General features: G+C 41.1%; 64 protein-coding genes, 1 pseudogene and 2 riboswitches (2 of these 67 cut by a window edge). Of the genes and pseudogenes, 13 read left to right on the plus strand and 52 right to left on the minus strand.

The window, feature by feature from the left end; translation table 11 throughout:
• From folD to spoIIIAA, 13 genes are all read right to left on the minus strand, one after another.
• Nucleotides 1-606, minus strand: the 5' portion of a protein-coding gene (gene folD / locus J7E52_RS03990) for a bifunctional methylenetetrahydrofolate dehydrogenase/methenyltetrahydrofolate cyclohydrolase FolD (RefSeq protein ID WP_214743806.1). Its footprint begins 270 nt before the window's first position; the window shows 606 of its 876 coding nt (coding positions 1-606); its start codon is at nt 604-606; its stop codon lies off the left edge, out of view.
• Nucleotides 607-676: 70 nt separating this feature from the next.
• Complete coding sequence (gene nusB / locus J7E52_RS03995; RefSeq protein WP_063233092.1) at nt 677-1,069, minus strand: transcription antitermination factor NusB; 393 nt, start codon at nt 1,067-1,069, stop codon at nt 677-679.
• Nucleotides 1,070-1,518: 449 nt separating this feature from the next.
• Nucleotides 1,519-1,923 (minus strand): Asp23/Gls24 family envelope stress response protein, encoded by a 405-nt coding sequence (locus tag J7E52_RS04000; RefSeq protein WP_396020249.1) that lies wholly within the window; start codon nt 1,921-1,923, stop codon nt 1,519-1,521.
• 37 nt (nt 1,924-1,960) lie between these two features.
• On the minus strand, nt 1,961-3,313 hold the full coding sequence (gene accC / locus J7E52_RS04005; protein WP_214743808.1) for an acetyl-CoA carboxylase biotin carboxylase subunit: 1,353 nt from the start codon (nt 3,311-3,313) through the stop codon (nt 1,961-1,963).
• 14 nt (nt 3,314-3,327) lie between these two features.
• Complete coding sequence (gene accB / locus J7E52_RS04010; RefSeq protein ID WP_214743809.1) at nt 3,328-3,819, minus strand: acetyl-CoA carboxylase biotin carboxyl carrier protein; 492 nt, start codon at nt 3,817-3,819, stop codon at nt 3,328-3,330.
• Between the two features lie 615 nt (nt 3,820-4,434).
• The gene (locus tag J7E52_RS04015; protein ID WP_214743810.1) at nt 4,435-5,028 is read right to left on the minus strand and encodes a SpoIIIAH-like family protein; all 594 of its coding nucleotides are present in this window, start codon (nt 5,026-5,028) and stop codon (nt 4,435-4,437) included.
• A 14-nt stretch (nt 5,029-5,042) separates the two neighbouring features.
• On the minus strand, nt 5,043-5,714 hold the full coding sequence (gene spoIIIAG, locus J7E52_RS04020; RefSeq protein WP_214743811.1) for a stage III sporulation protein AG: 672 nt from the start codon (nt 5,712-5,714) through the stop codon (nt 5,043-5,045).
• Between the two features lie 7 nt (nt 5,715-5,721).
• On the minus strand, nt 5,722-6,330 hold the full coding sequence (spoIIIAF, locus tag J7E52_RS04025) for a stage III sporulation protein AF (RefSeq protein ID WP_214743812.1): 609 nt from the start codon (nt 6,328-6,330) through the stop codon (nt 5,722-5,724).
• A gap of 16 nt (nt 6,331-6,346) precedes the next feature.
• Complete coding sequence (spoIIIAE, locus tag J7E52_RS04030) at nt 6,347-7,555, minus strand: stage III sporulation protein AE (protein ID WP_214743813.1); 1,209 nt, start codon at nt 7,553-7,555, stop codon at nt 6,347-6,349.
• A gap of 33 nt (nt 7,556-7,588) precedes the next feature.
• The gene (gene spoIIIAD, locus J7E52_RS04035) at nt 7,589-7,978 is read right to left on the minus strand and encodes a stage III sporulation protein AD (RefSeq protein ID WP_094246647.1); all 390 of its coding nucleotides are present in this window, start codon (nt 7,976-7,978) and stop codon (nt 7,589-7,591) included.
• 14 nt (nt 7,979-7,992) lie between these two features.
• Nucleotides 7,993-8,196 (minus strand): stage III sporulation protein AC, encoded by a 204-nt coding sequence (gene spoIIIAC / locus J7E52_RS04040; protein ID WP_034308319.1) that lies wholly within the window; start codon nt 8,194-8,196, stop codon nt 7,993-7,995.
• Nucleotides 8,197-8,217: 21 nt separating this feature from the next.
• Nucleotides 8,218-8,733 carry a stage III sporulation protein SpoIIIAB gene (spoIIIAB, locus tag J7E52_RS04045; protein WP_214743814.1) on the minus strand — a complete coding sequence of 172 codons (516 nt, stop codon included), beginning with the start codon at nt 8,731-8,733 and terminating at the stop codon, nt 8,218-8,220.
• Nucleotides 8,726-9,658 (minus strand): stage III sporulation protein AA, encoded by a 933-nt coding sequence (gene spoIIIAA / locus J7E52_RS04050; protein WP_214743815.1) that lies wholly within the window; start codon nt 9,656-9,658, stop codon nt 8,726-8,728. The genes spoIIIAB and spoIIIAA overlap by 8 nt, the downstream gene beginning before the upstream one ends.
• A 404-nt stretch (nt 9,659-10,062) precedes the next feature.
• Here spoIIIAA and J7E52_RS26795 point away from each other — a divergent pair.
• Nucleotides 10,063-10,321, plus strand: a pseudogene (locus J7E52_RS26795) (transposase); the annotation flags it as partial.
• Nucleotides 10,322-10,482: 161 nt separating this feature from the next.
• Here J7E52_RS26795 and efp read toward each other — a convergent pair.
• From efp to J7E52_RS04070, 4 genes are all read right to left on the minus strand, one after another.
• On the minus strand, nt 10,483-11,040 hold the full coding sequence (gene efp / locus J7E52_RS04055) for an elongation factor P (protein ID WP_214743816.1): 558 nt from the start codon (nt 11,038-11,040) through the stop codon (nt 10,483-10,485).
• Nucleotides 11,041-11,066: 26 nt separating this feature from the next.
• Complete coding sequence (locus J7E52_RS04060; protein ID WP_214743817.1) at nt 11,067-12,128, minus strand: M24 family metallopeptidase; 1,062 nt, start codon at nt 12,126-12,128, stop codon at nt 11,067-11,069.
• A complete protein-coding gene (aroQ, locus tag J7E52_RS04065) occupies nt 12,129-12,575 on the minus strand; it encodes a type II 3-dehydroquinate dehydratase (RefSeq protein WP_076365401.1) in 447 nt (148 codons plus the stop codon).
• Nucleotides 12,576-12,668: 93 nt separating this feature from the next.
• Entirely contained in the window at nt 12,669-13,181 is a 513-nt protein-coding gene (locus J7E52_RS04070; protein ID WP_214743818.1) for a YqhR family membrane protein, read from the minus strand.
• Nucleotides 13,182-13,514: 333 nt separating this feature from the next.
• Between J7E52_RS04070 and J7E52_RS04075 the strand changes: the two genes are divergently transcribed.
• Nucleotides 13,515-14,468 carry a DUF1385 domain-containing protein gene (locus J7E52_RS04075; RefSeq protein WP_214743819.1) on the plus strand — a complete coding sequence of 318 codons (954 nt, stop codon included), beginning with the start codon at nt 13,515-13,517 and terminating at the stop codon, nt 14,466-14,468.
• A 137-nt stretch (nt 14,469-14,605) separates the two neighbouring features.
• Nucleotides 14,606-14,980 (plus strand): SA1362 family protein, encoded by a 375-nt coding sequence (locus tag J7E52_RS04080; protein ID WP_063233078.1) that lies wholly within the window; start codon nt 14,606-14,608, stop codon nt 14,978-14,980.
• Between the two features lie 22 nt (nt 14,981-15,002).
• On the opposite strand, the gene J7E52_RS04085 is transcribed toward J7E52_RS04080, so the two are convergent.
• The gene (locus tag J7E52_RS04085; protein ID WP_214743820.1) at nt 15,003-15,884 is read right to left on the minus strand and encodes a patatin-like phospholipase family protein; all 882 of its coding nucleotides are present in this window, start codon (nt 15,882-15,884) and stop codon (nt 15,003-15,005) included.
• An 83-nt stretch (nt 15,885-15,967) separates the two neighbouring features.
• Nucleotides 15,968-16,993, minus strand: a complete 1,026-nt coding sequence (gene splB, locus J7E52_RS04090) for a spore photoproduct lyase (protein ID WP_396020238.1) — start codon at nt 16,991-16,993, stop codon at nt 15,968-15,970.
• Between the two features lie 137 nt (nt 16,994-17,130).
• Here splB and J7E52_RS04095 point away from each other — a divergent pair, with 137 nt between their 5' ends.
• Entirely contained in the window at nt 17,131-17,319 is a 189-nt protein-coding gene (locus J7E52_RS04095; RefSeq protein WP_214743822.1) for a hypothetical protein, read from the plus strand.
• 117 nt (nt 17,320-17,436) lie between these two features.
• Here J7E52_RS04095 and J7E52_RS04100 read toward each other — a convergent pair whose 3' ends face one another.
• Entirely contained in the window at nt 17,437-20,007 is a 2,571-nt protein-coding gene (locus tag J7E52_RS04100) for a vitamin B12-dependent ribonucleotide reductase (protein WP_214743823.1), read from the minus strand.
• A gap of 388 nt (nt 20,008-20,395) precedes the next feature.
• The gene (locus J7E52_RS04105; RefSeq protein WP_214743824.1) at nt 20,396-21,232 is read right to left on the minus strand and encodes a lipoate--protein ligase family protein; all 837 of its coding nucleotides are present in this window, start codon (nt 21,230-21,232) and stop codon (nt 20,396-20,398) included.
• A gap of 203 nt (nt 21,233-21,435) precedes the next feature.
• Between J7E52_RS04105 and J7E52_RS04110 the strand changes: the two genes are divergently transcribed.
• On the plus strand, nt 21,436-21,819 hold the full coding sequence (locus J7E52_RS04110) for a rhodanese-like domain-containing protein (RefSeq protein WP_076365383.1): 384 nt from the start codon (nt 21,436-21,438) through the stop codon (nt 21,817-21,819).
• A 138-nt stretch (nt 21,820-21,957) separates the two neighbouring features.
• Here J7E52_RS04110 and gcvPB read toward each other — a convergent pair whose 3' ends face one another.
• Genes gcvPB through gcvT form a run of 3 tightly spaced genes read right to left on the minus strand, consistent with a single transcriptional unit; the run spans nt 21,958 to nt 25,878 of the window.
• Nucleotides 21,958-23,415 carry an aminomethyl-transferring glycine dehydrogenase subunit GcvPB gene (gene gcvPB / locus J7E52_RS04115; RefSeq protein WP_214743825.1) on the minus strand — a complete coding sequence of 486 codons (1,458 nt, stop codon included), beginning with the start codon at nt 23,413-23,415 and terminating at the stop codon, nt 21,958-21,960.
• A complete protein-coding gene (gcvPA, locus tag J7E52_RS04120; RefSeq protein ID WP_214743826.1) occupies nt 23,408-24,754 on the minus strand; it encodes an aminomethyl-transferring glycine dehydrogenase subunit GcvPA in 1,347 nt (448 codons plus the stop codon). The genes gcvPB and gcvPA overlap by 8 nt, the downstream gene beginning before the upstream one ends.
• 17 nt (nt 24,755-24,771) lie before the next feature.
• Complete coding sequence (gene gcvT / locus J7E52_RS04125; protein ID WP_214743827.1) at nt 24,772-25,878, minus strand: glycine cleavage system aminomethyltransferase GcvT; 1,107 nt, start codon at nt 25,876-25,878, stop codon at nt 24,772-24,774.
• Between the two features lie 138 nt (nt 25,879-26,016).
• A riboswitch (glycine riboswitch) is annotated at nt 26,017-26,100 on the minus strand.
• A 3-nt stretch (nt 26,101-26,103) separates the two neighbouring features.
• Nucleotides 26,104-26,191, minus strand: a riboswitch (glycine riboswitch).
• A gap of 375 nt (nt 26,192-26,566) precedes the next feature.
• Between gcvT and J7E52_RS04130 the strand changes: the two genes are divergently transcribed.
• Together J7E52_RS04130 and J7E52_RS04135 are read left to right on the plus strand one after the other, a co-directional pair.
• Nucleotides 26,567-28,255, plus strand: a complete 1,689-nt coding sequence (locus J7E52_RS04130) for a DEAD/DEAH box helicase (RefSeq protein ID WP_214743828.1) — start codon at nt 26,567-26,569, stop codon at nt 28,253-28,255.
• Nucleotides 28,233-29,030, plus strand: coding sequence for a YqhG family protein (locus tag J7E52_RS04135; protein ID WP_214743829.1), 798 nt, complete (start codon nt 28,233-28,235; stop codon nt 29,028-29,030). The genes J7E52_RS04130 and J7E52_RS04135 overlap by 23 nt, the downstream gene beginning before the upstream one ends.
• Before the next feature lie 46 nt (nt 29,031-29,076).
• Here J7E52_RS04135 and J7E52_RS04140 read toward each other — a convergent pair whose 3' ends face one another.
• The 9 genes from J7E52_RS04140 to J7E52_RS04180 form a co-directional block, all read right to left on the minus strand.
• Nucleotides 29,077-29,262 carry a YqzE family protein gene (locus J7E52_RS04140; protein ID WP_214743830.1) on the minus strand — a complete coding sequence of 62 codons (186 nt, stop codon included), beginning with the start codon at nt 29,260-29,262 and terminating at the stop codon, nt 29,077-29,079.
• 117 nt (nt 29,263-29,379) lie between these two features.
• Nucleotides 29,380-29,766, minus strand: a complete 387-nt coding sequence (gene comGG / locus J7E52_RS04145) for a competence type IV pilus minor pilin ComGG (RefSeq protein WP_214743831.1) — start codon at nt 29,764-29,766, stop codon at nt 29,380-29,382.
• Nucleotides 29,759-30,241, minus strand: coding sequence for a competence type IV pilus minor pilin ComGF (gene comGF, locus J7E52_RS04150; RefSeq protein WP_214744111.1), 483 nt, complete (start codon nt 30,239-30,241; stop codon nt 29,759-29,761). Before comGF ends, comGG begins: the two co-directional genes overlap by 8 nt.
• Complete coding sequence (locus J7E52_RS04155; RefSeq protein WP_214743832.1) at nt 30,189-30,527, minus strand: hypothetical protein; 339 nt, start codon at nt 30,525-30,527, stop codon at nt 30,189-30,191. Before J7E52_RS04155 ends, comGF begins: the two co-directional genes overlap by 53 nt.
• Entirely contained in the window at nt 30,514-30,957 is a 444-nt protein-coding gene (gene comGD / locus J7E52_RS04160) for a competence type IV pilus minor pilin ComGD (RefSeq protein ID WP_214743833.1), read from the minus strand. Before comGD ends, J7E52_RS04155 begins: the two co-directional genes overlap by 14 nt.
• Nucleotides 30,958-30,964: 7 nt before the next feature.
• Nucleotides 30,965-31,276 (minus strand): competence type IV pilus major pilin ComGC, encoded by a 312-nt coding sequence (gene comGC, locus J7E52_RS04165; protein ID WP_284702791.1) that lies wholly within the window; start codon nt 31,274-31,276, stop codon nt 30,965-30,967.
• Nucleotides 31,277-31,352: 76 nt separating this feature from the next.
• Complete coding sequence (comGB, locus tag J7E52_RS04170; RefSeq protein WP_214743834.1) at nt 31,353-32,387, minus strand: competence type IV pilus assembly protein ComGB; 1,035 nt, start codon at nt 32,385-32,387, stop codon at nt 31,353-31,355.
• Nucleotides 32,371-33,456 carry a competence type IV pilus ATPase ComGA gene (gene comGA / locus J7E52_RS04175; protein ID WP_396020239.1) on the minus strand — a complete coding sequence of 362 codons (1,086 nt, stop codon included), beginning with the start codon at nt 33,454-33,456 and terminating at the stop codon, nt 32,371-32,373. Before comGA ends, comGB begins: the two co-directional genes overlap by 17 nt.
• Nucleotides 33,457-33,556: 100 nt before the next feature.
• Nucleotides 33,557-33,934 carry a Spx/MgsR family RNA polymerase-binding regulatory protein gene (locus J7E52_RS04180; protein WP_214743835.1) on the minus strand — a complete coding sequence of 126 codons (378 nt, stop codon included), beginning with the start codon at nt 33,932-33,934 and terminating at the stop codon, nt 33,557-33,559.
• Between the two features lie 213 nt (nt 33,935-34,147).
• Between J7E52_RS04180 and J7E52_RS04185 the strand changes: the two genes are divergently transcribed.
• Together J7E52_RS04185 and J7E52_RS04190 are read left to right on the plus strand one after the other, a co-directional pair.
• Nucleotides 34,148-34,849, plus strand: coding sequence for a helix-turn-helix transcriptional regulator (locus J7E52_RS04185; protein ID WP_214743836.1), 702 nt, complete (start codon nt 34,148-34,150; stop codon nt 34,847-34,849).
• Nucleotides 34,850-34,934: 85 nt separating this feature from the next.
• Complete coding sequence (locus J7E52_RS04190; protein ID WP_076365317.1) at nt 34,935-35,177, plus strand: DUF2626 domain-containing protein; 243 nt, start codon at nt 34,935-34,937, stop codon at nt 35,175-35,177.
• Nucleotides 35,178-35,229: 52 nt separating this feature from the next.
• On the opposite strand, the gene J7E52_RS04195 is transcribed toward J7E52_RS04190, so the two are convergent.
• Both J7E52_RS04195 and J7E52_RS04200 read right to left on the minus strand, forming a co-directional pair.
• Nucleotides 35,230-36,330: a class I SAM-dependent methyltransferase gene (locus J7E52_RS04195; protein ID WP_214743837.1), complete on the minus strand. Its 1,101-nt coding sequence runs from the start codon at nt 36,328-36,330 to the stop codon at nt 35,230-35,232.
• Nucleotides 36,331-36,667: 337 nt separating this feature from the next.
• Nucleotides 36,668-37,294 (minus strand): MBL fold metallo-hydrolase, encoded by a 627-nt coding sequence (locus J7E52_RS04200; protein ID WP_214743838.1) that lies wholly within the window; start codon nt 37,292-37,294, stop codon nt 36,668-36,670.
• 233 nt (nt 37,295-37,527) lie between these two features.
• Here J7E52_RS04200 and J7E52_RS04205 point away from each other — a divergent pair, with 233 nt between their 5' ends.
• Nucleotides 37,528-37,701, plus strand: coding sequence for a DUF2759 domain-containing protein (locus J7E52_RS04205; protein ID WP_101222560.1), 174 nt, complete (start codon nt 37,528-37,530; stop codon nt 37,699-37,701).
• 41 nt (nt 37,702-37,742) lie between these two features.
• Here J7E52_RS04205 and J7E52_RS04210 read toward each other — a convergent pair whose 3' ends face one another.
• The 5 genes from J7E52_RS04210 to J7E52_RS04230 form a co-directional block, all read right to left on the minus strand.
• On the minus strand, nt 37,743-38,915 hold the full coding sequence (locus J7E52_RS04210) for a YqgU-like beta propeller domain-containing protein (protein WP_214743839.1): 1,173 nt from the start codon (nt 38,913-38,915) through the stop codon (nt 37,743-37,745).
• 173 nt (nt 38,916-39,088) lie between these two features.
• A complete protein-coding gene (locus tag J7E52_RS04215) occupies nt 39,089-40,255 on the minus strand; it encodes a M14 family metallopeptidase (protein ID WP_214743840.1) in 1,167 nt (388 codons plus the stop codon).
• A 144-nt stretch (nt 40,256-40,399) separates the two neighbouring features.
• A complete protein-coding gene (locus J7E52_RS04220; RefSeq protein WP_214743841.1) occupies nt 40,400-42,253 on the minus strand; it encodes an LTA synthase family protein in 1,854 nt (617 codons plus the stop codon).
• Nucleotides 42,254-42,438: 185 nt separating this feature from the next.
• Entirely contained in the window at nt 42,439-43,410 is a 972-nt protein-coding gene (locus J7E52_RS04225) for an ROK family glucokinase (protein ID WP_214743842.1), read from the minus strand.
• Entirely contained in the window at nt 43,322-43,633 is a 312-nt protein-coding gene (locus tag J7E52_RS04230; RefSeq protein ID WP_214743843.1) for a YqgQ family protein, read from the minus strand. The genes J7E52_RS04225 and J7E52_RS04230 overlap by 89 nt, the downstream gene beginning before the upstream one ends.
• A gap of 214 nt (nt 43,634-43,847) precedes the next feature.
• Here J7E52_RS04230 and J7E52_RS04235 point away from each other — a divergent pair, with 214 nt between their 5' ends.
• Nucleotides 43,848-44,705 (plus strand): hypothetical protein, encoded by an 858-nt coding sequence (locus J7E52_RS04235; protein WP_214743844.1) that lies wholly within the window; start codon nt 43,848-43,850, stop codon nt 44,703-44,705.
• On the opposite strand, the gene J7E52_RS04240 is transcribed toward J7E52_RS04235, so the two are convergent.
• The 5 genes from J7E52_RS04240 to J7E52_RS04260 form a co-directional block, all read right to left on the minus strand.
• On the minus strand, nt 44,700-46,238 hold the full coding sequence (locus J7E52_RS04240; protein WP_214743845.1) for a rhomboid family intramembrane serine protease: 1,539 nt from the start codon (nt 46,236-46,238) through the stop codon (nt 44,700-44,702). The genes J7E52_RS04235 and J7E52_RS04240 overlap by 6 nt on opposite strands.
• A gap of 168 nt (nt 46,239-46,406) precedes the next feature.
• Nucleotides 46,407-46,595 (minus strand): hypothetical protein, encoded by a 189-nt coding sequence (locus tag J7E52_RS04245; RefSeq protein WP_101222568.1) that lies wholly within the window; start codon nt 46,593-46,595, stop codon nt 46,407-46,409.
• A gap of 76 nt (nt 46,596-46,671) precedes the next feature.
• A complete protein-coding gene (locus J7E52_RS04250) occupies nt 46,672-47,244 on the minus strand; it encodes a 5-formyltetrahydrofolate cyclo-ligase (protein WP_214743846.1) in 573 nt (190 codons plus the stop codon).
• A 178-nt stretch (nt 47,245-47,422) separates the two neighbouring features.
• The gene (gene rpmG, locus J7E52_RS04255; protein ID WP_028391797.1) at nt 47,423-47,572 is read right to left on the minus strand and encodes a 50S ribosomal protein L33; all 150 of its coding nucleotides are present in this window, start codon (nt 47,570-47,572) and stop codon (nt 47,423-47,425) included.
• Between the two features lie 118 nt (nt 47,573-47,690).
• Nucleotides 47,691-48,299: a hypothetical protein gene (locus J7E52_RS04260; protein WP_214743847.1), complete on the minus strand. Its 609-nt coding sequence runs from the start codon at nt 48,297-48,299 to the stop codon at nt 47,691-47,693.
• Nucleotides 48,300-48,723: 424 nt separating this feature from the next.
• Here J7E52_RS04260 and J7E52_RS04265 point away from each other — a divergent pair, with 424 nt between their 5' ends.
• Both J7E52_RS04265 and J7E52_RS04270 read left to right on the plus strand, forming a co-directional pair.
• Nucleotides 48,724-49,104, plus strand: a complete 381-nt coding sequence (locus J7E52_RS04265) for a hypothetical protein (protein ID WP_214743848.1) — start codon at nt 48,724-48,726, stop codon at nt 49,102-49,104.
• A gap of 2 nt (nt 49,105-49,106) precedes the next feature.
• Complete coding sequence (locus J7E52_RS04270) at nt 49,107-49,517, plus strand: endolytic transglycosylase MltG (RefSeq protein ID WP_214743849.1); 411 nt, start codon at nt 49,107-49,109, stop codon at nt 49,515-49,517.
• 69 nt (nt 49,518-49,586) lie between these two features.
• Here the strand turns inward: J7E52_RS04270 and phoU are convergent, their stop codons facing one another.
• The 7 genes from phoU to J7E52_RS04305 all read right to left on the minus strand — a co-directional run.
• Nucleotides 49,587-50,240 (minus strand): phosphate signaling complex protein PhoU, encoded by a 654-nt coding sequence (gene phoU / locus J7E52_RS04275; RefSeq protein ID WP_214743850.1) that lies wholly within the window; start codon nt 50,238-50,240, stop codon nt 49,587-49,589.
• A gap of 20 nt (nt 50,241-50,260) precedes the next feature.
• Complete coding sequence (gene pstB / locus J7E52_RS04280) at nt 50,261-51,088, minus strand: phosphate ABC transporter ATP-binding protein PstB (protein WP_214743851.1); 828 nt, start codon at nt 51,086-51,088, stop codon at nt 50,261-50,263.
• A 15-nt stretch (nt 51,089-51,103) separates the two neighbouring features.
• On the minus strand, nt 51,104-51,982 hold the full coding sequence (gene pstA / locus J7E52_RS04285; protein ID WP_214743852.1) for a phosphate ABC transporter permease PstA: 879 nt from the start codon (nt 51,980-51,982) through the stop codon (nt 51,104-51,106).
• 3 nt (nt 51,983-51,985) lie between these two features.
• Nucleotides 51,986-52,885, minus strand: coding sequence for a phosphate ABC transporter permease subunit PstC (gene pstC / locus J7E52_RS04290; RefSeq protein ID WP_214744113.1), 900 nt, complete (start codon nt 52,883-52,885; stop codon nt 51,986-51,988).
• Nucleotides 52,886-53,023: 138 nt separating this feature from the next.
• Nucleotides 53,024-53,986: a PstS family phosphate ABC transporter substrate-binding protein gene (locus J7E52_RS04295; RefSeq protein WP_214743853.1), complete on the minus strand. Its 963-nt coding sequence runs from the start codon at nt 53,984-53,986 to the stop codon at nt 53,024-53,026.
• A gap of 205 nt (nt 53,987-54,191) precedes the next feature.
• A complete protein-coding gene (locus tag J7E52_RS04300) occupies nt 54,192-56,360 on the minus strand; it encodes a peptidoglycan D,D-transpeptidase FtsI family protein (protein WP_214743854.1) in 2,169 nt (722 codons plus the stop codon).
• Nucleotides 56,361-56,547: 187 nt separating this feature from the next.
• Nucleotides 56,548-57,671, minus strand: partial view of an MFS transporter gene (locus J7E52_RS04305; RefSeq protein ID WP_214743855.1) — the 3' portion only. 97 nt of this gene lie beyond the right edge of the window; the window shows 1,124 of its 1,221 coding nt (coding positions 98-1,221); its start codon lies off the right edge, out of view; it ends in the stop codon at nt 56,548-56,550.

Raw genomic sequence — 57,671 nt, forward strand, 5'->3', positions numbered from 1 at the left:
GGCTTGCTTGGTATAATATGCAAGATCCTTTGTCCGTGAATGGCAGTAAGTAACGGTTGAATTTGCATTTAAAAACAATTGTCCGGCTGGTTTTCCGACGATATTGCTTCTCCCTACGATGACAACATGCTTACCTTCAAGGTCATAGTCGATATACTCAAGCATCACCATTACGCCGTATGGAGTACAAGGTAAAAATGCATCCTGTCCCGTCATCATCCGTCCAATATTAATCGGGTGGAATCCATCTACATCCTTTTCAGGGGAAATCGCTTCAATGATCGCTTTTTCCTGGATATGTCCAGGCAATGGCAGCTGCACCAATATACCATGAATGCTGTCATCCTGGTTTAATTCAGCAATGCTTTGAATTAATTCCTCCTGAGAGAGTTCCGCAGGCTTTTTAATTAATACGGAATGCATGCCCAAGTCTTCACAGGCCTTTTGCTTATTGCGCACATAGGTTTGTGATGCTTGATTGTCACCCACCAGGATTACTGCCAAACCCGGAACGATATTTTTTTCACGTAACTGTTGAACTTCCTTACTGATTTCCTGCCTAACTGACTCTGCAATTTCTTTACCATTAATGATTTGAGCTGACATGTGTTTATTCCTCCCAAGTTAATTTTGCTAAAGAAATTGCTGAGAGAATCCTTGTTCAAGGGCTGCAGCTTTAGCTGCCGCTTTTCACCTTCACTTTGGATAAAACGGCATTTACAAAGCTGCTCGATTGATCATCACCGAATTTCTTAGCAATTTCAATAGCTTCATTCATTGCAACACTTACAGGAACACCTTCACTGTGAACCATTTCATAAACCGCGATCCGCAGTAAATTCCGATCAATGTTCGCCAGTCTTTCCAACGTCCAATTCTCTAAATTGTCCCTGATCATTCCATCAATTTGTTCACGATTTTCCGTTATCCCCATTACTAATTTCTTGAAGTATTCATCAGTAGGAGCACCATCCAGTACGCTTTCCATTGCTTCTTCTGCATTCGAATTGGCAATATCGATTTGATATAGTGCTTGAAGGGATTTTTCACGGGCTTCTCTTCTTTTCATAATCTTACTCCTTTAACATCTACTATTATATATGAAAATGCTAGAACAAACGAACATTAAATAACATTTTTTCAAAAATATTAAGATTTTCGCTATATTATTTAAAAAACAAGCTGAATCTCACTAAAATTAAGGCCAAAAGACTCAATATCTTGATTCAGGATAACAATTCAAGATTATTTTCCAGTTAAACGGCCAACACAGTCCCATACTTTTTGAAAGTGTCAAAAAGCTCATGCCTAGCTTTCATGCTCATATTTCACCTTTTACACTCTAACAGAAATCACCCTTGAATTAAAGGGAAACTTCCAGACACCGCCTTATTATGTTCATTTAAATTTAATATTATAAGCAGGCTTAAAAAGCGGGGTATCGTGGAGTTAACATTCAAAAAAACAAAAACCCGGCTTTTTGCCGGGTTTTTGCAGGTGTGAATCGAATGAAGCCACTTACACTTCTTGTTCGTAATCCGCTTCTTGTTTAGCGTTTTCAAACGCAATGCCCACTACATGAATGTTCACTTCTCCAGCGTCGATAGCGGTCATATTCAACAAAGCTTCACGAATGTTATCTTGCACTTCCTGAGCAACTTTCGGAATTGAAACACCAAACTTCATGACACAATAAAGTTCGACTTTGATGGATTCTCCCGTTAAGTCCACTTTAACACCTTTACCGTGGTTCTTTTTACCGAGCTTTTCAACAACACCCGTAGCGAAATTCCCGCGCATATGTGCAACACCTTCAACTTCCGATGCAGCGATACCCGCAATCACCTCTATTACCTCAGGTGCAATCTCCACTTTGCCCAGCCCAGTATTATAATCATTCATTTCGAGTAATTGGCCTTCCATTTCACTCATTCAAAAGCACCTCCTGTCTTCCTTTACATTATGAGTTCATTACATCATATATTTCAAGGAATTTGGTATTAAATTCCCCGGAAACAAATTGTTCATGCTGAAGTAACTTAATATGGAAAGGAATTGTGGTACTGATCCCTTCAATGACAAACTCACCTAAGGCGCGTTTCATCTTCTCGATCGCCTCTTCTCTAGTCGGTGCATGGACAATCAATTTAGCGATCATGGAATCGTAATACGGCGGTATCGAGTACCCAGGGTATGCCGCGGAATCCACACGAACTCCGTAGCCGCCTGGCGGTAAATACATTTGAATCTTACCTGCGGAAGGCATGAAATTCTTTTCTGGATTTTCCGCATTGATCCGGCATTCGATAGACCATCCGTCATAAGTGACATCCTCTTGCGAAAGAGATAGTTTGTTACCTGAAGCAACTTTGATCTGTTCTTTAATCAAATCCACGCCCGTTACCATTTCTGTAACTGGGTGTTCAACCTGGATACGTGTATTCATTTCCATAAAGTAGTATTTTCTATTCACATAGTCATAAATAAATTCTACTGTTCCGGCACCTGAATAGTTAACGGCAAGTGCAGCCGTTACTGCAGCTTGCCCCATCTCCGCACGTGTTTCACCATCCAATGCTGGTGACGGGGTTTCTTCAACAAGTTTTTGCAAACGGCGCTGGACCGTACAATCACGCTCACCTAAATGGATGGCGTTGCCATGATTATCTGCCATGACCTGTATTTCAACGTGACGGAAGTCCTCGATGAACTTTTCAATATACACGCCTGGATTCCCAAATGCCGTAGCGGCTTCCTGTTGCGTGATGTTAATGCCTTTAATGAGATCTTCTTCCGTCCTTGCGACCCGAATACCTTTACCGCCCCCGCCGGCAGTAGCTTTGATGATGACTGGATAGCCCATTTCATTAGCTAGGGCTACTCCCTCATCCGTATCTTTAATTATGCCTTTAGAACCCGGAACGATCGGTACACCAGCTTTGCGCATGGTTTCCCTTGCTACGTCCTTTGTTCCCATTTTATTGATCGCTTCAGGGCTAGGACCGATGAAAATGATATTGCATTCACGGCATAGTTCAGCAAAGTCGGCATTTTCAGCAAGGAATCCATATCCAGGGTGAATCGCATCGGATCCCGTTTTCTTTGCTGTGCTGATAATGTTCGTTGTATTTAAATAACTGTCTTTTGATAATTTAGGACCGATGCAATATGCTTCATCCGCAATTTGAACATGTAATGCTTCTTTATCTGCTTCTGAATAGACCGCAACGGTCTCGATTCCTAATTCCTTGCATGCCCGGATGATTCGGACAGCAATTTCCCCACGATTGGCAATTAATACCTTTTTAATCATTTAGAAACAGCTCCTCATTCCGGCTTTACTAAAAATAATGGTTGACCATATTCTACAAGCTGACCTTCTTTTACAAGGACTTCAACAATTTCACCGCTTACTTCGGCTTCGATTTCATTGAAAAGCTTCATGGCTTCCACGATGCAGACGATGGAATCCCCAGTTACTTTATCGCCTGCTTTTACGTATGCAGGTGAATCCGGTGCAGGAGATTGGTAGAATGTCCCGACCATCGGAGAAGTGATTTTATGTAAATTTTCAGTGACGGCTGCAGCCGGTTTTGCAGGTTCAACAGCTTTCGGCACTTCAGGGGCAGGGGCCGCTGCGGGCTTGACCTCTACAGCTGCATTGGTTTGAACAACTTCTGGAGCAGCCGCTGGGTGTACTACTGTACCCGTTTCAGTTTTTTTCAATTTAATTTTCGTTCCTTCATTTTCAAAAACGAATTCACTGATATTTGATTGATCGACTAGCTTAATAATTTCACGAATTTCTTGCACTTTCATTTTTGTGGCACCCCTTGTCTAATTTAATATGAGTTTGTGAGGCAATAATATTTTATGTAACCTTACCCTTAGCTTATCCTACTTTGTCCAATACTGCACAAAGTCAGCCGCTTTCTTTATGCGAATGCGAATAAACTGAATACAAACCTCATCTGTATTATAACAGATATTTCACTTTCTCAAAATATTGTTTCCCTTAGAGAAATGAAAAGTTTATGACCAGCTTCTAACATCATACAATATTAGCTTATACAAATTCAATAATAGATTAGTTGTAACTTGTTATCCATACTTTTATATTACACCTATATTATAATATTGTGAATATTTTTCCACTGGGGCACCTTACCGCTTCTCTTGAATTTTGCATTTTACTCGTAGAAAATCAGCAATAATATTCATTATAATTACTTTTCTAGAATATTACGGAGGATCATTATCACCTTTTCTATTGGAGTTCCTAATATCAATTGACATAAAAAAACTTTTCCTCTAAAGTTTCCCGGTTTAAGATAGTCAAAAAAATCATAATAAAAAGCCTCCTTTTTTTATTAAGGAGGACTTTCAAATTTTTAGGATATTGAACTGTTCTGTATCAGCGTTCTGTATGTGTGATTACTTTTCGGGTTGGAAATCGACCACTACATTTTGCGCATCGCTCACTTCTTTCCTTACGAGGCGGATAATGTTATTGGCCTCTGTTTTCGTTTGTTTATCGGCCTTGACACTCACCTTTACATCCGTTCCGTCCACCCGGACCAGTGCGGCATTGTAATCCATGGCAACAATTAAGTTTTCAATGATATTTTCTTTTACTTTCGTTTCACTTAATTGTTCGATTTTTGCATAAGCCTCGTCTCTTTCTTCAGCTGATAATTCTGTGTTGCCCATCTTTGCAGTCAATTCTTCATTCAGCTTCGCCCGTTCATCTTCAATCTGCATCCTTAACGATTCGAACTCATCTCCAGATGCAATGGTTACAGAGGAACCTTCTGTATTTTTGGACGTTTCTTTTTCACTTTGAGTTTCCCCTTTTGTATCCGCTTTGTTCTCTGTTTTACTTTCTGTTTTATTTTCTTCCTGTTCCATTTGCTCTGTTGCCGTCATATCGGCCGCATTTTCTTCAGGAGCGGTTAAATAATAGACTGAAAGCACAACGACCAGACTTAGCATAGTCAATAACCAAACGGTTTGTTTTTTTAATAACATGTAGATTTTCCCCCTTATTTTTTAGGCATGACAGAAACCCTGTGGCTCGGTACATCAAGTGAGCGTGTGACAGCCTCGATGATCCACTTCTTTATTTGAATGTTTTCGGCCCCTTTTGCGACTACCAGGACTCCTCGTACACTAGGTTTTTTCGTTTCTGAAATGATCGGCCCTTCTTTCTCACCGCTCTTGACCAAAACGAGCTGTTCATCAACCGATGTGTCTTCGACCGTCCTTTTGCCGCCTTCCTGGTCGGTTTCTTCAGTGACTTGTTTTTGGGTGACCTTGTTTCTTTCATAGACTTTCTTCTCGGATGCATCGACGTAGATTACGACTTTTACATCCTGGACGCCTGCGATGGATTCAAGCGCTTCCTTCATTTCATTCTGTAGATATATTTCATAGTCTTTTGTAGTCTTGAATTCTGATTTCTTCTGGCCGAATGTTTCAACATCCTCTTCTTCATCCTGCTGTTTATCATTATTGAATACAGTCGTCACTTCAGATGTTTGTCCCGTCTGGTTGGTGGTTAACAAATTCCCGGCCATCATGATTCCCGATCCCAAAAGGACAACTATTAAAGCATAGACATACAGGGAAGGTTTTTTTTCCTTAGGCTCTTTTTGGTCAGGGTCTTTATTTAATAGTTTTTGCAGCCAGGATAATGGACCTTTGTCTTTGTTCAATACTCAGTCACTTCCTTTCCCCGGCGATTTCAATGATCTCTTCATCAACAGACCAACTTGTTGCCAGAAACCTTTTGACAGCATCCAGATTGGCATCATTTGAAGTGGATGAGCTATCTGCATTGATATCAACCTTCGCTACTGCCTCTATCTCCGAGTTTTCTTTCCCTTCTGCCTTTTCCAATGAGATGGTTATGTTCTGCAGATCATCAACACCCGGTTCTTCCTCATTCTTGACCCCTACATCAATTGAACTAATCTTCATGTTATAATCCACCATCAGCTCCTCTTCCACTTCTGCCTGTAAGTCAACAGCCATTTGTTTTAAAATATATGCACCCTGGGTAGCTTGTATTTCTTTTTTCTTCATTTCTGTCAAATTTCCTAAATCTTTTTTTTTCTGATCCTCAAATTCACTAGTAGCCGCAGTGAGAATATCTTCGAAATCCTTATTGAATAATCCCAATATAGGAGTGATGATGATCGCAATCAGTAAAAGCCCGATAACCATTTTGGCATACTTCTGTAAAGCTGAATTCGGAAGAAGCATATCGATCACAGTAGCCAGCAATACAAATATGATGATGTTGGATACCCAGCCAGCTAAAAAACTCAACAAGCCCTCCTCCTTTCTAACGAACCATCAGGGTAATGTTTCCAGAGGCTATAATTACCGTGATACTTAAAAAAAACATGAGTGAGACGATGGCCAATGCAGCGAAAATATAAATCATGCTTTTACTAATAATGTCAAGGCATTTTATTACAGGTCCTCCGCCCAGCGGCTGCAAAAGACTCGCTGCCAATTTATAGACAAAAGAAATCATCAGGATTTTTATGGCGGGAAACGTGGTAATGAGCAAGAGAATGATGACGCCAGACAAGCCGACTGTGTTCTTCAAAAGAACGGAGGCACTTATGACCGTATCCGTTGCATCGGTAAACATGCGCCCTATTACCGGTATAAAATTACCTGTCACGAATTTGGCCGTCCTGATCGTCACTCCGTCAGCTACAGCTGATGATGCTCCCTGAACGGATATCACACCAAGGAATATGGTCATGAATGCCCCAAGGATACCGATGGCAAAATTCCGGAGAAGCTGTGCCATCTGTGTCACTTTGTAATGTTCGGTCAGCGTACTGACAATGCTTAAAATCGCTGCAAAGAATAATAACGGAAGGACGACAAACTGAATCAAGATTCCGCTAGTATTCATCAAAAACATCAATACCGGATGAAAGAAAGCTGCCGATACAAGTCCCCCTGAAGCAGCTATCAATGCCAAGAGTAAAGGGATGAGCGCCATTAAAAAGGAAATCATCAAATCTATCGTATCTTTTGTATATTCAATCGCCACATGAAAACTGTTAAGTGCCAAAATGATCAGCACCATATAAACGATTGCATAAGCGACCTTACTTACGGAGCTTTGCTCGAACGCATTCTGCAAAGACTGGAGGAACATGCTGAAAACGGTTAATAAAATGAGTGTTCCCAGCAGCTTTCCATTCACGAGCAGTTCATGAAAAATGAATTTTGTCATTCCCTTTATCCATTGGTCAAAGGAAAATTTCTTATCACCGCTTACGAAGTCCATAAAGCTCCCTTTCTGGCTTTCCGGTAAGAATCCTCCATATTCCGTAACGATGTCATCCCAATATTGTTTGAGCTCATCGACACCCAGTCTATCTATTTGGGCTTGTACCAGCTCGGACTGCATGATCGGCTCTTGATCGATTTCACCATTTTCAGGATTTTCGGCAGCTTGTCCAATAGATGCATGCAAAAAAAAGAGTAAAACGAATAGAATGGATAAGTAAGGCATCCGCTGCTTCATACATTCACCTCATTGACTAGTAGGAGTAATCCGTTAGCTTGGGAGCATCTGTAAAATCGTTTCGATAATGACCGTCAAAATCGGAATCGCCATTGCAAGAATCAAGATTTTTCCGCTCAATTCTATTTTGGAAGCGAGCGAACCTTGCCCTGCATCTTTTGTTATTTGAGAAGCGAATTCTGCTATATAGGCAATTCCGATTATTTTTAAGATGGTCTCTAGATAGACGGTATTTACATTCGCATTAACCGCAATTTTTTCTAACATTAAAATAATTTCGTATATTTTGTCAGCTAAAAAAAGAAAGATGGAGCATCCTACAAAAACGACAAGCAGGAATGCGAAATTTGGTTTTTGCTCTTTGACGATCAGTGCCAAAAAGGTGGCAACTAGGGCAATGGCCACGATTTTTATGATTTCAATCGCGAATCCCTCCCTTACTGAAATAGAAATACAGATTTAATTTTTTGAAATAAATCCTCTACTACAGAAGCTACCATGAATAAAATATAGATAAATCCGAAAAGTGTCACCCACTGGGCATATTCCTTCTTCCCAACCTGATCGAGTATCGTGTGAAGAAATGCCACTACTAGCCCCACACCCGCTATTTTAAATATGATGTCCACATCAATGCCCATTTTCATTCCCCCCACATATTCCTACATCAGCAAGATGATCAATAACAGCCCTGATAAAAAACCTAGACTTTTCATCATTTTTTCATATTTTCCCTGTCGGTCGAGTGCATCGCTCTCTTCCCGTTCCAAGTGTGCCATCGTTAGCATGATTTGCTTTTGCTGATGATATTTATCGCTTTTTCCAAGCGTCTCCCCAAACTGTGAAAGAATCTCGAATTCTCCCTGTTTTAAAGCAAGGGATTGCCATATTTTCTTCAAACTATCATCCCATGCCTCCTTGACGGTGGTCTCTCCTGACTCGAGTCGATTTGCAAATGTATCGAAAAAGATGGATAAAGGTTTGGTCATCTGTTTAGAAAGTTTCCTTGCCGCTTCTTTCAAAGGTGTATGACCAAACATGATTTCAGCTTCAAGCGATTGCATGGCGACTTTCAGCTGTCTCAGTTGACGGGGTCTCATACTTAATTTTTTCGCAGCTTCGAAACCTGCCCATGTCGTTGCAATAATAATTATCGCGGCTCCTATTAACTTAAACATGCGGGTTCACACTTTCCCCCAGGAAAATGGGAACTCCCGCTGCATCAAGGACTTTGTAGCTCCTCTTACCGGATTTACTTCTCTGTAATTCTATAAAACGTTCAAAGATGTTTTGCTTTAATATTTCAGCGATAAATGGTCGCTTCTTAATTTCATCCAGTGTATGGCCATGTGTAGTTATTATGAGTTTAATACCTGCGTTCACGGCTTCCAGCACAGCCTGCGTATCCGCTGCGCGGCCTATTTCATCCACAATCAATACATCCGGGGACATCGAACGGATCATCATCATCATCCCTTCCGCTTTAGGACATCCATCGAGCACATCAACCCTTGTTCCAAATTCGAGCTGCGGCACTCCATGAACACATCCGGCAATTTCCGAGCGCTCGTCCACTATCCCCACTTTTTGAGGGGCAATGCCGCGTTTTTCATTACCACTGGATATCATTCTTGCAATATCACGCAATATGGTCGTTTTTCCCGTTTGCGGAGCACCAATCAACATTGTATGCTGCCATTCCCCGTCATATAAGTAAGAAGTGAGCGGTTCAGCTGCACCTATTTTTTCACGTGCAACCCGAATATTGAATGATGAAATGTCCCTGATCGCTTTGACCGACCCATTTTCCAGGATCACCTTGCCAGCCAGCCCCACCCGATGTCCGCCCGCTATGGTTATATATCCTCGCTTTAATTCTTCCTCAAGTGTATATAACGAAAATTGACCTATTTGATTCAATAATTGATCTGCATCCGAATGGGTCACTTCATAGGAAAAGAAGTATGGTTCCCCTCCTACAATGACCTCAAGCGGCCTTCCAACCCGAATTCGCAGCTCTTCCATCTTATCGATCATCATCGGTGTCATACCCCGGAGTTGCTCGCATAATTTTTTCGGTAAAAAAGAAAGAATCGTTTCCATTTTGACAATCCTCCTGTATACACCACTTTCAATAAAATATATGCCGACCAGCCCGCAATGATGACAGGCTATTAAAGAAACAGACCATTTATTGATTTTTTTATAACTTCCGGGATCTAAAAAAGACCAAAAAATAGACCGAGAAATTAATCTCGGTCTTAGGCTGTAGACAAATTCGAAGAAAAGTACAATTTGGACGTTGATTATAACGTAGGGCACTCGCTTTTCCCGCAGGAGTCTCGTACCTTCCGTTCCAATCAACTTTGGTTTAACATTAAGATAGAACCCTTCCTACAGTCTTTTATAGAAGGATGAAAACTTGAGGTGATGAGGATGCTTTTTAAACATGATTCTATTCAGCGAAATCAGCTTGAAATGGTTACTTTAGACCAACTGGAAGAGCCTATCGTGTGTACAAATCATCCAAATCCATTTGTGCGACTTGTTCATTTTTATCACAGTGGTACAAAATGTAAAGACCATCAGAAAGTGGTGACACGCCATATTTGGTAAGAATATATGGAAGAAGCAGATCATCTCCGACATCATGAAGATGTAAAACCTATATATGAGAAACGTAAAGATACGTTAGAGCGTGTTTCGCAGATGCAAAAGAAAAGCATGGTATGCCTTGGACTATTTTAAGGGGGACTTAAAAAATTGTAGATGCTTACTTTCACTGCCATGAATGTAAGCAGATTGCCAACTGGACTTGGCGATGCTTCAAATCCAATAAAAAATCAAAAAGGTTTCGGAATGAGACCATTCCGAAACCTTTTTGTCTACAAACTGAAACCGAGAAATTAATCTCGGCCTTCTTTCATTTATGCACGTGATACGTAAGAACCTTCATTTGTATTGATCAATAGTTTGTCACCTTGGTTGATGAAGAATGGAACTTGAACCGTAAGACCCGTCTCAAGTACGGCTGATTTCGTGCCGCCTGAAGATGTATCGCCTTTAATTCCCGGCTCAGTTTCCGCCACTTCAAGTTCCACTGTGTTTGGAAGCTCGACCCCAAGTGTTTCCGCTTGGAAAGTCATGATATGCACTTCCATATTTTCCTTAAGGAATTTAAGTTCACGTTCAATGCTTGAAGCAGGCAGCTCGATTTGGTCATACGTTTCGTTATCCATGAATACATGGCTATCTCCACTTGCATAAAGGTACTGCATCTTGCGGTTTTCGATATGTGCTTTAGCAACTTTTTCACCGGCACGGAATGTTTTCTCTTGGATTGAACCCGTACGAAGGTTACGAAGTTTAGAACGAACAAAAGCTGCACCTTTACCAGGTTTAACGTGTTGGAATTCGATAACCTGCCAAATTCCATTATCTACTTCAATCGTAACACCCGTGCGAAAATCGTTTACAGAAATCATAAATTTGTCCTCCTACATGTACATGTTTACAGAATGATTAACTCTTTCGTTGAATGTGTAAGTGCTTCGTTACCTTCAATTGTAACGATTGTATCATCTTCAATCCGCACTCCGCCTACCCCCGGTAAGTAAATGCCCGGTTCAACGGTTACGGCCATACCTGGTTCTAAAATGATATCAGACCTAAAGGATAATGCTGGACCTTCATGAACTTCAAGACCGATCCCATGTCCGGTCGAATGTCCAAAATACTGCCCATATCCCTTTTCTTCAATTAGATTTCGAGTTAGTGCATCCGCTTCCCTGCCAGTCATACCAGGTTTGATCCCAGCCATTCCTCGCAGTTGAGCTTCTAAAACAATGTCATAAATATTAATAAGTTCTTCACTTGGCTTGCCAACCGCTAATGTCCGAGTGATGTCAGACACATACCCATTAAAGTATGCCCCGAAATCCAATGTGACAAAATCGCCTTTTTCAATGATTTTATCCGTAGCCACTCCATGCGGAAGTGCGGACCTTATGCCGGATGCTACAATAATATCGAAGGAAGAAGAAGTTGCCCCTTGTTTCCTCATAAAGAATTCAAGTTCATTGGATACATCCAATTCCGAGATCCCTGGACGCAGGAAATCCAGAATATGTGTATACGCAGCATCAGCAATAGCAGCCGCTTCCTTTAATATCTTAATCTCTGATGAAGTCTTTATCAAGCGTAAATTCTCAATAACCCCCGACACCGGCGAAAGTTGACCATCAATGGCCGCTTCGTATGCCTTATATGTAGCATAAGTCAGGTGCTCTTGCTCAAAGCCCAGCTTGTCGATATTCATCGCTTTAGCCTGCTTGCCGACTTCTTCGATGATGGTTCCTTTGTGTTGAACGATCTCATAGTCCGGCGCCTGCTTGCCCGCTTGTTCCACGTATCTGAAATCAGTGATGAATTTAGCTTCTTTTTGGGAAATAAGGACAACGCCTGCACTTCCCGTAAAGTTGGTCATGAATCGGCGGTTATATGTACTGGTGATCAAAAAACCATCAATGCCCGCCTTTTCCATTGAGGCTCTTAAACGCATTAGTTTATTCATTTAATTTCTCCCCTTTGCAATCTTTGTGATCGCCTGCAACGCCAATTCATATCCGTGTATCCCCAAGCCGACAATCTGTCCCGCCGATACCGCTGCGGTCACTGATTCATGCCGAAAGCTTTCACGGGCATGTATGTTCGAAATATGCACTTCCACAACTGGAACATCAATTCCGGCTATTGCATCACGAATCGCATAGCTATAATGAGTAAAAGCTCCAGGATTAATGATAATCCCGTCGATTCCATGATCCTCTGACCAATGGAGCTTGTCGATAATCGCTCCTTCATGATTAGTTTGAAAAGAGGTTAATTCCACATTTAACCCTTGAGCTTGCTGCATTAATTGCGCTTCCACGTCCGCAAGCGTCGAGGATCCATAATGCGCTGGTTCCCGCTTCCCCAAGCGATTTAAATTCGGACCATTGATTAGTAAGATTTTTGTCATCATCAAACACCTGCTCATGTTAAAAGAATGCTTCCATGAACATTCTATCATAATTGCAAATTGTCTTACTACTTTTTTACAACCAAGAAGCAATCAGCTTTCTGATTGCTTCTCGGCTTTGTTTTTTTGACGTATATATTCCTGATGATCGTATGATATGGAAAACCCTACAAAAAGACCGTATATAATAAAAATGCATACACTTGTTATAATCGTATTTGCTGACATTTTAGCAAAGGTTGGCAAATCGGCGAACATCGGTTTCAGGACAAATACCAGCAAAGCCCAGCAAACCACTCCCAAAATAATACCCGGAAAAATACTCTTCGTCCTTTTAAAAAGACTATAGTATATAAAAGCGATCCCCACGGAAAGAATCCCGAACAAAAGTATGGTCATTACCGTACCGAGCCAGTGATCGATCCAGGTCATATTGGACCACGAGGTAAGTATGAATTTTGGGCTGAAATCCATAAAGTTAACATAATGGGCTATGATTCCGATAAAACTGGCTAAAGCCCCCCCAACAAAACCGACAGCAAGTACATTGTAGATTAACATGCTTTGATATTTCTGTTGAATTTGTCCATTTTCATTAGAAGACATATCAATCACCTCCGCTACGTAGTATGCCCTGTGTTAAATAGAACTATTTTTTTTTATTATTAGGAAGGAGAATCACTAGAGGTTTTGTGATTTATTCTGTATGATTAAATCATAAATAATCTACTTTTTTCAGAGGAAAATACCCATCCTCTGTTGAAGTTTATAATGTACACAGGATACTACCTTCCTGTGATTCAACTTTCATAAAGTAATTGCAGGGTTAAGGCTTCCATTCAATTTTGGAGGACCGCCTTTAACGCCTGTGATGCTTGATAATAAACATGTTAGCACCCTTGAGAGAGCTACGTGAATAACTATTAGGTTGGTGTAGAAATGACTGAGGTTCAAAAACCCGTTTACGGAGGGCAGGCTGTTGTGGAAGGCGTCATGTTCGGCGGCAAACATCACACAGTCACTGCGGTACGCCGCAAAGATTCGACGATTGTATATTATCATCTGCCTCGTGAATCGAAACCTGTTGTGAACAGCTTAAAAAAAGTACCGTTTCTACGGGGTATCGTATCACTGGTTCAGTCAAGTGCCACCGGCTCGAAACATCTGAACTTTTCAACTGAACAGTATGAGGAAGAAGACGGGGAAAAGCAGGAAGAAAAGAAAAATGAAACGAAAGAATCTTCTAAAATAAGTGTATGGCTTGGAGTTGCCGTGATCGGTGTTCTTTCCTTCCTATTCGGGAAGTTGCTTTTCACTTTAATTCCAGTCTTTCTTGCCGAATTGACAAGACCCATCTTCAGCAGCCATATGGCCCAGGTTTTAATTGAAAGCTTGTTCAAGTTGATATTATTGCTCGTATACATTTACGCAGTATCCATGACGCCATTGATCAAGCGGGTCTTTCAGTATCATGGAGCAGAGCATAAGGTGATCAATTGCTTTGAAAGCGGAAAAGAATTGACCGTAGCAAATGTGCAGGCAAGTTCACGCCTTCATTATCGCTGTGGCAGCAGCTTTATTTTATTTACAGTCATTGTAGGCATGTTCGTCTATATGGTGGTTCCGACCGATCCATTATGGCTCCGTGTCGTGGATCGCGTTTTGCTTATCCCCGTCGTGCTTGGAATAGCCTTCGAGGTATTGCAGTTGACCAACAAGGTAAGGGATATTCCCATTCTTCGTTACCTTGGCTATCCCGGCCTTTGGCTTCAGTTATTGACAACCAAAGCCCCTACGGACGATCAAGTCGAAGTCGCATTAGCCTCCTTCCATGAACTGTTAAGGATGGAAAAAAAGACTGAAAAAGGTTTAGATTCGGATGTTATTGTGTAAAACACCTATACACATTTTGATGATGAAAAATCATATACTAACTAAGGGAATGATCTTCATTTTTTTCAAGTATTTTACATGAAGAATGTTTAAAATAAGCAAAAAATGCTTATGATGCTCTTAAGGAGGTGTCTTTGTTGAAACGTTTCATATCTTTCATGATATACGGAATCATCGCCCTCGGAGTCCTCGGACTAATGAGCCGACTATTTAATGACCCGATTGGCTTTTTTAGAAACATTCTCATAATAGCCATTGTCGCAGGGATTATTTATATGATTTATACCGGATTAACAAAGGGAAAACCAGTTAAGAAAGAGCAGCAAGCATTCCGAAAGGCTGCCCGCCAATCGAAAAAAAGGCTAAAAAACCGAACTTCGAAAAAAGATAATGTGGCTAGCTTCTCTGCAGCAAAATCATCAAAGAAAATAAAATTGAGAAAGAAAACGGATAGTCACTTAACCGTCATCGAAGGGAAAAAGAATAAAAAGAAAAATCGGGCTTCTTTTTAAGAGCCCGATTTTTTATTTATCATCAATAAGTCCATTTTTTAAGGAATTCTTTCGTGCACTGTCTGCCCCGATTCATTAATTCACCCTTTTGTTCATCATTCAGATTGAAATCCATTGCAGAAATTCCCTTCATCGGGATAAATACAATATTATGGACGTGTTTCTTGGAAATATAACGTGCATCATGGGCATCTTTCATCGTTTTGAATAGTGCGGAGAACAATTCAACCGCATTATCCACCTCATGCGGTTTCCATATCTCATCGACACTTAGCCGTAAGCCTATGACCGGCCGTTCCTTTCTTACATGATCTGAATTGAATAACCACATTGGAAAATTGCTTAAAACACCTCCATCAACAAAAAGGAACTTGCTTTTTCCGACATCGAGTTTGACTGGCTCAAAGAAATAAGGAATGCTACAACTCATTCTAACTGCCTTTGCAACTGGAAAAGTGATCGGATCAATGCCATAGTTCGGTAAATCATCAGGCAGAACCACCAATTTCCCATTTGTGATGTCAGAGGTTATGATACGGAGGGATTTCGGCCGGACATCCTTAAAGGTGACTACATTCCTTTCGGCAAGTTTACTGGCAATCCACCCTTCCAATGCGTCGCCTTTATAAAGGCCAAGTTTCCAGTATACAAGGAGCCATTTGGCAAACGGGATAGGCAAAAGACCACGCCTTCTATCCAGCAGGCCGCTTAAATCTATATCAAGAAAAAGCTCTTCCATTTCTTTTCCGGTGTACCCAGCTGCCACTAAAGCCGCAATTATGGATCCTGCACTTGTACCGGCTGTCCGATGGAATAAAAATCCCCGTTCTTCCAATTCCTGCAGGGCTCCCACTAAACCATAGCCTTTAATCCCGCCTCCGGAAAAAACGCCGTCAATAATCATAGCTGCCCTCCCTAATCCGGTCTTTACATTTCTAAGCAGGATTAGAGCGATTTATGACAGTTTTAAATAGAAAATTGCTTTCATCAGGTAAAATACTGAATTTCCGCTTTCGGGAAAAATTCCGCTATATACCCACGAATGGTCGTTTCCAGTTCAGCGGCTTCCTCGGTTTGATAAACATATTTACCAATGCCATATCGGCCCCATTTATATTTACGCTTCGTTTCGTCCAGTTCCAATTTTGTTTTCGGGTAGTTTTTTTGAATCACTTTTTTCGCTGGACCAGTGAATCGATGCTGGATTAATTCAAAAGTCAAATCCGGTATATCCACCCCTTTTAACGCCTCACTTAATCGTTCGAATAATTCTTGATAGCCCTCTTTCCATGCTTCATGACGATATATTGGAGCCACGATAAAACCCAGGGGATATCCGGCACCTGCCACTTTACGTGCCGCTTCCATCCTTTCCTCGAAGCTCGAAGTGCCGGGCTCGAAATTCTTAATCACGAAACGTGAATTTATACTGAACCGAAATCTCGTTTTTCCATTATGTTCAGCATCCAACAGATGGTCAACATGATGAAATTTAGTTACGAACCTAAGAACCCCGAATTCACTTTTTCCAAAATATTCTATGGCCCTTTTTAAAGAATGTGTCAAATGGTCAATTCCGACTATATCGGATGTACAGGCTGCCTCAAAACGGGTAATTTCAGGCTTTCTCTCATTTATATATTTTTCGGCTGCCTCGAAAATCTCGTCAAGATTCACATATGTCCTAATATATGGTTTCGATCCGAGTGTCGTCTGTAAATAGCAATAATGACAATGCCCCATACACCCTGTTGCAAGAGGGATGGCATATTCAGCAGATGGCTTTGAAGAATCGAATTTCAATGTTTTTCTGATTCCTACCACAAGCGTCGATTTGGCGACACGATATTTTTGCAAATCATTTTCTCCAGGAAGATCCCTAATTTGGTTATGCGATGTGGTCTCACGGATTTCAATGTTCAAATCTTCGAATTTCTTTTTCAATTCCCGGCCAAGCGGGTATTCCAGTGCCCTGGGCTCAATATATACTAACTGTGGCATAAATGGCTTCATTTCGTTCTCCATTCTTTTATGGATTTGTTCATACTTTCAATCGAACTACACAACCTAATTCATAAGGATAGTTTTTCTTTATTCTGTTATCATCATGATTGTTTTTACTTGGAAATTCAAAATGAAGGAGATGCAATATGGCTAATAAAAAACGAGACTTCTTGACAAATGGAACGGGGAAACAAGCGATCACCGTCCAAACAGATAATAAATATCCAAATCCAAGGAATATACCTGGAGACTCTGTCGATGAATTTTCGATATTGAAAGATGGCAACCAATATTTAGCCGAAAAGGAAATAGGGCAGCAAAATGAAAATGGTTGATTGAACGCAAAAAGAAGACCGAATTCACGCCGGTCTTCCCTATTGTAATTGAACAGAACACAAAAAAAGTCGTTAAGATAGCTTTGCAGCATACTTAACGACTTCCCTAACATTAGCTTATAGCCCGCATTTTAATTGTGCTCCGCAATTCGTGCAAGTATTGCATCCGCCCATTTCCTGGACTTCACCTTTACGGCACACAGGGCAAGTGTTGCCCACTTCCGACCCAATCGTAACGTTAGTCGAACGCAGTTCATTTATCGTATCGACCAATACGACTTTTTTCTTTACTTCCACATCTGTCAATTCATCCATTTCAAGCTGCTCGTCCATTTGGTTTTCTTCCGCTTTAAGCGTAAGAACCTGACTGTCACGGCTGCCATCCACATATACAGTACCGCCTTTTGCTCCGCCTTTGTATAGACGTTCATATACTTTTTCAACTTGTTCGACAGTATATCCTTTTGGGGCATTGACCGTTTTACTGATCGAGCTGTCAATCCAGCGTTGAATGATGCATTGAACATCAGCATGTGCTTCTGGAGCTAATTCCATAGCGGAAATGAACCATTTTGGAAGCTTTTCTGTATCGGCTTCTGGATGACGGTCCAAGTATTCCTGTACAATGTCAGCCTTAACTTCAATGAATTTACCAAGACGGCCGCTGCGGAAATACGTGAAAGAGAAATATGGTTCAAGACCTGTTGATACCCCAACCATCGTTCCTGTGCTTCCTGTAGGTGCCACTGTCAATAAATGAGAGTTACGGATGCCATGTGCAGCAACACTTTCCCTGATATCTTCCGGCATTTTTTCCATGAATCCGGTTTGTGTGAAACGTGTTCTAAGCTCATCGGTTTCTTTGTCCGTTGACCCGATCAGGAACGGGAAACTGCCTTTTTCTTTAGCAAGTTCCACGGAAGCCGTGTAAGCTGTCGTCGCAATCGTTTCAAACACCTTGTCAACCAGGATATTTCCTTCTTCAGAGCCATATTCCGTTTCACAGTAGATCAATAGGTCGTGCAGACCCATTACACCAAGTCCAACCCGTCGCTCACCCAGTGCCTGTTTTTTGTTTTCATCCAAGAAATAAGGAGTTGCGTCAATGACATTGTCCTGCATACGCACACCGACTTCAACAGTCTGCTTTAGTTTCTCGAAATTAACCGTTTTGCTTTCTTTATCAGCCATCTCAGCCAGATTGACTGCCGCAAGGTTACATACTGAATATGGGGCCAATGGCTGTTCTCCACAAGGGTTCGTGGCTACGACCTGTTGACCGTATGCTTTGGCATTCGTCATTTCATTAGCATTATCGATAAAGAAAATACCTGGTTCAGCAGAATATGTTGCACAAATGTTTATTAAATTCCAAAGCTCTTTAGCTCGGATTTTACGGTAAACACGGACTTTGTGACCCATTTTCTCCCATTCGCGAACATCACCGACATTATGCCATTCTTTATTGTAAATCGCCATTTCTTCGGCATTATAGCTTTCAACATCAGGAAAACGCAATTCGTATTCCGCATCTTGTTCCGCCGCTTCCATGAATTCCTTAGTCAGGCAAATCGAGATGTTGGCTCCAGTCAGAAAATCCGAATTATGGACACTGTACGTTCCCCCTGTACGGAGCTTTTCCTCTGCATCCCTAATGATTTTCTCGCTAAATCCACCTTGGCCAGGAATCTCTTTATAATTGATGATCCCTTGATACATAGCCGTTTCCTGTTCCGTGTGCGGCGTGAATTTCAATTTATCCGTCGCATATTTCTTGATGGCTTCATCTTTAGTGTTTTCCACTAGGTAACGCAGAATCCTTGGGTTTTGCATTTTAGAAATGATGAATTCTGCAATATCAGGATGCCAATCAGCAAGCATGATCATTTGCGCGCCGCGTCTGCTACCGCCCTGTTCAACAAGATGCGTAAGTTTAGCAATATCGTCAAGCCATGACACTGAACCCGAAGATTTCCCATTTACGCCTTTTGCCAGAGTGTTTCTTGGACGCAGTGTCGATCCGTTCGTGCCCACTCCGCCGCCGCGGCTCATGATTTCCATCACTTGTTTCCTATGTTCTGAAATCCCTTCACGTGAATCCGGTACGAATGGCATTACATAGCAGTTGAAGTAAGTAACATCCGTATTGGAACCAGCACCGTATAATACTCGACCTGCCGGGACAAAATTAAGGTTCTTTAGTTCTTCATAGAATTTATTGAACCATTCCGTTCTTTTTTCTTCCGTGGTTTCCACTGATGCCAAGCCCGTTGCATTACGTTTCGCAATTTGTTCATAGTATATTTCAAGCGGCTTTTCGATAATATCCAACGGACGGTTTACAATTCCCGTCTCCATTTCTTCCGGATTATCCAAAACACCACGGAATTCTTCATCCACCAAAACCTTGGCTTTTTTGGTTTCCCAATCTATTTCAACGATGTAACCGAGACCCCTTGCCGGGAATTTCGGATCTTCCTTAATCGTCAACACGACGAAATCGCCTGCCGAGAGTGTGATTTTTTCAGTATCCTTAAAAGAATAGCGGTCAAGCATGACTAGCCGGGACACTCCCTTATGCGCCATTTTCATATCAGCCGTTACAGGGTGAACCTGGGGAAATAAAGAAATATCCTTATTCAACCTTTCTAGATCAACCTTTAAAGCTTCTTTTATTACAACCGACATAATTCCCTCTCCTTTATATGTTTCAAGATCCGTTCTTGCTGCCGCAAAAATCCTTATGTAGCCTTACATGTCCGTTTCGCTTAACAAGTACCCTAAATTTATCATAGCGAAACCCAAAAATCAATATATAGTGTTGCATTAAATATTTCAACTACTATATATTGTGTTTATTTTGAATAACTTTTTATTTTGTCAAACGATAAATCAATTAATATAGTTAGCAAAAGGGAGGAAAATGTCGATTTACAATAATTTTTCATCAAATTTCAAATAATTTGGACCTTGCTTTTTCCCCACCCCTTTTAGGGCTTATCCCTGCAAGGGATGGCTTATTTAATCAAACAAATCTGAAAAAACTTTTTTATTATCCACTCTAATTATGCTTCCTCTATCTCATGAAATTCCATTCATCGCTTTCATATTTGCTTTCTGCAATGGCCTTCACTTCCAGCAATTGCTTTTCGGTGAGGACGTATGGCTCTAAATCGATCGAAAGTCCTTCCGCAAAACCTTTTTCAAAAGCTTCTTTCGCTTCAGGGATGGTAATCTTTCTTCCGGCAATGTCATTTATGGCCACAGCTTTGTTTTTTAAGTTTTTTTGCATTCTCTCTTTAACCCTGTCATTTGAGAATTTAAATACGCTGAAGAGCTTATCATCATCTAGTTCAAGCAAAATGGAACCGTGCTGAAGGATGACGCCTTTTTGCCTGGTTTGAGCGCTGCCAGCGACCTTCCTGCCCTCAACGACCAGTTCATACCAGCTTGGAGCATCAAAGCAGACGGAAGACCTGGGTGATTTTAAAGCCGCTTTTTCCTGATCGGTTCTTGGCACGGCAAAATAAGCATCCAATCCCAGATTCCTGAACCCCATCAATATTCCTTCAGAAATGACACGATATGCTTCAGTAACGGTAGTTGGCATTCCCGGATAGGATTCTGGAACGATTACGCTATAAGTCAATTCATGCTCGTGCAGGACCGCTCGTCCTCCTGTTGGTCTGCGAACAAAACCAAGTCCCTGCCTTTTGACCTCTTCCATATCAATTTCCGCTTCTGCCTTTTGAAAATAACCAATCGACAATGTCGCTGGATCCCAGCCGTAAAAGCGTATGATTGGCGGAATTTCCCCTTTGCTTTGCCAGTTTAACAGCGCTTCGTCCAACGCCATATTAAAAGCCGGTGAACAATACCCCGAATCTATAAAACCCCATTTTTCTTTAGTCATCCTTACCCCTCGTTTCAATAGACTGTTATCAATACCCCACAAAAAAACTCACATGTAGTAGTTTAACAGACTTTATCACTCTAAAAAAGAAAGTGCTATCAAGTCGATGAAGAATTTGATGAAAATTCTTTTTGATTATTGGGTAAAGCAATTATATAATAAAGACTGTCTGTATTCGTTAAGGTAGAAGGGAGTTTTTATGTTTGGAAATATTATATACACTGCTCATCATCTTGGGAGTGGTTATTGCGTATTCACTTTTTAATTGGTACCGCCAGCGTAAAATCGTTAAAACATTAACACAGGACGAATTTATCGCTAACTACAGAAAAGTGCAGCTAATCGATGTGCGGGAACCGAATGATTTCGATAATGGTCATATCTTAGGCGCAAGAAACATCCCTATGACTCAAATGAAAACCCGCTTGGTCGAAATTAGGCCGGACAAGCCTGTATACTTGTACGCTCAAAGCGAAATCATCAGCGGCAGAGCTGCAGCCATGCTATACAAAAAGGGTTACAGGGAACTTTTTCACCTAAAGGGCGGTTTCAAAATGTGGACCGGGAAAATCAAAGCAAAGAAATAAGACCCCATCTCCGCATGGGCTCTTTTAATTTCAATAGCTCAAGGAAAAGAAAGTTAACTGTTGGACTTTAATGAATCCTTACATAAACATGGAAAATCCCCGCCGGCAGGCGAGGATTTTTTCGTGTAAGCTATCAGTCTATGCTTGATAACGCAGAACAGGTTTTCTTGCAGCAAGAGTCTCATCAAGCCGCTTTATAACGGTTGTATGCGGAGCTTCCTGGACGATTTCAGGGGTTTCTTCCGCTTCCTTGGCAATCTGGATCATCGCATCGATGAACGCATCCAGCGTTTCTTTTGATTCGGTTTCAGTCGGTTCTATCATCATTCCTTCTTCCACGTTCAACGGGAAGTAAATGGTTGGTGGATGATACCCGAAATCCAGCAATCTTTTGGCTATATCGAGAGTCCTTACCCCCAATTTCTTTTGCCGACGTCCGCTTAATACGAATTCGTGCTTACAATGACGATTATATGGCAGGTCAAAAAATGGTTCCAACCTACGCATCATATAATTGGCATTGATGACCGCATTCTCGGTGACGGCTTTAAGGCCATCGGGACCCATTGAACGAATGTACGTATACGCCCTCACGTTTATCCCGAAATTACCATAATAAGGTTTTACCCTGCCAATCGATTGCGGACGATCATAATCAAGAACGAATTGCTCGCCTTGTTTGACCACAAGCGGTTTAGGCAAGTAAGGAATCAAGTCCGCCTTCACCCCTACAGGGCCAGAACCCGGACCGCCGCCGCCATGCGGGCCTGTGAATGTTTTATGGAGATTTAAGTGAACCACATCAAAGCCCATGTCACCCGGGCGTGCTTTTGATAGGACTGCATTCAGATTGGCTCCGTCATAATAAAGCTTCCCCCCTGCTTCATGGACAAGTTGTGCCATTTCCAAAATGTTTTCTTCAAACAATCCCAATGTATTCGGGTTCGTCAGCATCAAGGCCGCCGTATCCGGTCCGACAACACGCTTTAAATCTTCAAGGTCGACTAACCCATTTTCATCGGATTTCACTGTAATCGTTTCAAGTCCGGCAACAGTGGCAGAGGCAGGATTCGTACCATGTGCAGAATCAGGTACAATTACTTTCGTCCGCTCTGTATCGCCATTCGCTTCGTGAAAAGCGCGAATCATCATCAACCCTGTCCATTCACCGTGTGCACCTGCTGCAGGCTGTAATGTCACTTGGTCCATCCCGGTGATTTCCGTTAAGTGTTCCTGCAAATCAAATAATAGTCCCAATGCTCCCTGAACGGTAGCCGGATCTTGATATGGATGAATATGGGCAAAACCGTTGAAGCGTGCCACATTTTCATTTATTTTCGGATTATATTTCATCGTGCATGAACCTAGCGGATAAAAACCCGAATCCACCCCATGATTCCGTTTGGAAAGTGCTGTATAGTGACGCATGATATCCAGTTCTGACACCTCAGGAAGCTCTGCCTCTTCTTCACGGATGTAGTCGGCAGGAAGAATTTCTTCGAGCGGAATAGTTGCAACATCCATTTCTGGCAGACTGTACCCGATTCGACCGGAAGTACTGATTTCAAAAATGAGTGATTGATCTTGTTTATTCATGTTGATCCCCCAATTCCTGCGCAAGTGCATCAATTTCTTCTTTTGTTCTAAGTTCAGTTACCGCTACCAGCATATGGTCTTTCAGCTCAGGATAAACCGTCCCTAAATCGAAGCCGCCGATCATTCCTTTTTCAAAAAGGTTTTTATTGATTTCTGAAAACGAAGCAGGCAGTTTAATGACAAATTCATTGAACGAAGGACCGTCGAATATCACTTCCACCCCTTTTGCCATAATTGCTTTTTTCGCATAATGCGCTTTTTGAATATTTTGCACGGCCATTTCTTTAACACCCTTTTTCCCAAGCGCGGTCATTGCAACAGAAGCTGCCAAGGCATTCAAAGCTTGATTGGAACAAATGTTGGATGTGGCTTTGTCACGGCGAATGTGCTGTTCACGAGCTTGAAGCGTCAGTACAAATCCCCTTTTACCATTTTCATCCACTGTTTGACCGACGAGTCGGCCCGGAACTTTCCGAACAAGTTTATTAGTAACGGCAAAATATCCACAATGAGGTCCACCGAATGCCGCTGGAATGCCGAATGGCTGAGCATCTCCCGTTACGATATCTGCACCGAGTTCACCAGGGGATGTCAAGGCTCCTAATGCAAGCGGATTACTGGAAACGATAAACATGGACTTGATGCCATGAATGATTTCTTCCATTTCTTTCAATGGCTCGATGCGGCCAAAAAAGTTCGGATATTGCACGATCACGCCCGCAATGTCATCATTCGCCAGTTCCCTTAAAGCAGCTAAGTCCGTCACACCGTCTTTAAAAGGAATTTCGACCACTTCCACGCGTTGCCCTTTCGCATATGTCTTCACGACTTCTCTTGATTCAGGATGAACGGCTCCTGAAATGAGAATTTTCTTGCGTCGTGTCTGCCCTGAAGCAAGCATGGCTGCTTCAGCTAGCGCTGTCCCGCCGTCATACATGGAGGAGTTAGCCACATCCATTCCCGTCAATTCACATATCATCGTTTGATATTCAAAGATGGCCTGAAGCTCGCCCTGTGAAATTTCAGGCTGATAGGGTGTATAAGCCGTGTAAAATTCAGAACGGGATAGAACATGATCGACGATGACCGGTGCATAATGGTCATAAACACCCGCACCAAGGAAGGAAGCATAGTTTTTAAGGTCCGCATTCTTGGCAGCAAGCCTTGATAATTCTTTCATTAATGCAGGTTCCGATTTAGCAGGCTTGATATCGTATTCTCCTTGAAAACGAACGCTTTCAGGAATATCATTGAAAAGTTCTTCAGCAGTTGATACCCCTATCGCTTTCAGCATTTCCTGTTTATCTTGCTCTGTCATGGGTAAATAACGATGTTTCATCTAATGACCATTCCCCTCTATTTACGTGGTTTTTTATAAAAAGGTGTTTGTATTATAACGGCTTTCAAACGTTTGGAACGGATTTCCACTTCGACTTCCGCATCCAGCACCGAAAATTCCTTATCAATAAGTACCAATCCCACGTTTTTCTTCAATGTTGGTGATTGGGTACCGGTCGTGACCTCGCCAATGACTTTATCACCGCTGTAGACCTTATACCCATGACGCGGAATGCCACGGTCAATCATTTCAATTCCCACAAGCTTGCGGGGAGCTCCTTTCTCCTTTTGCTCAGCAAGAACGGCTTTCCCGAAAAAGTCAACTTCCTTATCCACTTTAACCGCAAAACCAATCCCGGCTTCTATCGGGGTGATGTCCGCTGAAAGCTCCTGCCCATAGAGCGGCAGTTTCGCTTCAAAACGCAGGGTATCACGAGCACCTAAACCAATCGGCTGAACCCCCTCTTCCTTTCCGGCATCCATAATCGCCTTCCAAAGGGCAGGACCATTTCCACTGTCGCTATATATCTCAAAACCATCTTCACCAGTGTATCCAGTGCGGGATACCATCGTGGTGATACCGTTAATCATCACATTTTCCTTGAACTTGAAAAATCCAATTTCACTTAAGGCAGTATTACCCGATAGTTTTTGTAAAATCTTTTCTGCAGATGGTCCTTGAAGTGCCAGCTGTGTATAGTCACCAGATACATTCGTAATTTGGACATCTTCCGGTAAATGGGCTTGCAGCCAATTGAAATCTTTTTCTGTATTTGCTGCATTGACCACGAGCAGATAGTCGTCCTCATCCCTTTTATACACGATGAGATCGTCAACCGTGCCTCCGTTTTCATAACACATTGCGGTATATTGGGCACCGCCCTGTTGCAGCTTTGAAATATCATTAGTCAGCATCTTCTGTAAAAAGGAAAGGCTCCCAGGACCCTTAACATCAACTTCCCCCATATGGGAAACATCGAATAACCCCGCTTTTGTACGTACTGCTTCATGTTCGTCCTTTATACCCGAAAATTGGACAGGAAGTTCCCAGCCGCCAAAATCAATCGTTTTACCTCCGTATTCACGATAAACCTCAAATAGTGGTGTTCTTTTTAAATTGGTCAAAAAATGACCCCCTTCAGACTTTTTTTAATTAATTGGCTTCATTATCAAAAGCTTCTTGTCATTACGCATCAGGTATATCCTGATTCATGATGTGAAAAAAGCACAAAAAAGGACAGAGAAAGCCCGTTTGAGCTTTTTCTCTGTCCTGAAACCTGAAAGTTTACCTATGTAATAGGTTTTCCCCTTTGGTGGCCGTCCCAAAACGGGCGGCGCTCTCCAGAGTTGCGTCCAATAAGAGTTCTTTTGCCTGAGAGATTCACTGCTAAGTTTGCTCCTTCGGCGCTACATCCGTAGTCTCTCCCCTTATCTTCACCCGCATATAAATGGTCTACCAATGAAAGTAAGCGAACAAGCCCCAAGCATCGGTAAAGCCTCTGAGCATCATGGAATGCATTCTCTGCCAATTCTCCTAAAACTTCAGAAACCGTTAGATTGGTCTCCTTCAGTAATCTTGGATAAATTGGGAACCTATAGCCCATACTAAGAAAACGCGAACTGAAAAAATCGATGTACAAAAATTCTTTGTAGCGTTTGGAAATTGGAATTTTCTAAATATACTTATATCCTACCCTAAGAAACTTATCTCTGCAATATCTTTTGAAGAGAAATATTTTTCTTACTTCACATATGAAATGTTCGGTTTTTGACCTTATATTAAGGAAATTATGATAAGAGGGAGTTTTTTTCTATGAAAATCAATATATCCTTCAATTCTGAATGGAATGACGAGTTTCTGCAAAAGATGGAAAATGACGGTCCATGGGGAAATTGGGAGCTTTATAAGCTAGCGGTTCAAATGGAGGAAAATCTTATCATCCCTGATTTTGAAGGTTTACAGGCGCCCAAGCACCTTCCGCAGTTAACCCCGCTTCCCCATCAATTGGAAGCAGCCAAGCAAGTTGTGGAAAAGATGAATGGGAAGGCCATTTTAGCTGATGAGGTAGGGCTCGGAAAAACAATTGAAGCAGGCTTGATCCTAAAAGAGTATATGATTAGGGGCCTTGTAAAAAAAGTATTGATCCTTGTTCCGGCTTCCCTTGTCACACAATGGGCTTTTGAATTGAATACCAAGTTTCATATTCCGGCAGTCGTTCAGAGAAAAAGCTATGTCTGGGACTCCTGTGATGTGGTCATTTCATCCATTGATACAGCGAAACGCGCTCCACATCGAGATATCATTTTCAATCAGGAATATGACTTCATCATCATTGATGAAGCTCATAAACTTAAAAATAATAAGACGAAGAACTATGAATTCGTCCAAAATCTGAAAAAGAAGTTTTGTTTACTCCTGACAGCCACTCCGATTCAAAATAAAGTCGAGGAAATCTTTCACCTCGTTTCGTTATTGAAACCGGGCCACTTGGGAAATGCCTCACTTTTTTCGGAAAAGTATAAAGGGAAAGGCCGAAACATAATTGAAGATGAACACCTAAAGGAACTTGTCAACACTGTCATGATTCGAAACCGACGGGCCGATACTGGTATTGAATGGACAAAACGGCATGTGGAGACCATCACCATTGAATTTTCTCCAACGGAACAAGCATTGTACGATGCTGTTTCCAAATTCAAACCTATTTCTGATGGATCAAAAGGAAGCGCCTTTTCGGCCCTCACTCTCCAAAGGGAAGCATGCAGCAGCAGAGAGGCGGTCTTTTATACATTAAAGAATATGAAAGAAAAATATGATCAGCCTTCCCCTGACTTTTTGGCGAAGCTCGATGATTTATTTTCTAAAGTGAATGAAACGGTTCAGAACTCCAAGGCTGAAAAAGCTTTGGAATTGATCAAGAAAATTGATGACAAAGTCATTATCTTTACCGAATACCGGGCGACCCAGCTATATCTACAATGGTACCTACAGCAGAATGGAATTTCTTCAGTTCCTTTCCGAGGCGGTTTTAAGCGCGGAAAGAAAGACTGGATGCGAGAATTATTCCAAAAAAATATACAGGTATTAATTGCAACAGAAGCTGGCGGGGAAGGGATAAACCTTCAGTTTTGCCATCATTTGATTAATTTTGACCTGCCATGGAACCCGATGAGGCTCGAACAGAGGATTGGACGGATTCACCGCCTTGGTCAGGAAGAAGATGTGATGATTTATAACTTTGCTACGAAAAATACAGTAGAAGAACATATTCTGAAGTTACTTTACGAAAAAATTAATTTATTTGAAAAAGTAATTGGTGAATTGGATGATATTCTATCCAAACTGGATATTAACAACATTGAAGAATATTTGATTGATGTGGTCGGCGAGTCCAAAACAGAGGGCGAAATGAAAATTAAGATGGATAATTTTTCATCGTTAATCCAATTCGCTCAATCAATGAAGGAAGGTGAGGTTCATGCAGCAACGGGAAATTCATGATTTTTTAATAACTTACTTTAAAGCAAACGATTGTGAAATACTGGATAATACACCAACCCACCTTACAGTCCAATTGACGATTGAAATGGATAAAGAATTAATGAACAGACCCTTTTATTGGCATTATCTAGAAAAAACAGGTGGCGTTCCAAACCCGGCACGGATGACTTTCATTACCGATCCAGAACAAGCTCCATCCGATTTAAAGGGAGAAATGATTCATTTTGGCTCCCCTCGCCTTCATCAGATTATTCAATCCACCAAAAAGCTGGCAGGGTATACTAGACTTTTTGAGGATACCCCTCCATCAAAAGGGGGAAATAACCCTTTGTATCCTTGGCTAACCCTGAATGTGAAAATATCCTATCAATGTGACCGTAAAAAGGATACCTTCATGTCGATCGGACTGAATTTAATCTCAGGTGAGATCATGGAAAGGTTTCACCATCGGGTTTTACCGATAAAGGTCACCCCAAAAATACCGGATTACTCCTTTACGCTTTCACCGCTCATCATGCCCAAGAGCGGATTGGCAAGACTGGATACATACATCAGAACCAGTTTCGAGGATGATGACCATTCCTGGGCGGAAGAAGCAATGCTTCGCTGGCAGAATGACTTGAATTTATTGGAGCATTTTTACAAGGATATGGAAGAAAAAAGTGAGAGCTATTTTACCGAAAAAGATGCCTTAAAAGCTCAATATGAACCCAACATCCGAATATCCATCATCAACGGAGGATTATTTTACCTTTCAGATAGGGCGTTGGGATAAGTAAATAACGATAAAAAACAGATGTCCTAAGTTCAGGACATCTGTTTTATTTTTTGATATTTTTCCTAACGAACATCGACAAAGCAAAAGGGACAATACCAAACCAAAGGGACATACCATGATTTTTATCCTCTTTTCTATGACGGCGCTTTTCTTTTCGTTCTTTTTTCGTCAGATTAAAATACTCGACAAGCTGCTGCGTCAGATATTTAATATAAGCGTTTGTAGACATATAAAATCATCACCCTATGCAAAGTATGCCCGGTTTACGCTGCTTTTATTCCTTCCCTTGTTCCCTGAACAGATGTACCTGTCGCTTTCCATTTTAAAAGGGTGTTGATTTTGCGCATTACACAGCATACTTTTCCAACCATTCTTTCACTTTTCCCGCTTCTTTATCGTATTGAATGATGACCCTTCCCTCGCGGTTATTTTTAGTCGTGGAAGAAAACTCGATATAGACATAAGGACCTTCTTCCTTCAATAAGGAATACCGCACCACACCATTGGGATATGAAATTTCCCCCTGGATGATTTTTGGGATCTCTTCGCCCCACTCTGCCGTTACATCCTTGATCGCTAGATGGACAAGATGGTCGGCCACAAGCGATTCTTCCACTTCCTTATAAAACTTTTTATCAATGATAAACTGATCGATCATTAGTATCGTGAACATGATGAAAACACTCGCTATAATCATGACCATCGGGAAAACGACTCCTTTTTGATTATTCATCGGCTTTCGTGACATTCCTAAAGAAAGGATGAAATCTTCGACTGAAAGTAGTCCCTGCTTTATCGGTTATATTTATAACAATGACACTGCCATCCTTCTCAACCCGGAATTCCGAAATGTTCTGCAAGATGACCTCGTGCCCCATACCATTCACTTGTCTTCGGACCTTATCTTCATATTGTTCAAACGATGATAGTTGTTCATCTGAAAGAAGCAAATATAATTTTTCCCCCTTTACCTCCTGAACTTTGGAACTCCGGACCTCCTGCTTCATTTGCATGGTAAAGACCTCCCACTCTTTAGGATGCAATTTATCAACGGACCCCATCTGGGTGTGAATGATTGAAAAAAGCTGTAGAACAAAAAGGGACGTCGTCATTAAAATCATTAAAGAAAAAAGCATTTCGATCATCGTAAAGCCATCATTTTTTCGCAGCATCACAAATGGATTCAAGATTACCCGATTCATCTTCATAACGTACACACCCTTCAATCATCCCCGGGAAATCCCCTTGGTCCTTCCAAACCAATTCATAGGATCTTTTTTTGTAAATGATTTCCTGACCAATTGCTTGTATCTCCCCATCCATGAACGCCGTCAATCTTTCATATAATAAATGGTGGGCTTCTGTCCTTACGGCAATATCTTTCCGATGCGTCATTAACTCTTCAAGAATCGGTAAAATGGCAAGGATCAGGAAAATACAAACGGAAAACGCGGCCATCAGCTCAAGGTAAACGTAACCTTTACAATTTCTCAATCCTGAACCTCCCTTTACCGATATTGAGGACCAATTTATACTTTCCTTTTGACGTGTCAATCATAATCGTTCCGGCTTTTGAAGCATTTCCATACTGATTAAAATGGAAGCTGAACCCCAAAGTGCCACTTAAAAACTGTATATCCTTTGGTATGCTTCTCTCTAGAACGATCCCCTCCTTATAAGACGAAACGGTATAAACCTTTTTGGCATTATCAATATGGAGGTAAATCAAGCTCTCATGACTGATGGCATACTGCTGTGCATAGAAGAGATCTTCATGGAATTGAGAAAGAAATAGCCTATTTTCCATGCCTTTAGTGAAGCTAGGATAAAGATTTGGACCGATGGAAATCAGGAGTACAAAAATAACGAGGACAATAAGGGTTTCAGATAGTGTATAGCCCCCATTGGAATGCCGTATATTCACTTCTCTCCTACTCAACGACCGTTATCTTTCCTTTACTATCCAAACTAATATCATCCCCATTAGGACAGGATGTCTGTTTGAGATAGCCTTGACTTTCCAATTCACCGATACTTCCGGGCAGTTTACCATTGTCGATCTCATATGCCTGTACCTGTGCTTGGGCCATCTTCACGAAAGCTTCACATCCTTTAGACTGGATCGTGGATTGGTTCTTCGTAATATTGGGGATTGTGATGATCAAAAGGATGGATATTACCAGTAAGACGATAAGCATTTCAATTAGTGTAAAACCACGTTCATTCATCACTTTCTTCAACATATCATCATGCTCCTGAAACCATCTGAATACTAGATGACCTTCGAGCACTTTCACCTCCGGAATACAAAATAAAATCCTAAATACCTTCGAGCAGTGAGAACATCGGCAGCAAAACCGCCAAATAAATGGACACGATCAAAAGACCTATAATTGAAAACAGGAGAGGCTGAATGATTTTCAAGATTGCATTCATTCTCTCTTCAATTTTCTCCAGTATAAAACGACTGTAATGAAGCAGCTCCGCATCAAGTCTTCCGTATTTTTGACCATTTGCAGCGACCACCGGCAAATTCCCATCAAAATATGGGAGCTCCCGAAAAATCATTTCAAGTGATCTTCCCTCGATTAGATCATCCTTAATGATATTGCATAGTTTTTGGTAAAACGGCTGCTGTTGATTTATCGAGAATAATTTGATGCTATCGTTAATCGATAGCCCTCCGGAGAGTAAGCCACTTAATTGGCTTGCAAAAAAATAAGTTTCGTATAATTTGATGAAGGTCCCGAATATCGGAATACCCATCAAAATCCGCCGCTGCCTTAATGGGCACAATCCGTTAAACCAAAATCGTTTGAGCATATACAAGAATAGGAGCAATCCGAGTAAAAAGAAGGGGAGTGCTGGAAGAATGAATGTGGAAGCTGACATTAATCTCAAGAGGGTATGCTGATCGACATCCATCGTGAAATAGATTGTCTGGAATTTAGGAAGGAGAACACTCTGAAGAATATAAAAAACGATGCCTACAAAAAAGACTAAGAATACGGGATACACCATTAACTTTTTTACTTTATCCATATCCTCGGTTCTTTTCTTCCAATATCGCCCTCCTTCTTTCAGCGCCCGTTCCAGGTCGCCGTATTGTTCTCCATAAAATATATAACTTACAAGCTGCGGATGAAAATTAAGATGGGTCAGCACCATGTGCAGCGGGTAACCGTTCCTTAAATCGGCTTTAGCCTGAGTGAAGTCTTCCGCTTTCTTCTTTGATTCCTGAAACTCAAGAAAATGTAAAGCGTCCGCCAAGGGATAACCATGATTCAATAATTCACCTAGCTTCGAAATAAAGACCGCCTGCTCTTTTACCCTCCATTTACTTTTTGGTTTCATGGTATACCAGCCGTTCATATTCCCCTGAATCCACATAGCCCATCGCAACCGCTTTTCCGATTTCATCCTTCAATTGGCGGTAGCTGACCGTTGCCGTTCCTTCTTCATCTCCCATTATCCGGAGAACCTCAGCCAGGCTTTTTCCATAGAGCAATTCATAAACACTCGCCCTTTTATTCCTGGCAGTCATTTTGCAAGCAAAAGCACAGTCCCCTTTACATGTAAGACATCGCAATTCAACCAGCCGCTGTGCTGTCACGCCAATCAAACTCTGTTCAACCTCAAGCAAGCTGACACCAAATTCCAGTAACCTGGAGATGGCGCCCTTGGCATCCCGTGTATGCATGGTTGTAAGTATCAAATGACCGGTTAATGCGGCACGCACTGCGATTTTGGCAGTTTCTGCATCCCTGACTTCCCCAACCATGATCACGTCAGGGTCATGCCTCAGGACAGCTTTTAAACCGACAGAATACGTAATGCCCGCCTTTTCATTGATTTGGACTTGAAGTACCTTTTCGGATACATTTTCAATGGGATCTTCAAGTGTAATGATATTTCGATTGATCATCTCGTGGGCATGGTGAAGCAGGGAATATAATGTCGTGGTTTTTCCACTGCCGGTCGGACCGGTAAAAATGAGCATGCCATGGGAATGCTTCAGGAGTGCAATCAATTTTTGGACGGTGTTTGGAAATAAGGATAACTGTTCCAGAGGAAGGATATTCTGTTGGGGTATTAAGCGGATGACCAAACTTTCGAGATGGGCAGTGGGTAAAGTGGAAAGGCGGAGTCCGACAACCTGGTTTGCCAAATTAATGGTGAGGGCACCACTCTGGGGCCTCCTTTTCTCCCCTATATCCATCGAGGCAAGGAACTTCAAATGAGCGATCAGCCTTTCAGCTTCAAAGAATGATAATGTTTCCTGGGGTACAAGCCTATTGTCTATCCTGAATTGGATGAGAGGTCCCTCCCTCCGAAAAAAAATGTGGATATCCGATGCAGATTCCTGTATGGCACGGGTTAATATTTTTTCTGCGGTCTTTTCAATCGAAATCAATTCATTCATCACCTCCTATATTTCTTGTTGTAAGGATTCGACAACCTACGACAAATTCCTCCTTCAGAATAAAAAAATTTCCCGAAAAAAAATTTCGAGAATCATCATCTTACACGCTCATTTTCAAATCAAGCCTTTGGGAAACCAAATTTCTTAATGCGTCTACATTATGGCCTATCACCAGTTTTTCCCCGTCTATGAGGATGGGCCTTCTTAATAACTTCGGTTCTTTTGTTAATAATTGGATGACATTAGAAAGCATCATTTCGTCAATATTAACTTGTAAGTCTTTGTAAGCTTCACTTCTTGTTGCTAAGACTTCATCATGTCCTTCTGTTGTCAATTCAAGAATACTTTTTAACTCTGCAGTTGGAGTTTCTCTGAATAAATGTCGTTCATCGAAGGAAACATGATTGGCCCTTAACCATTTTTTTGTTTTTCGGCAAGATGTACAACTTGGGTACGAAAAGAAAGTTAACTGTGCCATACTAATCACTCCCCGTTCACAATTTGTATACATTTATAATCTATATAATCATTGTGTAATATTTGTACAATTAATGTATACTTTTTGCTTTATAAAACGGTTTAAATTGTGAATTTTTTTTAAACTAAAGCGAGTTAGCACTTTCTATTATTCCATTTTTTTCTGCCTGCATTATAATGAACGTAGGTAAACTATGGAATACAGGAGGGTGTAATGGAACAAACGTTAAAAATAACAAACGTGTTAGCAGATCCCACCAGATATTATATATATCAGCATATCGTGAACAACCATGGCGATGTATCGGTACAGCAAATCGCCGATTCTTTTAACATCCATCCAAATGTTGCCCGTCTACATTTGTCAAAACTTGAAGATATCGATATGTTGACCTCGGATGCCCGAAAGACCGGGAAAGGCGGTCGCCCGAGCCGGCTTTATCGATTATCTGATAAAGTCATTCAGCTTAACTTTCCATATAGGAACTATCAGCTGCTTTCAAGGATTGCAATCCAGTCGTTGATGACATTAGGGGAACAAGGAAAACAGGCTCTTTATGAAACGGGAAAAGTTTTCGGGGAGGAACTAATCAATCACCAACTGGCCCTGAACTCGAAGTCGATCGATCGAATAGCTTTTGCGGAAAAAGTCAACATGCTTAAAAATGCGGCTATGATCGCAGGGTTATCTCCTGAAATACAAGCAAGCGAAGAAGAAAAGAAAATATACTTCCGTATCTTCAATTGCCCGTTTAAGGAAGTTACTGAAGTGGAGCCAAGGACAATCTGCTCCATGCACAATTCATTTTTAGAAGGTATGTTCGAAGCCTTGTTTGACAATGTCAATATTGTGGAATTAGAAAGTATGATATCTAATTGTGCAACATGCTCATACCAGGCTTCGGTTCTCATATAGAAACAAAAGGCATCCTTTACATTACCTTACAATTTCATTTATAATTATTTAGAATGTACACGACTAGACACAAGGAGGGATTCGGGTGGAACGCATGTTCAGAGTATGTGGATTTTGGACAGGAATTATGGCAATTTTCTTTTATCTTGGCCATATGCATCAAACGTCTTTGCTTTTCTTTGCACAAACGATCTTTTTTGTACTTTTAAGTTATTTGAAATTATCTGAGCGCATGTATATTTATGTTTTCGGCGCCTATCTTACCGTTTTCTTTGCAGGATTTTCCTACTGGAGCGTATTTATGATGACTCCGGGTACTGCGCATTAAGGACAAGCAATATTACATAACCCATGAATGTTGATTCATGGGTTTTTACTTGTCACCATTCAGGAAAGATCCTTACACATTCAGCTATATTCTTCGATTGAAACAACACTTTGAAATGTTCACTAAATCCCCCTGGAACGATTAAACCCCGAATTGCCCGATTACGCTTTGCCGTTATGGAGAATGGATCAGTACCCTTATGGTCTTTCAATTCCTCAAGTATCCCTGTTTTTAGCAAGAATTCATTTTGAAGAAAAAGCCCCTGATTGGTAAGATCCTTTCTTTTTCCAATTTCGATTAATGTGTCAAAATGGATATGTGTCGTCAAGTCCATATCACCAGGATACATGAGTGGATCTTTAATCATTTGATGCTGATAATAGCCCCTCAAGCTCCCTTGAAGATGAGCTGGCTCCTTCCATTCCCTTTCGGTATAGCCATAATCAATTGTAAGGAGAATGCCGGATTCGATACAGGAAACGATCTTCTCATATTCACGGACCATTTTTAGCGGAACTTCGTATCGTTGTTTTTCATTTAAGGTGATAGTTCGTACTGTAAGGTAAGATAGAATGTCAGGGTTGTCCAAAGGTTCCCTCACTTCTACCAAATCGCCTTCCTTTTCAGTGACGAATACCTCTACCAGGGCTCCCTTATACTTTTCAATCACATGTACAGGCAACGCGTCGAAAAGTTCATTTGAAAAGACGATTCCATTTACATTCGTCCGTTTTTCTAAACTGGCAGCAGAAACTGCCTGTTTGAACATCCCTATACGTTCTTGCTGAAGCCTTCTATGAAATGGACTGCCATCCACAAGGATATAAGTCAGAGAGTCCCATATCTGCGGTTCCATTTCCTTTATGAAAACGAGGATATCATAAGCGAGCTTACCGTCACCTGCGCCGACCTCGATGATTCTTGGTGAAACTCCGCACCTTTTTATTAAATAAACGAACCATCTGGCCAGTGATCTCCCAAAAGCATCCCCAACATTGCCAGACGTATAAAAATCCCCTCTTGAGCCAATCTTCTTTTTTGCGCGTACATAGTAGCCTATATTTGGCGCATATAACACAGCTTCCATATAGTCATGATAGGAAATTCTTTTTTGGGGGCTTCCTGCAATCAATTCCATTACGTGATTTTTCAACACAATGCCTCCGTCTCCATGATCTTCCATCATATGATTAAGCGTTCCTTTTCTTTATAAAACACATAAATAAGTTTTTTTATCGACAATCATACTCAAAACTAAATTTTAAAGTTCACAAAATGTTCAATTTTTTCATCTCGCAGTCAAAAGCGTGCCATCATTACAAATGAAAGTTTCCAGCAACACTTAATTCAGAGCAGAATCAAAGTCATGCACACTAGGTAAGACCCCGGTTTTTATATTCAGTATAGTTCCGGAAATGACCCATTTCAATATTTTTACATAATTTAGCACTTAAAATAAAACAGGTGCCATATGGCACCTGCAAAAGTCATTATCTCAAAAAGGGATTAGTATTCTTTTCATCCAGAATGGTCGTGACAGGCCCATGACCAGGAAAAACGATCGTATCATCAGAAAGTGTCAGCAGCTTCGTTTCAATGCTATTTAACAGCACTGCCTCGCTTCCGCCTATTAAATCGGTTCTGCCTACGCTTCCTTGGAACAAGACGTCCCCTGAAAAGAGGAGACGTTGCTCCTTCGCATAATACGAAACGCTCCCTGGTGAGTGTCCGGGGGTTTCGAATACTTCGAAAGTGAATCCCCCAATAGTAAGTTCTTGCTCATTTGCCAGGAAGTGATCGGCAGGCTTCATGCGCATTGGATTTTCCGGGAACCAATTTTGGGAACCATTCAATGCGGGATCAAGTAGCCACTTGGCCTCTTTTTCATGAATATATGCAGGTATCCCATAATGATCCCGAATAGCATCAAGAGCACCGATATGGTCAAAATGGGCATGTGTCAATAAGATCGCCAAAGGCTTTAAATTTTTTGTTTGTATGTACTGAATGATTTTCTGTGGCTCTTCACCCGGATCAAAAATGATGCAATCCTGCCCATCGGAAACTACATAACAATTCGTTTGCAGCGGGCCTAGAGGAATTTGTGTCCATTTCATTTCCATCAACTCCAATATGATTTTCTATCTTCATCTTACACTAATTAAGCTGCTAATGTTAATCCAGTTTACTCAAGTCATAGAAGTGTCACCTATTAAACCTCGACAAATAATTGAAAAAATATTAAGATATTAACAAATGCAATCTTTTCTACATATTTTTGGTAGTTGCTTTATTCTCTGGGTATATTATTAGGGATTAGGTATTCATTACGAAAAAAGGGGGTTTTGACATGATATTAATGGTAGTTTTCGGACTTGTGGCTATTTTAGGAGTAGTAGCTGTGTTTACCTCATTAAAAAAGAGAAACTTCTTAGGATTCATTTTTGCTGCCGGCAGTGCAGTCGTGTTTGGCTGGTTCACTGTCATGACTGTCATCAACAGCGGTTTTCCAGTTGCCCATTGAAGAAAAAAGCTCGCCATCCGGCGAGCTTTTGTTATAGGTCATCATGTTTGTTTGAACAATCTTTGTATTTGATGGGTTTTCATATCAATGATTTTCTCAAATTGATATCCATATAAGCAGAAGTTGCCATCAAGCGAACAGCTTAATGGTTCATTTTCCATGTCCTTCATCAATTCTTCTTGTGTGCCTTTTTCCCAATTTAATTTAGTTAAGGTAAACCTTCCCTCATATTGGTCCGCATCTTTTGATTCATTAGGAATAAACGTTATCAATTCCTTGTTTTTTTCAATGAAATCATAGGATGGAATCACCCAATCTGAAAAGCTTTTCAATAGTGGCACGGAAAAAGAGTGGATCGGCTTGTTTGTTGGATCATAAAATGCATATGTACCCCGATCTTGTTTTTCTGTCTCCACTTGAATCGTCATCAGCGCTTGTTTCATTTTTTTAAAGTGAATGACATCGAGCATAAGGCTGTCCGTTCCATCCCCATTAAGCGCTTTTCTTTCTAGGGGTGCCGTCAAAGCAGGTTCTTCCCTGTCCCAATCGAGAAACATCAAATCTTTTTCACTTGCCCATTGAGCAAAGGGCTGTGGAAAGTCCAGAGTTTCCATTGTTTGTTCATCTGGATTCAACACATAACTGTTGTAGGTCCAATCTTCATAAAAACTCGATAAAAACAACCGGCCATCTTTAAATGAATTCCACTCATAAGCTAATTCATAGGCTGGGATCGCCACGGAATAGAGTGGATTTCCCGTTTTATCGAGAATTGTGATTGATGCTTTACCTGAAGAGGTGAAGGACGATAACAAAATATGCGTACCAGACGGACTGATCGATACTTCAGAAAACGCTAAAGCCGGCTGATAGAAAACGGAAGTATCATTCGTTTCCAAATTCCATGACATCAACTGGGATAATTCATTACCATCCCGCTTCACAGAATATAAAATGGTTTTAGAATCCAGCCATCCAAAAATGGCTTCGATTTTTTCCGTTTCTGCAGTCGGGACCTTTAAATTGCTTACTGAAGTTTCCAGGTTTGATTGGGAGTGTTCTTTTTCCGTATCATTTACGGGTTTACTAAGGTCCTTGGAAGGCTCACAAGCCGAGATAAGAAGGATAGTGGAGATAAATAATGGGATGAAACACAACATCCTACAAATGGAAAGCCGCCTACAAAGTGCTGCTTTGGATACTTTAATCTCCACACACCTCCCACTTCAAAACTAAAAACGCCTGGCATATGTGAGCGAGACATTAGAAAGAGAGTAAGGATTAACCAATCGAATCCTTACGACTTTCATTATAAAGTAAAAAAGAGAAAATGTGGCGAATAATGATCTTATATTTTTTTGGCAGTATATCCCTTAGCGGAAATGTATCACATATAAAGGCCTGCCATCAAAATCTTGACGGTATCTTCATATATCCCAGGCAAATGGGATAGCGGAAGCGGATTGATGCCCTTTCCCAATTCGATTGTGAATCCGCCGCGTTTGAATTCCTGAATGAACCAATCTTTATATCCGGCATGGCTGTCAACGTATTGTACGGCCCGATATCCGCTGCGTTCCTCAAACTCCCTTGCAACATTCGCTGCCTCTTCAGGTTCATGTCCCTCATATCCCCAATAGAATTCTTTTCCTTGGGTGTGAAGTGCAAGCACTCTTTCAAAATTCCGTCTTATGGCCAGCTCCTTCATGGCCAATGCTTCTGGTTCTGATAACGCGGTCTCTCCTGGAAAATCTCTTGGGGCAGGGGCTTTTGGAATCTTTCTACGCTTTTCAATCTCCCAATTGGCAGGATATTGATTATTCAGGTCTACACCGCGAATATTGGCTTTCCAAGCATAGAAGGCATGATTGCCATTATTTATTTTTAAAACATCGATTTTCCCCTCTGCCGCCTCCTCCCCCTTTAGAACAAGCTCGACTCCATCCGGATTCACCATTGCAACCATCGAAATGGTCATATCCCGATAGAAGGGCATACAATCCATTCCGCAAAGTGTACGATCATTCGTTACTGCCAGCAGAAAATCATTCAGCCATTTCATCAAGACCGCCGAAGTGATCCATTCATTAGCATGGAATGAACCGTTATAATGTATGATCTTATCACCTTGACCGATTCTTACCTCAAGGAGTTCTTTGCCCAACACACTCCTCCCGATCGATTCAACCTTAATAAAGGGGTAATGAAAAGATAGAATATCAAGATCGTCAAGAAGTGATTGATAATCATAGGGCTTGTCGGTGACAATCACGGGATTCATGACCCGGACGGGTACGGAAAAAGGTTTTTGTCCACTTTGATTCAACAATGATACCCCATCGATGGGCAGCTGATATTGTAAAGCGATTTCGGCAAAATCGATATCTGACCGGGACTCTTCCTGAACAATGTATCCAGGTATCTGTACTTCCATGCCATTTGGCAAAACCCCGCCTGTAATGGCGGGATTGGCATCCTCTATCAAAACCCGAGGAATTTGGAACAATTGACTGTAATATGCCAAATCATCCCCGCTTCTGCTCACGACTTTCATTCAGCCTCCGCCCCCTTCATAGTTTTATCTTTATGAAGCAAAAGACAGAAAGATGTTCAGGAAGTCTCACGTGTTTCATAATTGTAATGGGTACTGATTCTCCTGAAAAAACAAAAAAACCTGGATTGCGCCAGGTTTCATTTTTCAACGTTGCTCATAAAATCGGAGCAAATCCCCGTAAATGATTTTGTCGGAGTAATCAAGCTCCTGCTTCGCTTTTTCCAAATACTTCTCACATGAATCCTTTTCAGTCGCAACTCCGGTCTTTTTATCATAGCAGGTATCCATCGTATAGAGATAATCCTTCGTGATGAAACTGCTATCGCGAAGAACGGTGAATTGTAAATTCTCTTCAGAAAATAGATCTTTGCCGAATTCGATATAATCATCATTTTCAATCCCCAATAAATGAAGGAGAGTCGGCCTTACATCAATTTGGCCGGAAACGGTGGAAATCGTTTTTCCCTTCTGCCCGGGGACATGAATGATGAGCGGGACACGCTGAAGTTGTATGGATTCGAAAGGCGTGATTTCCTTCCCAAGGAACTGGCCCATGGCAGAGTTGTGATTTTCCGAAATTCCATAATGGTCCCCATATAGTACAATAATGGAATCTTCATATAATCCATCACGTTTCAAATCACCGATAAATCGTTCCAAGGCTTCGTCCGTATAACGTACGGTCGGAAAATATTGATTCAATGTTTTGGAATTTGAGTCGTATGGCTCCAATGTCCGGTCTTCTTCATTCAAAGTGAATGGAAAATGATTGGTTAACGTTATGAACTTGGCATAAAAAGGCTCAGGCATCCTCTTCAAGTGAGAAATTGATTGCTTGAAGAACGATTTATCATTCAACCCCCAATTGATTGAATTCCCTTCAGAGACTTTGTATTCATCACTATCATAAAACCGTTGATACCCAAGAGATTCGTACATTATGTCACGATTCCAAAAGCTTTTATTATTGGCATGCAAGGAAGCCGTATAGTAACCTTTTTCCGATAAGATTTCGGGGGTGGCTTTGTATTCATTTTGGGCATGAGTGAAAAATACCGCACCTCTACCTAAAGGATAGAGGGAATTCTCAATAATGAATTCTGAATCGGATGTTTTCCCCTGGCCAGTTTGGTGATAAAAGTTATTGAAATAATAGCTCTCTTTGATGAATTCGTTCAGAAAAGGAGTGATTTCTTCACCGTTGACAGTTCTATTGATGACAAAGCTTTGAGTGGATTCCAATGATACAAGTATCACATTTTTGCCTTTTGCCAGACCATACAGATCATCATTAACCTCTTTTTGATTGGCACGGACATAATTTTCAATTTCCGACAATTCACTGCCATCCGCAAGGGCACGCTGAGCTGATGATTTCGTCTGTAATATGGCATCATAGAGGTGATAATGGTACGTACCGATATTCTTGACGAGGATTTCGCGGTCAAACGTTCTTGTCAGTAATTCAGGACGCGCCACTTCCGCTAAAGCCAAGTTAAAAAATGTCGCTCCCAAAGCCATTAACATAAAGAATTTACGATCCTTTGGATTGTATCGGCATTCATGGAATGTTTTTGGTTTGTATTTCAGCAGCATCATCAAGATAAGAATATCGGCAAAATACAATAGGTCACTCGGATTGATCAATTCATGTACACTGCTTCCAAGGTCGTTCATATTGCTCGTTTGAAAAAGAACGGGAATGGTTAAAAAGTCATTGAAAAAGCGAAAAAAAACAAGGTTGGCAAAGAGGACGAAGGTGATGGAAAAACTCATGATCAATAAGTATGCTGGCCTTCTATTTTCTTTTAAAAATATATTCACGCCAAGAGTAAGTAAAAGGAAACTGACAGGATTGATGAATAGTATGAACTCCTGGAGCCAATTATCAATATCTATCTCAAAACTTGTTTTATAAGCAATATATGTTTTAAGCCAAAGTGAAATTAATACGACCCAAAACAATGAATATCCCTGTTTTTTGAAGACCCTTTTCAATCCTGGTCCCTCCTCATCGAAGAAGCGCTGGAGCCATGGTCCAGAGCGCCTCAATCATGGGTCATGGTTCTCCCCCTCTATGCAAAAGCAGGAACGATTGCCCCCCATCCCTCAAAACGAGGGAACTTTTTTGAAGATTCCATCTTTATTTCTTATAAGCCTGTTTGCCACAGGGCAGCAAGGAATCACGTATTCAGTTGGCTTTTAATGAGCCAGGCTGCACCTATTACCCCTGCATCATTGCCTAGTGTGGCCAGGCTTATTTTCGTTGATTTACTAACCCGTTTGAATGCATACTTTCCGAAGGCAGTACGGACAGGATCAAGCAAAATGTCACCCGCTTGTGAAACGCCCCCACCAATGACGATTTTATCTGGATTCATGACATTCCCAACATGTGATAGTGCCAGCCCCAAGTAATTGCCTACCTTATCCACCACAGCTTTGGACAAAGAATCACCTGCTGCAGCGCATTGGAATAACAGTTTGGAAGTAACCGCATTTCCCTCGTCGACTTTCTGCTGAAGCAATGACTTTTCATCGGCGGTATTCAAGGCTTCTAAAGCCATACGGACGATTCCCGTTGCCGAAGCAACCGTTTCCAAACAACCAGTCTTGCCGCAATTGCATGGTGCCCCTCCGTCCGTTACGACCGTTATATGCCCTATTTCTCCAGCAGCCCCACTGGTACCATGGACGATTTGCCCATTATGGATGATCCCGCCGCCTACACCCGTTCCTAGAGTGACACAAACGAGGTCTTTGGCACCATTACCGGCACCTTTCCACATTTCTCCCAAAGCTGCCATATTGGCATCATTATCGATCACAGCTGGCAGAGAGGTCTCCACCTCCAATAAATCTTTTAAAGGATAGTCCTTCCAGCCTAGATTGACGGCTTCATATATGGAACCGTTAACAAATTTCACAGGGCCGGGAGCACCCATCCCTATCCCTACGATCTTACTCTTCGGTTCATTAAGTTCCAGGAGCTTCGCATCAATTGCTTTGGCTATGTTAATCGTAATGAATTTTCCCTTTTCGGAGATGTCCGTGCTGATTTCCCATTTATGAATAATCTCTCCGTATAAATTGATCAGAGCCAGTTTGGTAGTTGTACCGCCTAAATCCACACCCATCAGCCACTTTTCCATCATTCTCACCTTTTTTATCAATTTTTTTCTGTTTTTCCCTTTCATGAGACAATTGCTGCCTAATTAAAAGGATCGCCATTTGATAATCTTTCGTATCCATCATCTGCATACGGTGGATTTCCCTTATTTCGGCTTCCATCAGTTCAAGCTCGGCTAAGCGATCACCAATATAGATAAATGTACCGAATCTTTTCAAGTATTGTTGAAGTTCATAATATGTTTTCATCGTAAACCTCTTTACTCTTTTCTTTAGGAAAGTATATCGAATCAGCCTCTTTGTAACAAGCACCAATTTCCCCTTTTGATAATTTCCCCCATCCCCCTCATACATGTCCAACTGTATTCATATGATGAAATATCAAGAATGTGGACTCTTTCGATTTGATTTAACGGCTTATTGTTTTTAAACCATTCATCACGCGTGAAAACGGAGGGGAAAAATGAAAGTACAATTGAAGTATACCGTCTTTTTGGTCTTGACCACCATTTTTGTCATCCTTTATTTATCAAATCATAAAAGGACAGAGGAAACCATCATTTTTTTTCCCATCGATTCCTCGCTCCATTTTGAACATGCCTCCACCCATCTGACACCGAAGGGTACCGGGGATTCCACCTATACCATCACTTGGAGGGTGGATTCTTCGTTGGACCAGCCTGCTTACTTACGTCAGGACGTATCGCTTTTATACAAAAATGGAGAATTGGCAGGAGCTTTAAAAAATTGGCGCCAAAATAAACAAGACCTCTCTCAAAAAGCGAAATCTAAAGAAACCGAGAGTGGGCGTTATGAAGCGGTTACGTTTCATTATGCAGAGGTTCATCCGAGTGACACAATTTTCACCAGTGCCCAGCAGCTCAGTAAAGATAAACTCTATGCAGTAACGACACCGGCTTTTCAATATTTTCACCGTCCCCTTTCAGAAGAACAGATTCAGTGGAAAAAAACGCTGGACGGCTTGACAGATCAAACGGTCCGAAATGGTTTGGAGAAAGCCGGTCAAGCATTTCAGGTTAATCTGGATCAGTACAAAATCATCTCTTTAACAGATCTGCCCTCAAAGAAAAATCAATGGCTTGCTGCCTTCCCCCAATTCAAACGGGAGGAAATTGTGGGGAAACTGTGGGAAGGACTTTACAAAAATTATGTGTTGGGAATAAAAAAGGAGGATGGATCCACTGTGAGTCCACAAGGCAGCACCATCCCCCTATTGCTTATGGCAAAGAATCAAAGTGAAATACTTGTTTTGTTTACCCTGAAAGACGGTACCCCAATCATGCTGCGACAAAAGTTATAGTCGCTTTTCAATTTCTGCTAGCAGTTTAGTGTAAGACTTATTATCCGGGGCAAGCTCAATAGCCTGATCAGCTTGCTCCTTAGCTTGATCGAATGATTCGAGATTCATGTAGACTAAGGCTAGATTGTAATGGGCTTCATGCAAATCCGGATTACTTTCAATCGCCTTTTCATAATAATCCCTAGCTTTGTATATGTCCTTTTTATCAAAAGATAAATTTCCAAGCATAAAAAGCGATAGCGGTGCATCAGGATTTGCATCAACATAATTGATTAACATCTCTTCCGCTTTACCCTCTTCATCATCATCAATATACTTTTGGGCGAGCATGGCCATGGCATTATCATCTATAGCTGCGCTTTCCTGATGATTGAAACCAAACTGAAGCAGGCCATAGGTCAGTATCGCCGTCCCTATCAGAAAAGCCAGCTGCCGAAAGAAATTCTTGGATTTTGGCAGATGGACCACGCCTGCAGCAAAGAACCCTCCAATCAAACCTCCGATATGCCCTGCATTATCAATTCCCGAAACGGTGAAACCGTATATTAAGTTAATGATGATCAACACGATCACCGATGAGCCCATCGAGCGCATGAATAATTTCGGATAGACGATGCCAAAGTACAGAAGTGCCCCAAAACAGCCAAAAATGGCTCCGCTCGCCCCTGCGGAAAGATTCGGGGTCATGATGAAGCTGCCTAGAGTTCCAGCGAAACCAGCGAATATATAGATGAAAAGGAACCTGGCATTACCGTAAATCCTTTCAACTTCAGCACCGATCAAATACAATGAAAATGTATTCATCAATAAATGAATGAACCCAATATGGACGATCATCGGTGTAAAGAACCGCCACCATTCCCCTTGTATGATATAAGGGGAAAATTTAGCGCCAAACTCAATCAAGGTTTTGGAATTGGTGCTGCCCCCATTAAACTCCATCAAGATGAACACAGCTATTTGTAACGCCATGAATATATATGTAAAGAATGGCTTATTGGCATTTTGAAATACCTTCTGCTCAGCCTTAGCCTTTTTGACTGACTCCGAGATGGCGTCTTTCTTTACTGCAAGAATCTTTTCCTCATCTATTTCATTTTCTTCAAGAACTTGAATTGAAAGTGGTTTTTTCAAAACATGTTCAAGGTTTTGCAACGAATCTTGAAAGTTTTCACAAGTTAGAAGAAACGTGTTAACATTCGTTTTTTTAAAGGAAGCCACGCGTGAACTAAAGTCATGATCATCCACCGGGGCGAATTTACTAACATAGATGCTTAATATGTTAATGGGCTTTTTGTATAATTTCCTTCTGATACTTTCCCCATTCTGCAAAGTTCGGTCGATATCGCGTTTCAGCCAATTAGCCCAATCCAAATCATGTCGAATGAGTCTTATGACTGGAAATTCTTTATCCTTATCGCTCTCAAGCCAAATCTCCTGATGGTTTTCCGTGACAGTGATCATTCGATAATCATAATGGGCAGACAACTCCCTTATGGTTTCCCAAAACAAATAATCCTCTTTAAATCCCAATGCCTTCCCCACTTTCCAATGAAACTTAAGCTTCTAAAAATTTCTGTTTCTTTAATTAAAACTATAGACGAAATCAAGTAAAAAGTAAAAAAGGAGACTGCTTTCCCGCTCCTTATAAATAAAAAAAGGAACCCCCTTATCAGGTTCCTTTTTAAAATGCCTGCATTCTCATTTGGTCTGACTGAACATGCTTTGCATCATTTTATCCCTGAACATTGGCATATCCAAGGATTTAGTCACTAGAAATCTTCTCAATATGCCGTTGGACAGCGCAACATTAATCAGGCGGTACCGGTTTTTATACCCTGCATAAACAGCTAAACCAACCAAGAAGATTTGAATAATTAATCGAAGCATAACAATCCCTCCTATCAATAGTGTGATACAGGACAGGATTTTTATGAGCTAAAAGTGATAATTAATAAACTTCTTCTTAATGGGCGTACGTGCGTATAACCCTGGATGGGGTAATGAGTTTGCTGACCGCTATATCATGAACCTCTATCGGGAGTTCATCCATTAATTGAAGCTCGTATGTAAGGGCCAATGTATCTCCTCGGTAATAAGATAGGAAACGGTCATAATAGCCCCCTCCAAAGCCTAGGCGATACCCTTCTTTAGTAAAAGCAAGACCAGGTACGATCAATGCATCCAATTCCTCTTTGCGAGCCTTGGCTGTTTCAGCCACTGGTTCAAGCAATCCATAATATACAGACTCCAGCTGATTGAAGGACGATATTTTCTTGAATTCCATTGTCTTTTTTTCAGGATCACATTTTGGTACTGCCACTTCTTTTCCTTCGCTCCATGCTTGTTCGATGATCCGTACCGTTGGAACTTCAGGCGGAATGGAGATGGTAATGCCAATGGTTTTAGCTTTTTTCCATTCCTCCAGTGAAAATAAGTTTTCAGCGATTCTGTTCGATAGTTCTTCATGTTCCTTTTTAGTCAGCTCCATTAAACGGGACCTAACTTCTTGGCGGAGCTTATTCTTGTTTTCTCTCATCTCTTCCGACTCCTTTAGTCTACTTCTATCATTATCTCATAATATTTGTTCATTTACGAAAATACGGTGTCGGAAATCGCCGAATCATTAGTGCATTCTGAAAATATTAACTAAAGGAAAGAGAGGTACAAGGGATTAAAAAAATGCATAAAAAAAACAACAGGAAAAATCCTGTTGCTTACTTTGTTTCACGGTGAGTCGTGCTGCGTTTTTCTCTTGAGCAGTATTTTTTAAGCTCAAGACGGTCTGGATTGTTACGTTTATTTTTTTTAGAAATATAGTTACGGTCTCCACATTCAGTGCAAGCTAATGTAATATTTACGCGCATTGTGTATTTCCCTCCAAACATATTGACTTTTTCACATAGGACTTTTCTATAATAGCATTATTCAATGCGAATTGCTAGTATGTTTTTTGGGAAATCCGACATTAACTTTTTTGAATCCTTAATTGTTTACGTTTTGCATCGTCAGGAGGAGCTGATTATTTATCACTTTCGCTTCTTCTTTCGTTTCAGCATGAATGATCCAAGCCACAGCTTCCACACATTCTTTCGGTAAGATTTCCGTCTCTAGCGTAAACACGCTGGTAACTTCACCTTTGGCGAGCGGTGAATAAGCCAGGAGCCCTTCTTTCAATGATTTGAAGCATCCCTCTTGATAAAGGCTACCTTTACCTTGGATGCAATATTGAGAGATGCTTTTTCCTTTCACCAATCCACCCAATAAGGCAATCGATTGAGGGGCTACATGTAAAATCGCCCGTTCATTCGGACTGTAAAAAGCCACAGCCTGCCTTTCGAAAGCGTTTTCATAGTGAAAAAACACTTTAGGGCGCCTAGTCTCGAATGAGGTATTTCTAATCGTGAACTTCGAAAAGGTCACCTGACCTTGGGTATAAGTTTGTGAAAGTGTCCGGATCTCTCCATTAGGATGACTCATCATGTCTTCCTCAGGATACCAATCAAAACTCCCCTCCATCCATAACCCAGCCTTTAATCCCTTACGAAATATATCCTGGTTATCCTGCGGCATATACGCGAATAGCGAATTCATATAATCATCCCTTCCCCTTCTTTATCGTTATATAACTTATCGTTAGGCGCTGACAGTGAAACAATCCACTTTAGAATCTGCACACCATTTTCTTATAGTTTTACCGATTTTTAACTATTCAAAATATTTTGTTTTTTCGATTTATTCTATCTTTATGTTAGCACTGAATTGGCTGATGGACAATAAACACATTTTGTCGAATTTTATGTATGTTATCTCACAAAGGTTTTTTTCCCATTTTAATGCCTAATTTTTTTTCTTCAACGACTGTTTTAAGGCTTTTCGACAATATTTGAAACAAAACAGACAATAAATGAAGTTTAAGGTCAACTTCCGAAAATATAAAAATATGAAAATCTCCAATTTTTTAAAAATATGTGTAAAATATAAGTATATGTCGAAAATTATCATCTGAGGTGAAATCATGGAAACACTTATCATCCTTCTTTTTTCATTAGCAATCGTCCTTCTCATCATTTCCTTTTTCGGTAAAGATAAAGTTGCCAAATTAGAAGAAGATTTGGAGCAGATGACACTAACGTATATGCAGGATATTTACCAATTAAAGAAGAAGGTGAAGATTCTCGAAGAGGAATTCGTAATCCAGGATGAACCTGTTCCCCCTGTAAAGGATAAATCAACTGTCAATTCCAATGATATCGAACCCATTCATGAAATTCTAAAATGCCAGGTTCTATCTTTATATAGTCAAGGTCTTTCTTTGGACCAGATCGCTAGACAATCCTCGTTAACGAAGGAACAAACCATTGCAGTGATCGAGCAGCAAAGATTGCGGGGTGAATGACAATGAACAAAGCAAGACTGCAAGGTCTTTCCGCCGGTATCATTTTTACAACAACAATCTTTGCTGGCTTTTATTATGGAACCGGATTATTCGAAGGCACCACTCCCACTGCGGAGGAAGCTAAAAAGACCGTCCAAACAAAGGATGCAGATAAAGATTTAATGGAGAGAGAGGCTTCAAAAAAAGATCCCTCCAAGGATCCCTCCATCGTCACCTATACAATTAAAGTGAAAACGAATATGACCACAACCGAAATTGCCGATAGCCTTGCCAAGGAAAAAATCATTGATGATTCTGCTGAATTTAAAGCTTACATGAATGACCATGATTTCTCAAAAAAAATACAAATCGGCGAGTTTGTTGTTACGAATAATATGACATATAGACAATTGGCCAATACTTTGACCCATTAATGAAAAGAGAGACTTTTAAATGGACGATGTCCGAGAAAAAGCCTCTCTTTTTTTTCAATTAGGATGGGGTCATTCATTCCTGCTGATATATCTCCCTCTTACCAGGAAGTAAATATTCTCTGCGATATTCGTTGTATGGTCCGCTGTCCTTTCCAAATATCGAGCAATTAAGGAAAGCTGTGTAACCTGCTGAAGGTTTTTTTCATCCGAAAGGCGAAGGAGACTTCGAATCATCTCTCCATAAAAGCGATCAACCTCATCATCCATTTCAATGATTTCCCTTGAAAGAACAACATCTTCCTTCTCAAATGCTTCTATTGAAAGTTGAATCATCTTTAAAGTAATATCATGCATCTGCTTTAATGGTGTTAAAGGCAGAATAAATGGCTGGTCACCGATTCGGATGGCTGATTTAGCGATATTCACACCAAAGTCCGCCATCCTTTCAATATCAGAGGCGATTTTTATGGCAGCAATGATACGCCTTAAATCAATCGCAACCGGCTGCTGCTTAGCAATCAGTAAAATCGCAAAGTCATTAATTTCCTCTTCCAGTAAATCAGCGATTGTATCATCATCAATAACCTCAAGGGCATCATCCACATTATTGTTTTCCAGTGCGGCATATGATTTTGATATGGCACTTGAAGCTAAATTAGCCAACTTCACGATTTTCTCCTGTAACTCTTTCAATTGAAGCTCGAAATTTTCACGAACGATCATTATCGCATCTCCCTTTCTCTTTAACCGAAGCGTCCGGTAATGTAATCTTCTGTTCTTTTATCATTCGGATTAGAGAAGATGGTGTTTGTATCAGAATATTCGATGACTTCCCCATTTAAGAAGAAGGCTGTTCTATCAGAGATACGTGCTGCCTGTTGCATGTTATGGGTAACGATGATGATGCTGAAATCCTTTTTCAGTTCTTGGACCAATTCTTCTATTTTCAAAGTGGATATCGGATCAAGGGCAGAAGTCGGTTCATCCATTAATATGACATCTGGTTCGATTGCCAAACATCTGGCAATACAAAGGCGCTGTTGCTGTCCACCTGAAAGTCCATATGCATTTTCATGCAGTCGGTCTTTCACTTCATCCCAAATCGCTGCCCCTTTTAAACTCTTTTCAACGATCTCATCAAGGATTTTTTTATTTTTAATTCCATGGATTTTTGGTCCGTATACAACATTTTCATAAATTGATTTAGGAAAAGGATTAGGCTTTTGGAAAACCATTCCTACCTGTGTCCTTAAATCTTCCACCTTATAGGACTGATCGAGGATATTCCTGTTCCTATATTTAATCTGACCTGTCGTTTTCACATCCGGGACTAGCTCTATCATTCGGTTCAATGTTTTGATGTAGGTGGATTTCCCACAACCTGAAGGCCCTATGATGGCGGTCACTTCATTTTGATGCATATCCAGATTAATATTTTTCAAAGCATGGTTTTCTCCATACCATAAATTGAGATTGGATGTTTCATACACCTTTTCCGTCAAGGTAGCTGATCCGACATTTTCGATCCCGATTGCCGGTGACTCTTTTTCTCTCGTTAAGGTCATATTCATGCTTCCTTCCTCCTATCAGTATCTTTTCTGGAATTTATTTCGAATTATAACCGCAATTGAATTCATGAATATTAACAGGATGAGTAGAACGATGATTCCCGCGGCAGCAACCTGCTGGAATTCCTCCTGTGGACGGGATGTCCAATTATAGATTTGCATTGGCAGCACTGTAAATGTATCCATGACCGTTTGAGGTAAAAAGGCGATGAACATTGGTATGCCAACCACCACCAATGGAGCCGTTTCACCGATTGCACGTGATAAAGCAAGTATCCCCCCAGTTAAAATGCCAGGTATCGCAGCAGGCAGGACCACTTTCAATATCGTTTGCCACTTAGTTGCACCCATTCCAAATGATGCTTCCCTTAAATCACGAGGTACGGCACGTATGGCCTCTTGGGCAGCTACTATGATGACCGGGAGAACTAGTAGGCTCATGGTCAAGCCTGCTGCCAATATGGACCGGTCCAAGGCTAGAGCACGAACGAAAACCGTTAAGCCCAGAAGTCCAAATACTATTGACGGGACACCTGCCAGATTGGAAATATTCACTTTGATAAAAGTGGTGATCCAATTCTTCCTGGCATATTCCTCTAAATAAATGGCCGTTCCAACACCAAGCAGCAGGGAAACTGGAGCCACCACTACCATCAACCAAATTGAACCGATCAGCGCAGCCTTTATACCAGCCTCTTCAGGTTTCCTGGAAGCGAAATTCTGAAGGAAATCCCCATTCAGACTGCCAATTCCTTGAGTGAATATCCGATAAAATAAGATGGCCACTACGAGGAGGCCAACCAATGTTGCCAAGAAGAATAATCCTTTACAAATCGTGTTAACAGCCAGCCTAGCAGGCATTTTTTTTGCAACATGACTTTTGTTTATCAGTTTCATGTCTTAATATTCCTCCCTGAACTTGCGAGAGATGAACTGCGCCAGTAAATTCATGAGTAGCGTAAAGACGAACAGTGTCATTCCAACCGCATATATGCTGTAGTAAATCGTTGTCCCATACCCTGCATCCCCCGAACTGACCTGTACGATATAAGCAGTCATCGTTTGGATCGATGAAGTGACATCCATACTCATATTTGGGGTCGAGCCACCGGCAACACTCACAATCATGGTTTCCCCGATCGCTCTGGATAAAGCAAGAACGATGGATGCCACAATTCCAGAAATGGCTGCTGGCAATACCACTTTAATTGTCGTTTCGAGTTTCGTTGCTCCTAAAGCATACGCACCTTCGCGAATCGACTTCGGTACTGATACAAGGGCATCTTCCGACAAAGAGGCTATCATCGGCATGATCATGATACCTACAACGATCCCAGGACTTAGGGCATTGAACATGTCGAGGAAAGGAAATAAATCCCGCAAAACCGGTGTTACAAAAGTTAAGGCAAAAAAGCCGTAAACGATAGTAGGAATCCCAGCTAAAACTTCTAAAATCGGCTTGATGATTCTCCGTGTTTTCTCTGATGCATATTCACTCAAGAAAATGGCTGTTGCAAGTCCTACTGGAACTGCAACCACCGCTGCTATGACTGTTATCTTCAACGTTCCAACGATAAGGGGCATAATCCCATAGGTAGGTGCAGATGCAAATGGCAGCCATTTAGCTTCCGTAAAAAATTCGACGATAGATACTCTGTCAAAAAAGATAAATGTTTCAAATATAAGCGTCAGGATGATCCCGATTGTCGTAAAAACGGAAATTGCCGCCGTAAGGAACAAAAGCTTAGGGATGACTTTTTCCATATTCATTTTTTTCTTGCTATTCTTTTCCCGGATCATTTGCTGTACAGAATAGGTTTGTGTTTTTCTAAGTTCCAACTTGCATCCTCCATTTCAGACAAGCAATATTTGGATTTACAAGCTGTTACCCCCGCCTAAATCGAGTCAAGGCGGGATTTCAGTAGCCTGTAATATCGTTTATTTTTCCAGTTCTTTTAATTTATCAAGATCTTTCTGGTACTCTTCTTCAGGCAGGCTGATATAACCCACTTCTTCAGCAAGCTCTCCTGCATTTTCAATGACGAATTGAGTATAATCTGCGACTTGTTCTTTTTCAGCTACCGACTTATTGGATACATACGTGTAAAGTGGACGTGACAATGGTGCATACTCCCCACTTTTAATCGTTTCATTCGTTGGCTTAACAGCACCTTTGCCGTTGTCGATGGAAATGATCTTTAACTTATCCTTATTTTCTGCATAGTAGGCATAACCGAAGAATCCAATCGCATTTTTATCACCTTCTACACCTTGTACAAGGACATTATCATCTTCTGAAAGCGTAGCATTTTCCACCATCGGTTTTTCTTCAAGAATCACTTCATTGAAATAATCATATGTGCCTGAATCTATTCCCGGAGAGTAGAATTTAATTTCCTCCTTCGGCCATTCAGGACGTATATCAGACCATTTCTTCACCTTTCCATTATCAATCCACAGTTTTTGAAGTTCTTCAACTGTTAGTGAATCGATGAATTCATTATCTTTATTGGCGACGATTGAAATACCGTCAAATGCCAGTTTCAATTCTGTATATTTAACTCCCTTTTCATCAAGTAAGGCACTTTCTTCTTCCTTGACCGGACGGGATGCATTGGCTAGGTCCGTATCACCAGCGATGAATTTCTTGAATCCCCCACCTGTTCCTGACGATCCCACTGAAACCTTCACATCAGGCTGTGTACCCATATATTCTTCGGCAACTGCCTCCATGATCGGAAAGACCGTTGAAGACCCATCCGTAATCACTTCTCCCTGCAATTGGCCTGATCCTTTTCCTTCACTGCTGCTTGTCTTAGTGTCATCGGATCCACAACCCGCCGCTACTGCAATTACTCCACCCATCATTACAGTCATTGCCATACCTTTGAAACGTCTCATTTGTAAATCCCCCTAAGAATTTTATATGAATATTTTGTCCTACAACCAAATCATACTTTTAGACTGTAAACCCCGTTTAAAGCATTTGTAAATATTCAGTAAATTTTTGTGTTCTAATTGTAAAGATGAAATAACTGTATTGATCTAGGTCTTAAAATGCAAAAAAACACGTTTCCGGTTTTACCCAAAAACGTGTTTTAACTTATTATTCATTTTCCTGGCTTTTTCTAACTTCAGCCTGGTCCTTTTGAACGTCTTTACCATTCTCCACTTTCAAATCAGTCGAAGTTTCGGTATTTTCCTTCTTAGCCCGTTCTTTTTTTAGTTCGAAATAAGTATCCATGATTTCTTCACCTATTTCTTTACTCATGCTGTGGCCCGTATGCCCTTGGTATGCCCACGGCACAACGACCGCAAAAGCGACCTCTGGATTTTTAGCTGGGGCATAGCCAACAAGGGTGATGTTCATCGTTTCTTGTGGCTCGCTATAATCCATCCGATTCGGTCCGTCATAGAATGCTTCCGCCGTCCCGGTTTTAGCTGCCACTGTATACGATTTATTCCCAAAATAGGTATAAGCCGTTCCGCCTTGTTCCATCGCAACTTTCTCGAAACCGCTCTGAACACGTTCAATCCATTCTTCCTTCATATCAAGACGATTAAGGACATTCGGCGCAACGTCTTCGGCAACAGGTCCCAATTCCTCATTATTATCAACCGGATCGCGGATTTCCTTAACCATATGCGGCTTCATCCGGTTACCGCCATTTGCGATGGCAGAAACATATTGCGCGAGCTGCATCGGTGTGTACGTATCGTACTGTCCGATAGCAAGGTCAAGTAGTTTACCAGGTGATGCGTCGGAACCTTTGAATCCACTCATTTCATTCGGAAGATCAATCCCCGTGCGGACTCCCAAGCCAAACTGGGCAAATGAATTCCGCATGGTCGAAAAGGCGCTTGAACTAATATTCAAAGGTTCATTCGGCACATAATGCGCACCTGCAATATTAATTGCCGTTCTGAACATATAAACGTTCGAAGATACTTTTAATGCGGTCAAATCATTAATGTTCCCGAAGTCACTATATGAACCTTTTGCTGGTGTACCTTTGATTTTCAGCTTTGTATCATAAAAGTACGTACCCGGCTGGATCGCACCTTGCTGATAACCGGTTAAAACGGTAGCTCCTTTAACCGCAGAGCCCATTGTATAGGAAGTCGTGATATTTCCTAATGCGAAGTCCTCAATCGAGGATTTTCCCGTTTTTGGGTCCTTCTCATATTTCTTGCCAGCCATCGTCAATACTTCCCCTGTATCGGGATCCATCATGACGACAAAGGCCCTGTCCAAGAATTTGGTGTTACCCATTTTTTTCTTGGCAATCAATTGCTTTTCAATGATTTCCTCTGTTGCAAGCTGTAAATCCATATCAACTGTCAATATAAGATCTTTCCCTCGCGAACCTTCAGTAATCACCTCGGAATCGACAACATTTCCTGATTTATCGGTCACATTCCTTACTTTCGCTTTCTGCCCTTGGAGGATATCTTCATATTGCATCTCGATATAACTCTTACCTACACGGTCATTCCGGCTGTAATCACGTGCAAGGTAGTAGTTCAGGCTTTCACTAGGCAATCCTTCTTCAGATGAGGAAACTTTACCCAATACAGATTTAAGTGTTTTATTATATGTATAAAAACGATCCCAATCTGTTGATATATCGACCCCTGGGAGAGAATCAAGGTTCTCACTCACCCTGGCGAATTCTTCTTTTGTTACTTTCTTGTTTTTCACGATTTGCGGGGTAAGGGCATATCCGCTTGCAAATTCCCTATAGATGGCAAGAACTTCAAGATCTTTTTCCGAAAGCTTCGTTTCTTCTTCAGTAATCCGATCAAGCTGAAGCTTATACAAATCACTTTCTTCCATCTCGCCCTCTTCCACTTTTTTCCTCTCTTTATCGGTAATCTTTTTCTCGGCCAGCTTTGGATTATTTAAAATCCAAAAATCCTTTTTATCGCGCTCAGTCACTTTATCTGTTTCTTTTTCGATCAACTTCGCGAGTTTTTCAGCTGTTTCCACCATTTCTGTTTGTTTCGTACCTTGCTTTCGTGTATATGTAATTGCATCCAGTGGTTGGTTATCGACCATCAGTTTCAAATTCCGGTCATACATCTTTCCACGGGGCACCGAATTATTCACGGTCACTTCCTCTGTTCTTTCAATCTCACGCCGGTAATCATCACCATAAACAATCTGTACAACACCCAAGCGTAAAATTAAAGCGGAAAACAAAACAAACACTAAAAAGAAAAGAATATTCAATCTGAAAGGCACATGCGTCTTTTTCTTTTTCTTTTTATTCACACTAAGCCACACATCCTTTTTACATAGTCATAATAAGTCCTATACTATTCTATAGAACATTTATATTTTTTTCTACCTTAGTGTTCTAGAAATATTAAACATCTAACGAACTTCACATAAAAAGTGACTTACGGCTCATAAAACCGTAAGTCCTGATATTGGAAAAGAGGCCTCTAAGGCCTCTTTTTCAATCTTGGTCAATGATATCGATTTTTCGTACAAACCAATATATCACGGTATGCCCTGCCCCGACGATTAACAGATAGATCGGCAGTACTTCCTTTAGGTCGAATAACATGACGGAAAGTATGAATCCTGATATCGATACAATCCTTCCAATATGAACGAACAGTTCCCGGACAACGATATATTCAATTCTCATTTCCGCTGCTTTCCAAGCACGGCCTATAATGTCATAAGTCAATGATATATAAGGGACCAAAAGAATAGGGTAAGCGGAAGCGACAATCGCCCCATAAATGAGAAGCTTCCCGAATGTGATATCAAATGCAATCAATAGGACCCCTGCATACAACAGGATTCCTCCAATAAGAATGGCCTTTTTTCGCATCGGCTGTTTTATATATCGTGAAGCAAAAAAATACGCAACAAATGAAATGGCCGAATTTAGCAGTCCATAGCTCCCTAAGGCAAGTTCACTATCCGTCTGAATGAAAACGTTAATCGAAATGATGAACATGAAGGTGCCCTCTCGAATCCCTTGAAAAAAGTGAGCACGAGTGATCAAGAGCCAATTCCGATTATTTTTCCGTTCCTGCAATATCCGAAGGAAACAGTATCTGCCATGTGCTGGACGTCTTTTTAACGAAAAGCTAAGAAACACCGCAATGGAAAACAATAGCAAAGACAATCCGAATACAATGGAATATCCCGTGAATTTTTCAAGCCTCGAAATGATGAACCCTGAAAGAATCGGACCGACCATTCCCCCAAGTGATGATAAAATCCCTAAAAAGCCATTGAAGAAATCCCTTGTTTCCGGTTCAGTTATCTCAAAAGTCAAGACATTATAGGCAAGCCAATAAAACCCATAACCGATTCCTAACAGTCCACCAAGCAACCAAAGGAAATCCGTTGCCCGTGTGCCTACCAATAGGACAGATAAATAAAATAGGGCCAAAAAGATAACACCCAGACGCAAAACAATGATTCGATCCACTTTTTTCGCCAGCCTGCCAGCAAAGACAAAGGTAAGCGGTTGAAAAAGCACCACGGTTAGATTATATACGGCAATATCAACAATTTGACCGGATTGTTTCCACAAGTACACATTAACGAATGTATTGGATA

It is taken from the genome of Bacillus sp. ISL-34 (assembly GCF_018613325.1).
GTDB lineage: Bacteria > Bacillota > Bacilli > Bacillales > DSM-1321 > Peribacillus.

Bases quoted from the DNA above. Each gene is read 5' to 3' on its own strand.
- nusB (WP_063233092.1), bottom strand. From the start codon at position 1,069: ATGAAAAGAAGAGAAGCCCGTGAAAAATCCCTTCAAGCACTATATCAA.
- J7E52_RS04000 (WP_396020249.1), bottom strand. From the start codon at position 1,923: ATGGAAGGCCAATTACTCGAAATGAATGATTATAATACTGGGCTGGGC.
- accC (WP_214743808.1), bottom strand. From the start codon at position 3,313: ATGATTAAAAAGGTATTAATTGCCAATCGTGGGGAAATTGCTGTCCGA.
- accB (WP_214743809.1), bottom strand. From the start codon at position 3,819: ATGAAAGTGCAAGAAATTCGTGAAATTATTAAGCTAGTCGATCAATCA.
- J7E52_RS04015 (WP_214743810.1), bottom strand. From the start codon at position 5,028: ATGTTATTAAAAAAACAAACCGTTTGGTTATTGACTATGCTAAGTCTG.
- spoIIIAE (WP_214743813.1), bottom strand. From the start codon at position 7,555: ATGAAGCAGCGGATGCCTTACTTATCCATTCTATTCGTTTTACTCTTT.
- spoIIIAC (WP_034308319.1), bottom strand. From the start codon at position 8,196: ATGGGCATTGATGTGGACATCATATTTAAAATAGCGGGTGTGGGGCTA.
- spoIIIAB (WP_214743814.1), bottom strand. From the start codon at position 8,733: ATGTTTAAGTTAATAGGAGCCGCGATAATTATTATTGCAACGACATGG.
- spoIIIAA (WP_214743815.1), bottom strand. From the start codon at position 9,658: ATGGAAACGATTCTTTCTTTTTTACCGAAAAAATTATGCGAGCAACTC.
- efp (WP_214743816.1), bottom strand. From the start codon at position 11,040: ATGATTTCTGTAAACGATTTTCGCACGGGTGTTACGATTGAAGTAGAT.
- J7E52_RS04060 (WP_214743817.1), bottom strand. From the start codon at position 12,128: ATGAATAAACTAATGCGTTTAAGAGCCTCAATGGAAAAGGCGGGCATT.
- aroQ (WP_076365401.1), bottom strand. From the start codon at position 12,575: ATGACAAAAATCTTACTAATCAATGGTCCGAATTTAAATCGCTTGGGG.
- J7E52_RS04070 (WP_214743818.1), bottom strand. From the start codon at position 13,181: ATGTCTTCTAATGAAAATGGACAAATTCAACAGAAATATCAAAGCATG.
- J7E52_RS04075 (WP_214743819.1), top strand. From the start codon at position 13,515: ATGACTGAGGTTCAAAAACCCGTTTACGGAGGGCAGGCTGTTGTGGAA.
- J7E52_RS04085 (WP_214743820.1), bottom strand. From the start codon at position 15,884: ATGATTATTGACGGCGTTTTTTCCGGAGGCGGGATTAAAGGCTATGGT.
- splB (WP_396020238.1), bottom strand. From the start codon at position 16,993: ATGAAGCCATTTATGCCACAGTTAGTATATATTGAGCCCAGGGCACTG.
- J7E52_RS04095 (WP_214743822.1), top strand. From the start codon at position 17,131: ATGGCTAATAAAAAACGAGACTTCTTGACAAATGGAACGGGGAAACAA.
- J7E52_RS04100 (WP_214743823.1), bottom strand. From the start codon at position 20,007: ATGTCGGTTGTAATAAAAGAAGCTTTAAAGGTTGATCTAGAAAGGTTG.
- J7E52_RS04105 (WP_214743824.1), bottom strand. From the start codon at position 21,232: ATGACTAAAGAAAAATGGGGTTTTATAGATTCGGGGTATTGTTCACCG.
- gcvPB (WP_214743825.1), bottom strand. From the start codon at position 23,415: ATGAATAAACAAGATCAATCACTCATTTTTGAAATCAGTACTTCCGGT.
- gcvPA (WP_214743826.1), bottom strand. From the start codon at position 24,754: ATGAAACATCGTTATTTACCCATGACAGAGCAAGATAAACAGGAAATG.
- J7E52_RS04130 (WP_214743828.1), top strand. From the start codon at position 26,567: ATGAAAATCAATATATCCTTCAATTCTGAATGGAATGACGAGTTTCTG.
- J7E52_RS04135 (WP_214743829.1), top strand. From the start codon at position 28,233: ATGCAGCAACGGGAAATTCATGATTTTTTAATAACTTACTTTAAAGCA.
- J7E52_RS04140 (WP_214743830.1), bottom strand. From the start codon at position 29,262: ATGTCTACAAACGCTTATATTAAATATCTGACGCAGCAGCTTGTCGAG.
- comGG (WP_214743831.1), bottom strand. From the start codon at position 29,766: ATGAATAATCAAAAAGGAGTCGTTTTCCCGATGGTCATGATTATAGCG.
- comGF (WP_214744111.1), bottom strand. From the start codon at position 30,241: ATGAAGATGAATCGGGTAATCTTGAATCCATTTGTGATGCTGCGAAAA.
- comGC (WP_284702791.1), bottom strand. From the start codon at position 31,276: ATGTTGAAGAAAGTGATGAATGAACGTGGTTTTACACTAATTGAAATG.
- comGB (WP_214743834.1), bottom strand. From the start codon at position 32,387: ATGAAACCAAAAAGTAAATGGAGGGTAAAAGAGCAGGCGGTCTTTATT.
- comGA (WP_396020239.1), bottom strand. From the start codon at position 33,456: ATGAATGAATTGATTTCGATTGAAAAGACCGCAGAAAAAATATTAACC.
- J7E52_RS04180 (WP_214743835.1), bottom strand. From the start codon at position 33,934: ATGGCACAGTTAACTTTCTTTTCGTACCCAAGTTGTACATCTTGCCGA.
- J7E52_RS04185 (WP_214743836.1), top strand. From the start codon at position 34,148: ATGGAACAAACGTTAAAAATAACAAACGTGTTAGCAGATCCCACCAGA.
- J7E52_RS04200 (WP_214743838.1), bottom strand. From the start codon at position 37,294: ATGAAATGGACACAAATTCCTCTAGGCCCGCTGCAAACGAATTGTTAT.
- J7E52_RS04205 (WP_101222560.1), top strand. From the start codon at position 37,528: ATGATATTAATGGTAGTTTTCGGACTTGTGGCTATTTTAGGAGTAGTA.
- J7E52_RS04215 (WP_214743840.1), bottom strand. From the start codon at position 40,255: ATGAAAGTCGTGAGCAGAAGCGGGGATGATTTGGCATATTACAGTCAA.
- J7E52_RS04225 (WP_214743842.1), bottom strand. From the start codon at position 43,410: ATGATGGAAAAGTGGCTGATGGGTGTGGATTTAGGCGGTACAACTACC.
- J7E52_RS04230 (WP_214743843.1), bottom strand. From the start codon at position 43,633: ATGAAAACATATTATGAACTTCAACAATACTTGAAAAGATTCGGTACA.
- J7E52_RS04235 (WP_214743844.1), top strand. From the start codon at position 43,848: ATGAAAGTACAATTGAAGTATACCGTCTTTTTGGTCTTGACCACCATT.
- J7E52_RS04245 (WP_101222568.1), bottom strand. From the start codon at position 46,595: ATGCTTCGATTAATTATTCAAATCTTCTTGGTTGGTTTAGCTGTTTAT.
- J7E52_RS04250 (WP_214743846.1), bottom strand. From the start codon at position 47,244: ATGAGAGAAAACAAGAATAAGCTCCGCCAAGAAGTTAGGTCCCGTTTA.
- rpmG (WP_028391797.1), bottom strand. From the start codon at position 47,572: ATGCGCGTAAATATTACATTAGCTTGCACTGAATGTGGAGACCGTAAC.
- J7E52_RS04260 (WP_214743847.1), bottom strand. From the start codon at position 48,299: ATGAATTCGCTATTCGCGTATATGCCGCAGGATAACCAGGATATATTT.
- J7E52_RS04265 (WP_214743848.1), top strand. From the start codon at position 48,724: ATGGAAACACTTATCATCCTTCTTTTTTCATTAGCAATCGTCCTTCTC.
- J7E52_RS04270 (WP_214743849.1), top strand. From the start codon at position 49,107: ATGAACAAAGCAAGACTGCAAGGTCTTTCCGCCGGTATCATTTTTACA.
- phoU (WP_214743850.1), bottom strand. From the start codon at position 50,240: ATGATCGTTCGTGAAAATTTCGAGCTTCAATTGAAAGAGTTACAGGAG.
- pstB (WP_214743851.1), bottom strand. From the start codon at position 51,088: ATGAATATGACCTTAACGAGAGAAAAAGAGTCACCGGCAATCGGGATC.
- pstA (WP_214743852.1), bottom strand. From the start codon at position 51,982: ATGAAACTGATAAACAAAAGTCATGTTGCAAAAAAAATGCCTGCTAGG.
- pstC (WP_214744113.1), bottom strand. From the start codon at position 52,885: ATGATCCGGGAAAAGAATAGCAAGAAAAAAATGAATATGGAAAAAGTC.
- J7E52_RS04295 (WP_214743853.1), bottom strand. From the start codon at position 53,986: ATGAGACGTTTCAAAGGTATGGCAATGACTGTAATGATGGGTGGAGTA.